At 44.2% G+C, this 52,647-nt stretch carries 30 protein-coding genes and 1 tRNA gene (1 of these 31 cut by a window edge); 8 read left to right on the forward strand and 23 right to left on the reverse strand.

Annotation, left to right across the window (positions count from 1 at the left end):
- From thiD to ACJV2T_RS03955, 3 genes are all read right to left on the reverse strand, one after another.
- A protein-coding gene (gene thiD, locus ACJV2T_RS03945) for a bifunctional hydroxymethylpyrimidine kinase/phosphomethylpyrimidine kinase (RefSeq protein WP_419399204.1) crosses the window boundary here: on the reverse strand, nt 1-788 show its 5' portion. The gene continues 133 nt to the left of window position 1, outside the view; 788 of the gene's 921 nt are visible here — the first part of the coding sequence; its start codon is at nt 786-788; its stop codon lies beyond the left edge, outside the window.
- A 682-nt stretch (nt 789-1,470) separates the two neighbouring features.
- On the reverse strand, nt 1,471-11,184 hold the full coding sequence (locus ACJV2T_RS03950; protein WP_419399205.1) for a hypothetical protein: 9,714 nt from the start codon (nt 11,182-11,184) through the stop codon (nt 1,471-1,473).
- 142 nt (nt 11,185-11,326) lie between these two features.
- The gene (locus ACJV2T_RS03955; protein ID WP_419399206.1) at nt 11,327-12,550 is read right to left on the reverse strand and encodes a class C sortase; all 1,224 of its coding nucleotides are present in this window, start codon (nt 12,548-12,550) and stop codon (nt 11,327-11,329) included.
- Here ACJV2T_RS03955 and ACJV2T_RS03960 point away from each other — a divergent pair.
- Nucleotides 12,483-12,716: a hypothetical protein gene (locus ACJV2T_RS03960; protein WP_419399260.1), complete on the forward strand. Its 234-nt coding sequence runs from the start codon at nt 12,483-12,485 to the stop codon at nt 12,714-12,716. The genes ACJV2T_RS03955 and ACJV2T_RS03960 overlap by 68 nt on opposite strands.
- Nucleotides 12,717-13,136: 420 nt before the next feature.
- Here the strand turns inward: ACJV2T_RS03960 and ACJV2T_RS03965 are convergent, their stop codons facing one another.
- Both ACJV2T_RS03965 and ACJV2T_RS03970 read right to left on the reverse strand, forming a co-directional pair.
- The gene (locus tag ACJV2T_RS03965; RefSeq protein ID WP_419399207.1) at nt 13,137-13,310 is read right to left on the reverse strand and encodes a hypothetical protein; all 174 of its coding nucleotides are present in this window, start codon (nt 13,308-13,310) and stop codon (nt 13,137-13,139) included.
- A gap of 120 nt (nt 13,311-13,430) precedes the next feature.
- Nucleotides 13,431-15,191, reverse strand: coding sequence for a SpaH/EbpB family LPXTG-anchored major pilin (locus ACJV2T_RS03970; RefSeq protein ID WP_419399208.1), 1,761 nt, complete (start codon nt 15,189-15,191; stop codon nt 13,431-13,433).
- A gap of 885 nt (nt 15,192-16,076) precedes the next feature.
- Between ACJV2T_RS03970 and ACJV2T_RS03975 the strand changes: the two genes are divergently transcribed.
- Entirely contained in the window at nt 16,077-17,327 is a 1,251-nt protein-coding gene (locus ACJV2T_RS03975) for a hypothetical protein (RefSeq protein ID WP_419399209.1), read from the forward strand.
- A 368-nt stretch (nt 17,328-17,695) separates the two neighbouring features.
- Here the strand turns inward: ACJV2T_RS03975 and ACJV2T_RS03980 are convergent, their stop codons facing one another.
- Nucleotides 17,696-21,715, reverse strand: coding sequence for a DNA-directed RNA polymerase subunit beta' (locus ACJV2T_RS03980; RefSeq protein ID WP_415683688.1), 4,020 nt, complete (start codon nt 21,713-21,715; stop codon nt 17,696-17,698).
- A gap of 106 nt (nt 21,716-21,821) precedes the next feature.
- Nucleotides 21,822-25,370: a DNA-directed RNA polymerase subunit beta gene (rpoB, locus tag ACJV2T_RS03985; protein WP_415687606.1), complete on the reverse strand. Its 3,549-nt coding sequence runs from the start codon at nt 25,368-25,370 to the stop codon at nt 21,822-21,824.
- Nucleotides 25,371-25,681: 311 nt separating this feature from the next.
- Between rpoB and ACJV2T_RS03990 the strand changes: the two genes are divergently transcribed.
- The 3 genes from ACJV2T_RS03990 (at nt 25,682) to ACJV2T_RS04000 (ending at nt 28,261) form a co-directional block, all read left to right on the forward strand.
- Nucleotides 25,682-26,329, forward strand: a complete 648-nt coding sequence (locus ACJV2T_RS03990) for a tRNA (cytidine(34)-2'-O)-methyltransferase (RefSeq protein WP_415687514.1) — start codon at nt 25,682-25,684, stop codon at nt 26,327-26,329.
- A gap of 33 nt (nt 26,330-26,362) precedes the next feature.
- Nucleotides 26,363-27,358 (forward strand): HhH-GPD family protein, encoded by a 996-nt coding sequence (locus ACJV2T_RS03995; RefSeq protein WP_415687846.1) that lies wholly within the window; start codon nt 26,363-26,365, stop codon nt 27,356-27,358.
- A gap of 114 nt (nt 27,359-27,472) precedes the next feature.
- A complete protein-coding gene (locus tag ACJV2T_RS04000) occupies nt 27,473-28,261 on the forward strand; it encodes a peptide ABC transporter permease (protein ID WP_419399210.1) in 789 nt (262 codons plus the stop codon).
- A gap of 338 nt (nt 28,262-28,599) precedes the next feature.
- Here the strand turns inward: ACJV2T_RS04000 and ACJV2T_RS04005 are convergent, their stop codons facing one another.
- From ACJV2T_RS04005 to ACJV2T_RS04020, 4 genes are all read right to left on the reverse strand, one after another.
- Nucleotides 28,600-29,964, reverse strand: coding sequence for a PFL family protein (locus ACJV2T_RS04005; RefSeq protein WP_415687518.1), 1,365 nt, complete (start codon nt 29,962-29,964; stop codon nt 28,600-28,602).
- Nucleotides 29,965-30,012: 48 nt separating this feature from the next.
- Nucleotides 30,013-30,351 (reverse strand): ACT domain-containing protein, encoded by a 339-nt coding sequence (locus ACJV2T_RS04010; protein ID WP_119526124.1) that lies wholly within the window; start codon nt 30,349-30,351, stop codon nt 30,013-30,015.
- 119 nt (nt 30,352-30,470) lie between these two features.
- Entirely contained in the window at nt 30,471-31,484 is a 1,014-nt protein-coding gene (locus ACJV2T_RS04015) for a ribose-phosphate diphosphokinase (RefSeq protein ID WP_119526122.1), read from the reverse strand.
- Between the two features lie 117 nt (nt 31,485-31,601).
- On the reverse strand, nt 31,602-32,687 hold the full coding sequence (locus ACJV2T_RS04020; RefSeq protein WP_419399211.1) for a DMT family transporter: 1,086 nt from the start codon (nt 32,685-32,687) through the stop codon (nt 31,602-31,604).
- Between the two features lie 247 nt (nt 32,688-32,934).
- Here ACJV2T_RS04020 and rfbB point away from each other — a divergent pair, with 247 nt between their 5' ends.
- Entirely contained in the window at nt 32,935-34,026 is a 1,092-nt protein-coding gene (gene rfbB / locus ACJV2T_RS04025) for a dTDP-glucose 4,6-dehydratase (RefSeq protein ID WP_419399212.1), read from the forward strand.
- A gap of 142 nt (nt 34,027-34,168) precedes the next feature.
- On the opposite strand, the gene ACJV2T_RS04030 is transcribed toward rfbB, so the two are convergent.
- From ACJV2T_RS04030 to ACJV2T_RS04080, 11 genes are all read right to left on the reverse strand, one after another.
- A tRNA-Ser gene (locus ACJV2T_RS04030) sits at nt 34,169-34,253 on the reverse strand.
- 343 nt (nt 34,254-34,596) lie between these two features.
- Nucleotides 34,597-35,826 carry a UDP-galactopyranose mutase gene (gene glf, locus ACJV2T_RS04035; protein WP_419399213.1) on the reverse strand — a complete coding sequence of 410 codons (1,230 nt, stop codon included), beginning with the start codon at nt 35,824-35,826 and terminating at the stop codon, nt 34,597-34,599.
- A 115-nt stretch (nt 35,827-35,941) separates the two neighbouring features.
- Nucleotides 35,942-36,910: a glycosyltransferase family 2 protein gene (locus tag ACJV2T_RS04040; RefSeq protein ID WP_415689480.1), complete on the reverse strand. Its 969-nt coding sequence runs from the start codon at nt 36,908-36,910 to the stop codon at nt 35,942-35,944.
- Complete coding sequence (locus ACJV2T_RS04045) at nt 36,910-38,649, reverse strand: glycosyltransferase (protein ID WP_419399214.1); 1,740 nt, start codon at nt 38,647-38,649, stop codon at nt 36,910-36,912. The genes ACJV2T_RS04040 and ACJV2T_RS04045 overlap by 1 nt, the downstream gene beginning before the upstream one ends.
- Nucleotides 38,650-38,726: 77 nt before the next feature.
- A complete protein-coding gene (locus ACJV2T_RS04050) occupies nt 38,727-40,001 on the reverse strand; it encodes an ABC transporter ATP-binding protein (RefSeq protein ID WP_419399215.1) in 1,275 nt (424 codons plus the stop codon).
- Nucleotides 40,001-40,846 carry an ABC transporter permease gene (locus ACJV2T_RS04055; RefSeq protein ID WP_415687533.1) on the reverse strand — a complete coding sequence of 282 codons (846 nt, stop codon included), beginning with the start codon at nt 40,844-40,846 and terminating at the stop codon, nt 40,001-40,003. The genes ACJV2T_RS04050 and ACJV2T_RS04055 overlap by 1 nt, the downstream gene beginning before the upstream one ends.
- Nucleotides 40,847-40,869: 23 nt before the next feature.
- Complete coding sequence (locus tag ACJV2T_RS04060; protein ID WP_419399216.1) at nt 40,870-42,096, reverse strand: acyltransferase family protein; 1,227 nt, start codon at nt 42,094-42,096, stop codon at nt 40,870-40,872.
- Between the two features lie 43 nt (nt 42,097-42,139).
- On the reverse strand, nt 42,140-44,515 hold the full coding sequence (locus tag ACJV2T_RS04065) for a hypothetical protein (RefSeq protein ID WP_419399217.1): 2,376 nt from the start codon (nt 44,513-44,515) through the stop codon (nt 42,140-42,142).
- 8 nt (nt 44,516-44,523) lie between these two features.
- A complete protein-coding gene (locus ACJV2T_RS04070; protein WP_419399218.1) occupies nt 44,524-45,678 on the reverse strand; it encodes a LicD family protein in 1,155 nt (384 codons plus the stop codon).
- A gap of 100 nt (nt 45,679-45,778) precedes the next feature.
- On the reverse strand, nt 45,779-46,717 hold the full coding sequence (locus ACJV2T_RS04075; RefSeq protein ID WP_419399219.1) for a DMT family transporter: 939 nt from the start codon (nt 46,715-46,717) through the stop codon (nt 45,779-45,781).
- A gap of 3 nt (nt 46,718-46,720) precedes the next feature.
- The gene (locus ACJV2T_RS04080) at nt 46,721-48,580 is read right to left on the reverse strand and encodes a phosphotransferase (protein WP_419399220.1); all 1,860 of its coding nucleotides are present in this window, start codon (nt 48,578-48,580) and stop codon (nt 46,721-46,723) included.
- A gap of 267 nt (nt 48,581-48,847) precedes the next feature.
- On the opposite strand from ACJV2T_RS04080, the gene ACJV2T_RS04085 reads away from it, so the two are divergent.
- Complete coding sequence (locus ACJV2T_RS04085; protein ID WP_419399221.1) at nt 48,848-49,780, forward strand: glycosyltransferase family 2 protein; 933 nt, start codon at nt 48,848-48,850, stop codon at nt 49,778-49,780.
- A 93-nt stretch (nt 49,781-49,873) separates the two neighbouring features.
- Complete coding sequence (locus ACJV2T_RS04090) at nt 49,874-51,970, forward strand: hypothetical protein (protein WP_419399222.1); 2,097 nt, start codon at nt 49,874-49,876, stop codon at nt 51,968-51,970.
- Here the strand turns inward: ACJV2T_RS04090 and ACJV2T_RS04095 are convergent.
- Nucleotides 51,956-52,647, reverse strand: a 692-nt coding sequence (locus ACJV2T_RS04095; protein WP_419399223.1) for an LGFP repeat-containing protein, incomplete at its 5' end; no start/stop codon positions are given. The genes ACJV2T_RS04090 and ACJV2T_RS04095 overlap by 15 nt on opposite strands.

Below are 52,647 nucleotides of genomic sequence, written 5' to 3' on the forward strand. Positions count from 1 at the left end.
CGAAGTACGGTATCGTGCTCGCTTAAACTCTTACCCTCTCGCAAAGCAAGCCCAATTTTCGTGGCCAACGCAGAAGAAAGCGAGCATCCAGTTCCGTGAGTTGTGCTTGTTTCAACGCGCTCGCTTGGCACGTGGCTTGCGTAGCCATCCGGGAAAACCGCAGTATTTCCAACGTCTTCGCCAGTTAAGTGCCCACCTTTTACGATTACGACAACGCTATTTTTTGCAGCCAACTCGCGCGCCTGATTGCAAGCTTCCTCAAAGTTTTCCGCAACGCGCGATTCGCTCAAAGCCGCCAATTCCGGCACGTTTGGCGTCACAACATCAACGCAGCTTATAAATTTTCGCATAGCATTTTCAGCACTCGCCTCAAGCAAGCGCTTCCCGGAAGTCGATATCATCACAGGGTCTAGCACGCTTACAGGAACCGGATTATCGCGCATCCAGTCTCGCATAGCTTCAATGTATTCAGCGCATCCGAGCATACCAATTTTTAGCGCGTCAACTGTAACGTCGTCGTACACGCACGAAAGTTGAGTGCGGAAAAAGCTGACCGGCGGCGTGAATACTTCGCGAACTTCGCACGTGTTTTGCGCAACCAAATTAGTTGGTATGCACATGCCATAGCCGCCCGCCGCCATAATTGACTTGAGATCTGCCTGAATCCCGGCTCCACCTGTTGGGTCTGTGCCAGCTACACTTAGCACGCGCGGAATGATTGGATTTGATTGCTGCATAGGCGATTTAGCATGCTGCTCGTCATGCTGTTTGCTTGATACTAGCGTCATAACTTTTATTATATTGCGTCGCAGGCAAATATAGTTTCATGAGAAAGTATAGTTTATATTACATTTTGTTTAATGTGGCGCGAGTTTTTGCTGGTGTTTGGCTGGCGGGTTTCTTGTGTGGCTGTGAGTGGTGGGTGTTGCTTGTCTCGCAGCGCTCCGCTCTTATACCTTATTTGGACTTAGCGGTTGCGTAGTTAAGTTTAGTTTTTTACTTACTTTTTCTGCAGAAATAGTATTCGTCAACGAGATTATTACTATCGTTCCGCTTTTATATTGCTCGACCAAGCAACACCCACCCCTCACTCGTAAATTCACCCACCGTTGTTTTGTGGTGCGGTAGAAGTGCTTGGTGTGGCTTGTGCAACAGCACGGACGCTAGCGTCCACTATGCAATAAATACTCAGCGTCTGCAGAGCACAACTGCAAAACTTCATAAGCATGCAGACATTCAATCAGTGCGAAAAATCTCAAATCTCTACCACACGAATATCCACACGACCGAATAACGCGCAATTAAGATATATATATATAACCTATTGCGTCGCAGGCGCGACGACTGCCTGAGCGCTGCGATTTAGCGCGCGAAGGCAACTCGGAGCGGAAACTCGCTAAAGTTGGAAGTCCAGTGGACTTCCAACGCGAGTTTCGCAGCAAGCGCGCTTTGCGCATCAGCGTCTACGCATCACAGCCGAAGCCACTTGAACTTAAACTTTGACTTGAGTTTGAAGAGCAGATTGCCACTTCGAAGCGCTTCAGCCGAAGCGTCGCAGTGCTTGCTGTCCGTTAATCCGCCAAATCCGTTGCCACTAAGCACCGAGCCAAGCCATCCGCGCCTACCGAATGCGCCGGATGCCAAGAACAGCGCCAACAGCACGCCGAACATGAAGCTGAACCATATTGCAGCCTGACCACCGCTGTAAGGCAGTGCAACCGGACGCACCAAGTATCCGAAGCTGAAGTATCCGACTAAGCGACCCATATTGTTCTTATCAAAGTCTTCACTCTTGTTACCGGAGCTATCTTTTGCACGTCCGTACAAAGCGTACTCAACTCCACTGCCGTCAATCTTGAGCTTCTTGAACGCCGCAGTATTTACGGAGCCATTATTGCCCATTATTGACTTGCAGCTATTAAAATCAGTTGAACCTCCAGCCTCATTGACTTTGCACGCAACCAAGCTAAGGTCGCTGATTCCAGAGAAGCTATCGTAGTCGTCGTGAACATCAGCAAACAGAGTCTTCTTATCCTTGCTTTCCGACTTAGAAGCCTCACTTCTATTAACCGTGAGCTTAGCGTAGTCCTTCTCCTCCATCGTTACAACGTAAGGATTATTAGCATCCGCGTGCCCACTTAGAAGCGATCCTGCAGTTGCTGCAACAGTTGGCTTAACGTTATCAACAGGCACCAGATACACAGGCATTACGAATTCGTAGTTGGCATCGTTATCCCAGCCGCCAGCTTTGCCTCGCGTTTTATGAGTATCTCCAACCCAGCTATCGCCGTATGTCATAATAACTGACAAACCATTATCTGGATTCTTGAGAACCTTATGACCGATTAAGCTCTTATCAATCGCGCCAGACCTACCCCATGCACCAACACCAGCGAAGTCAGCAAGCGAAAGACCAGTATCCTTACTATCAGACGTTACGCCAGCGCTATTAGGAATATGATATCCGCCGCCTAAATAAGAATTCGCCTTTGGAATCATATCTATGACGTTTACGTACCAAGTTTCTGCAGCAGCAGATCCACCATTGTCGTTACCAGCGCCGTTAGCACCAGACCTATGATCTGCAGATGGATCATACGTATATAAGTGCGTATTCCAATCAATAGTGAAGCCGTTTCGTCCAACAGTAACGCCGTTTTCTTTATGCTCACCATCGACCTTATCGCTACCTCTTACTTCCGGCAGCAAGGATGGCTGGCAATCAGCAAAGTCCCACTTACTTCCATCAACATATGTTCCACACTCATTTGCTGGATGCAAAGCACTGTTACGCTTAAGCTTCAACGCAGCTTGCAAATCATTAAGACTAAACTCACTCTTAGTTGAAGCATTGTACAGATACAGAAGAGACTTCTTATCTTTCGAAAGAATGAATCCTGGATCATCCGGACGATCCTTTACGCGCAGAACTTTACTATTATCCTTAGTTTCATCGAAGCTAGTAGGCGCATCAGCTAAGTAGTCTGCAGCACCCTTACTATCGCCACCATACTCGCTATCGACGTTTTCAGGCGCGCGCAATCGCACAAATCGCGTAATCTTATTTTCTTGCGGATTTGGAACGAGCACGCGGCTTCTCCAGCCTCGAGTCAGAACAGCAACGTCTTGTTTATTTCCTACTTGGCGGTCACCATAGTTAGGCAGCTTCAAAGGCTTCTGTTCTTTGGTCATAGTGTTGTAGTCATACTGCCTGAACGTCACCATAGTTCTACCAGGTCCAAGCCTTGGATCCTCATTCGTAACGATTTCGCTATCGCTTGGAAGCCAAATTCCCTTCCTTGGATCATTTGCAAAGTTGTTTTCGCTACGCAAATCCATTCGTATTGCGCGCTCCTCGTGACCGCTTAGCAACATTGGGTGTATTTGCACTATTTGACGCTTCATCGTAACGTCGAAGTACACGCAGTCAGACGGCTTAAGTTGACCTTCCCAATCGCTTGCCCTCCAGTAATCCGGACGGCATACTTCGCTAGGCTTTTCTTTTGCGTAAGCCATTGGCAGCACGTCAAGAGTATCTTCTGAACTAGCGTCGTCTCTGTAAGAGCGTTTATCTTTTGCAGCACGTCCTTTTGCAGCACGCGTACTTCCGCGGTTTCCGCCGTTTCCGCCGTTTCTTGCAGTCTTGTTCCCGTCTCTATTACCTGAGTCATCGACAAGATCTTCAGGGCTTCTAACACCAGGCATATACGTCCATGGACCAACCTCAAGACGGTTGCGCGCTCGAACTACGCTTCCTGGAGCTAAGAAACCGCTAGGGAATGTTAGAACAGCATTACCAACTTTATCGTGATCAAGCGTTACTTCCTTCGGCTTGGAAGTACCAGAGCATACACTCCATGATTTATCCCAACAGATGGAAATTGTTTTACCAATGCTGTTTTCTATGTCAGGCTCATTCTGGTTTCCACTAGATGCACTAGATCCATAAACAGCATTAGAAGCAGCTTGCTTAGCTTTTTCAAGCTCCGAAGCAGGATGATAGTAAACTACCATTCTTTTAGCTCCAAAGCCTGATTTAACTACAACCTTATAGTTGCGGCTTTGTGAGTTATTAAGCCATCTATCTTCTTTTGCAACCTCATCTGTTTCACCATCATATGCAACAACAGATGGCTTCACCACATCTGTCCACTTCGCTTTGAAGCATCCAACAACAGTTCTTTCACTTTGCTTTCCAGCACTATCCGTAGTTTCAGCATACATTGTAAATACAGTTTGCTTATCTTTGCTTGGATTTTGCAAATCCGTACTTCTGTATTTTTCAACAAACCTTCTAAGCAAATGTTTATTTGTAACGCCGTTACTAACAAACTTCAGCATTGGACTAGAAATTTTACCGTCAGGATACTGAATGTCGTTCGCTTTAATATATATATTCAGATTACCAAGCAGGACTTTACTGTTTATACTAATCTTGCATAAATTAACGTATTTCTTATTAAATACAGTACCATCCACCCATTCATCTTTGCATTGATCAGATTCGTACGCATTGAAATCATCGTCTAACTTTAACGCTGCAGGTAAATTAATCGTGGCATTATCAGCTTCATACCAAGCTTTACCACCATAATGCTTACTATCTAGAGTATCAAGAGTAATAACATCAGCATCAACAGTAGTGCAGTTATTCACATCGCCGTTAAGCATGCATCTTCCGTGAATATCCCACGGCTTACCGTCCCACTTCTGATAACTCTTCGCACTAATCGTCGGCTTCTCACTATCAACCGGCATAAACCACACGTTTATCACGTTCGTTGTGTTATCTGGCGTCTTACCAGGATCGCGAAGCAGAAGATCGTTCGTAACCTGACCATTATTCACATAAAGTTGCGCATGCACGAACGGCCTGTTATTTGCGTACCCCTCAGGCTTCGAAGTACCCTCACCGTACGCGTCGTAGTCGTTCATAGTGTCGACATCAATATTCTTAGTTATAACGTCGCCAATATTTTCGCCATCTGCTTGACCATTCAGATCTTCACCGCCAGGCATAAGGAAGTCCTTGTGAATAGCATACTCACTAACCTTATCTTTACTTAAATGTTGACTACCCTTATCTTCAACAAGCCTATCTGTGATATGTACTTCACTTCCGCCCTTCATGTTTACAGAAGCATCGTAAGAGAATGAAGAAGGATCCTTAATAAATTCATTAGGCGTATACTTAACTAAATTAAGCTTATTTCGCCACTGGCACTTACCTTCTTGCGCAAAACCTTTATGAGCAGCAATAGACGTAGCACATGTCTTGTCGTGCACAGCGTAACCTAATCCATCTTCAACTACCATAGGGTTATCGCCATTCCACGCATCAAATTGCCTATTATCCGCCGCACTCATAGGAGTTAGTGAAGGCTGCGGCTTACTTTCATCTTGCGTATTGATACTCGGCGTACCTTTTACAAGCTTTAGCACATCCTGAAGGTTTAACGGCTTACCATTGCCGCCCTTGCGGTATGAGTTTATGTTCCACTTGTACACAAAGTATTGCGTGCCATACTTCTGATTTCCATACAAGCCATTTTGCGGCCCGTCAAATCCAGGATCGTTTCGCCCGTCAACACTCTTCTTGTTGTTATTTACTAATCCCCACGTATAGTCCTTACGCATGTCAACGAAGCGCGTTACCTTATGCTCAATCGGGTTAAGAATAGTCTCGTCATCAGCTTCCAACTTTTTGAAAGAAAGAGTCTTTTTGGCGTACTGCTTTTGTTTAATATCTCCTATCGCGTTAATACCAGTAACGCCACCTAAGCACAGCTTCCACTGCTGATCCGTCTCCGAGTCGCATGAGTATTGAGGCTTATCTTCACCATAAGCATACTTTGCTTGAGTTTTTGCAGGATTAAAGCCATTGTCGTACTGATCGTAAGTATCGTACTTCTTTTGGTCTTTAACGCCAATTTCTTCCTTGCGGTATCCGAAGATTCGCTCGTTACGCTTATCGTGCCTCATCCAAGAAAGCATTGCCACGATTTCGTTATTATTAAGCTCAAACGGGTTCACTTGCACTAAGCCGTTTGGCCACGCAATATCGAGCGGAAGCGGGTCGGATTCTTCGCGATCCTGCATATTGCTTGGATCCATAAGCTTCCAAAGTTTATTTTGACGCTCATCTGGATTTTTATCTGACACAGAGTAAGTGTCTACGTAAATTCTGGAACCAATTTCCGCAAAGTATTCCGGAATCGTAATATTTCCAGTTACAGGATCAAAAGTGATTTCGCACTTATCGTCGCCGTTAGTAGTGCAACCCTTGATATGATCTCCAAGATTTGCTGTAATAATGCGCTTACTAAATTCCTTACGCCAATCATCGTTACTTTTCCCAGTAGAACGATCTTCACCTTCAGCATCTCGATCCTGACCCTTAGATTCTTCCGACTTATTTTCAGAATCTTTAGCATCTTCAGAATTCTTGGCGTCCTTGTTATCGGAGTTCTTGCTACCGTTATTGCCTTTATTATCTTTGCTTGCGCTACCGTTTTCTGCAGTATTAGCAGCATCACTCTGCTTGTTACCATCACTTACTTCAGGTTTTTGTACTTCAGATTTCTGAGTATTCGCATTCTTAGAAGAATCACCTTCGTTTAGTACAGCAAGCTTTACACTACCGCGCCTTCCAGGAACATTGCTCTTCTTAGCGTTCTTCTTAGAACGCTTCTTAGCTGTCTTATTCTTAGCATTCTTCTTAGTTGCTTTAGAAATCTTCAAAGAAGCAGGCTTGTTGCTAGTTTGCGGCTTATTAGCTTGCTCATCCTGCTTACCCTGCTGATTTTGGGTAGAGTTCTCCCCTGGTTTGGCGTTATCGTTCTTTTCGCTATCAGCTTTAGCTTTATTGTCAACTTTCGCCTTACCGTCAGCAGATTTACCGTCAGCAGATTTACCGTCAGCTTTAGATTTATCTTTATCCTTGCCATCAGCCGACTTGCCATCAGCTGCCTTATCGTCAGACGCATCTCTGTCCTCTAAAGCAGCTCTATCCTCAGCAGACCTATCCTCTGCAGCTCTAGACCCATCCGGGCTTGCAGCATCATTATTGTGATTATAAGTATTAACCTGATACCAAAGATCAGTCTTCTTATTACCATCTCGCTGAATAACAATGCCGTAGCAGCTGCCATCCTTTGGGCAAAGTGTATCGTAGTTGTGCTCATTCCCCGGCTTTTCCTTACCGCGCGCCCAAATTCTAACCATAATCGAGCGCACGCGCTTATCTTCATCCCAAGGATTCACGCGCCCAACATAATGTCCATTCGGCTTCTTATCCCACCAAACGTTTGGCAAACCATAGCCAGGAGATACAATAATCAGCCTAATTTTCTTTATTACGGAATTACCTGCAGCATCCCAACCGTGGAATATCAGATCATGCACACCATGATTTCTAGTCTGATCGCCCACTAGTACTGTAGGAGAACCATCATCTTTAGAATTACCGCTGTTAATCACCCATCCAACTTGATCCGTTTCATTATCAAGCTCGCCATTTTTATGAATGAACTGATTGTAGCTTATTGTAGTAAAATCGCCGCAACCGCGGGTATCGCAATTATTCTTATTGCTACGCGAAGTAGTAATCATATCGAAATCATTGCGCACAACGACTTTTTTATTATCAAAGAATCTCTTATTTTTATCGTTAGTAAAGTAGTCAGTAGCTTCCTTCGGCTTTACGCCAAGCAAAATCCTCTTATCGTCATGGCCCTTAACCCAGAACTTAATTTTGCTATCAACAGGAATCTTCAAACCATCAGCTGGAACGTCAACAGGATTTCCGTTATTTACGCTCACTTTTACATCCAACGTTGGCTTCTCGTAATCAACATACGGGAATACAACAGGTATAACAGTAGTCGAGTTATCCCAGAACGTAATCTTTACGTACTTTACAAACACGTAATTTGGCAAAACTTTAGGATCCTTGCCATCTTGCAACTGAGCACTATACTTGTTGCGCATCCAAGTTCTGTAAACACGCTTGATTTTAGCCAAAACTTTGTCATGCAAGTCTTGCTTTACAGGATCTCCAGGCTTCAACTCCTTACCGTCATCACCTGTCTTAGGAGCATCGCTTACAAACCAAACATTACGCTTAGTAGCATCTTGCGCTTTAGGCCAGCATGCAGGCATGCTGTCTTCACGATCCTCGCCAATAGCTGCACGATCGTCATTCACAGCGGAATCATCGTCGCCATCCACGGATCTAAATGAAATAGAAGACCTAGATTGACCGGTAATTTTATCCTTGTACTCATCAAGAATCTTAGAGTGACCGCAAGGATTTACAACGCTGACAATAGGCACTTTGGCAGCAACGCTTAAATCAGCATCTTGAAGAGTATTCGAGCGAGGCTCATCACCCCACTTATCCGTCCACTCAGCTTTGTAAACAGCAAGATTCTTAAGAGGAGTATTAGAATCTCCTTCCGGATCATTAGTCAAATAGTTAGCATCAAGCGGATAATCGTTTGTCTTAGCGCCCTTCCTCTGCCTTATGGAACCATACCTATTTCTTGAACCATAATCAGTCTTATTAACAGGCGGGAACAAGTTAGGATCGAAAGCCATTACCTGCTTATACAAGTCGGAACGTTTGCCAACAAAATTCACAAACCCAGCATTATTATCACGATCATCAATAATAAGAGGATTAGGAAGCGGCTGATCGTAAGAATAATACTTAGGAGTCTTGTTATTCTCGTCATATTCCTCAGTTTGCAAAGGCTTAAACACATCCGCTTGCGTAATAATCCTATACCACAAATCCTGAGTTTCGCTCATGTGATACGTTCTATCGTTATATCTAAGCTCAAGCTTGTGTCTACCAGGCTCTGAATCCTTCGTATTATGGTCGTTCATACCAGGATTACGGAACCACTGATTGCCTCGAGCGTAGCCGTTATTCGGAGAATAATAATCAGGCAATAAGCGTATATCTTGATTCTCATTCATAAGATGCGAAGCTCCCAAAGGCTGATTTACTATTCCAAGCAATACGCTAGAGAATGAAATATGCCTGTGCTCAAGATAATTACCGCTGTCACTGTTGTACGGACCCAAACCAGTACCCTTAAGGAAGTGGTATCTAGGAGCCTGAATATCCATAATTCGCGGCGCACCATACCACTGCTGATGCATTACAGTGTACATGTAGAAGTTAGCGTCACGTCCAAAATTAGTCATGGAGTATTTACTGGCTTTAGTAACACCAAACGGGTCAGTATCACCATAAAAACCTTTGCTGTATTTTTTACCGTAGTAAGATCCTGCAGCGTAGAAGAATGAAAAGTTTTCGCAACCTGTTCCATCGCCCTTGTTAGCAGTGCAATATGAGTCGTTTTTATTCGTAGAAGTTGTAGTAGTGAAGTGAATCTTATAAGTATAAGCAATCTCGCCAGACTTAATTTTGTTCACAAAACTAAATACACGCTGCGTGTCACCTTTTATAGATTGATAAAGATTTTGCACAAGAGCAACATAAGCAGGGCTATAGCCTCTGTTATAGCTTCCTTCAACTTTAGGAACAACTTTAAGATCGCCTTCATCCAAAGCACCATAGCTACTGGACTTAATGCAGTCCAAACCTTGACCATCACGGCACCAACCAATAACGTCAGCACTACCTAAATCTTCAGTTGTTACAGCATCTGGAAGGAGCCTAGAATAATTGCCATTCTTACTGTCGTCATTGCCCCTCATCTTATTCCAAGCTGCGACTAAGTCGTCTCCAGTATCAAAATCGTTACCGTCGGTTTTAATACTGCACAAACCGTTAGGATTATCCCACGAGAATGAGCAAGTTTCGCGAGGAGGATTCTTGTTGCCTTGGTTTTTCTTATACAAAGCAGTAGCTTCCCTACCGCTGTAAAGAACTCGCTGAATGTACTGCCTTCCACCTTCGCTACCTTTGTCTAGAATCTGACCTTTTGGAATAGTAAAGTAATCGAGAGCAGCACCAGCGCCCTGAGTACGGCCGCCAGCGTTAAAAATAACATCCCACACAAAGCCGCCACCGGAAAGCTTAGGCGTACGCTTTACAAACACGAAGTCTGCAGTGTCGTCAATAGGCAAGTTAATTCTATCGACGCCGGAACCCTTATGGTTAAATGCCATATTGCGGAAGCGGCCCATAATGAAAGTGCCCTTAGGGTACGGGGTGAAGTAAGTTGCGCCGTAATGATCCGTGCCGGAAGGATCTTCAGGCACAGGACCGTTCTCATAGTGGCCGCGAGGTCTCGTTGCTGCACCAATAAATTGGTCGCCAGATTCCAAGTTGTATCCAAGACTATTAACATCCAAATCGTGGCCGTTCGTGGCTCGCAAACCAGCACCGTCGCCGTCAGTAGTAATGCATGCGCCTAAAGCGTAATCCTTGTTACACCCAGGGCGATACTCTTCGTAAGATTCGCGAGCTGTGTAATTCTTAGCGTCGCGACTTTGCGCTTTTGCTCTTTCTTCTTCTGCAGCGCGCTCAAAAAGTGACTTTGGTTGAGAGCCGAACGGAGAGCCAAATGGAGAATCAAATTGAGAGTCAAACGGAGAAGAGAACGGCGAAGCGAACGGAGAAGCAAACGGCACGCCTGCGCCAGAGCCTGCAGAAGGATTAAAAGATTGAGAGAGTGGATTCCCTGAATCTACAGATCCTTGTGAATTGTCTAAACTCTGTAACGCAGAAGACTGAGATGATGCAGATAAGTCTGGATTAGAGTCTGGATTATTAGAATTAGAGTTTGAATCAGACTTTGGATCAGACTTTGCGGAATTACTAGCGGAATTACTAGCGGAATTACTAGCACTATCCAAAGCAACTGCGGTTTCAGCAGTAATGCAAATAGGTAGCAACATTGCTACCGAAAGAGAGCAAACAAGAACAGTTTTAAGAGCACTGGCGAAAGAGCTGCTGAACGCACGATACGCAAAAACAGACTCGCGTTTAGACGAGCGTTTATTCACGCAATTAGCTAAACGCTTAGCTATACGCTTAGCAACGTTACTAGCTACACGCTCAGAAACGCGACTAGCTACACGCTTAGCCGCACTCTTAGCCACACGGTACATATGCTGAGTCGCACGTTTAGCTACACGAGTTGCGCATTGAGTCAATTGACCTATGCGAACAAGAACGTTTAGCATAATCGTCCAAATACTCTTCATTGTTTCCACCTGTTTTGCATTGTTTTACACTGCTTTGCGTCGCCCCCACGGCACCGCAAGTTTGTTATTAAGTTTTTCTATTAAGTTTTTTGTTGTTATTAAGTTTTTCTATTAAGTTTTGTTATTGCCTATAAGCAATCGCTCATAAACCGAGAATGCTTATAAGCCAGTTGAAAGTCTTTTCGCCGTGACCGCTCCGCTTGCGTTTCTTGCGCGAACTAGACTTTTTGACTTTCGGTCGTTTTTTCGGACGATTTTCAATCGCCTTAGCTTCCTCGAGCACAAGATCCGCACTACTTACCGTGCTGCTTACTATGCTTGTCGATGCGCTACTTACTGTGCTGCTTACTGCACCGCTGCTTGCGCTAGTAACAGAAGGCGCATCTGCAGCAACATTCGAAACAACATTCGAAGCAACATTCGAAACAACATTCGAAGCAACATTCGCCGCAGCATCATCACTCTTTTCAGTTTTCTTTTTCTTCTTTACAGGCAAACCAGCCCACCAAATGTATCCGCCAACAATACACAAGCTTCCAAAGCAAGCAACAATCCACCACGGGAATCGCGGCACATCAGGCTTTTTACCTCGAAGCGCCTTGTCTGCAGCAGGCGTTGGCACCACGCGTTCACCAGTAACCAAAATGCGCTGCGTGTTAATGCCAAGAGGCGTACAAGTAATCAGCGTCATCAAATCCTTACCAGGAACGGCTGCAATCTTCTTCGTCTCATCAGGGTTCACAACGATCTTGTCGACAACCTTATAGGTGAGAATCTCGTCGAAAACCTCAATTGTAAAAGTGTCACCTTTCCCAACTTCGTCCAGCCTTGTAAACATTTCCGCACTTGCCAAACCGCGATGCCCCGTAATCACAGAGCGCGTCCCCTTGCCGCCAACCGGAAGCGAAGTTCCACGCAAATGACCAAGACCTTTCAGAAGAGTGGCATCTTCTGTGCCGTGATACACAGGCAAATCAAGATCAATTTTTTTGATTCGCAAACGAGCCATCAACCCGTCGTCGTTCACTTTCAACTGATCCCAATAATCCTGACTCGCATCGGAAGTAGCTCCGTGAGAAGTCGGTATGTTCGTATTTGCCTCGTAAATAGCACCCGACGAAAGCTGACTGTTATACTCACGAGCGCGACGGAGCTGCTCATGCGGAGCAGGAACAGAATGAGTTATAAGCTTCGCATACTCTGCAGCAACTTCCGACATGTGATACTGGCTCAGCCACATGGCGGCGTGCGGGTAAATAAGCGACGCAAACGACGCAAGCAACAGCAAAGCAGGGACTATGCAGGATTTAGAGAAGTGCCAGTTTTTGGCGTTGTTGCGCGAGTTTGAGTGGTTTTCTTTTCTCACGATTTTGTTTTCGACATTCTTGAGTTTTGCTATGAATTTTGGCTGGCGTTTGGCTGGCGGATTTCTGAAGTGGCTGTGTGAGATAGGAATTTCTTTTAGCCGTGGCGCGAGTTTCGGGGGATTTCTCTCCTCGCACGTCCCGTCCTTCAGTCGCTCTGGCTGCTAAAAGAGTTTAGTGCGTCCGTCTTTCTTTAAGAATGTTGCTCCATCAGTCCTCTTTTAGTGCTCGTAAAGAAATCCCCCAAACTCTGCGTGTTTAATCGTTAATAACCGTGCCCATCGCAGAGATTTTTCGATTTTTCTTCTTCGCTTGGCGAATCAGCAGCCTGCGGCTCTGACGTTCGCCTCGCTCAGTGCGAAAAATCTCAAATCTCTACCACACGAATATTCATGCAACTAAAGTCGCGCAATTAAGCTGCGGGTAGGTGCGTGGTTTGTGTGCATGGCGTAGCGTGTGCAGCAGCGCGAATGCTAGTGTTCTTTAAGCAATAAATACTCAACGTCTGCAGAGCATGAATGCTAAAGTTCACTAAGCAACAAGTAATCGACGTTTGCAAAGCACTGATGCAAAGCTACAAAAGCAACTTCAGCAGAGCAAAACTGCAAAGCTACAAAACCACTTTTCGCAGAAGCATTGGCGCAAAGCTTCAGAATCTTCGTTTGCAAAGCAATGATGCAAAGCTTCAGGAGCAACGTCTGCAGAGCATTGGTGCAAAGCTTCAGGAACTTTGACGGAGAATTTCCAGCGTTTGCGCTCCAACCTGACTGCGCAACTAATCCGCTCAAACCGGTTGCATAGCTTGTTTCGCAACAAACTGTGCAACCGGCAAAGCAAATCAGCTGAACAATCGTTCAAGCCACTCAACCAGCCGAGCGAGTTTTACTCCTGTTCTTGCTCCTTGCGACGCTTCATCACAATGTAGAAGAACGTGCCAGCGATGCCAACAATGCCGCAAACCGTCAAAATCACCAAGCCACGAGCACCAGTCATAGGCAAGTTGCTAAGGATCTTATCGAGTTCGGTTGCTCTAGCGTTATCAATCTTCAAAGTGTTGTTCGCATCAGTTCCAGCAGTAAGATTCACGCAATGAAGCGTATTATCAAGTTTGAATCCATCTGGAGCTTTAGTTTCAACTGCGCAATAAACGTGCGAAACAGTAGAACCATTACCAACGAAGAAGGAGTCAGAAGCTTTACCTTTATCATCAGTTGCAGCCATTGTACGAACTGTGCCTTCACCACTTACTAAATCAGCGCCAGCTTCAGCAACTGTCTTACCTTTAAGGTCGTCTACCTTCTTACCGTCAGCAGCTTTATACACATCGAAGATTGCACCCTTCAAAGGTTTACCATTGTCCTTCTGATCGTTATCACTCAAGCCGATCTTATCAATGGTGAGTGTAGCGAAATTAGTGGTGTCTTCACCTTCGTGAGGATGATCTGGATCTTCACATGGATTATCCTTAGTTGGAACACAGCCAGGAGTTTTATCTCCTTCACCGGTTGCAACTCCATCTACATCAGTGTTTATAAAGTTCTTAATATTTCCAGGATTAATAACTGTTGTTACAACTGTTGCTGTAAGTTTACCGCCAACTTTTTCAGAAGCCTTAGCTAAACCAGCTTTAGTGAGCTTAACGCGAATCCACTTGACGGTCTTGAGATTGTCAGCAGTCAAATTGTCTATCTTCGTAGGGTTGTTACCAATTGAAGAATAAGCTTCAACAGTGTAGTCATCAGCAGTCAAATCTACACTTTCAGTTTTGCCTTCCTTATTAGGTTTACTAACAACCTTCACATCCTTAACACTGTTATAGTTCAAGAAATCTGTGTTAATTGGATCAGTGAAGGAAACATTGGTATAGGCTTTGCCACCATCTTTGATAGCGGTGAGCGGGATGGAAATATCCCAACCCATAGTCGTCGTAGTACCGTCAATGAATGGCTTGCTTGGAGCAGCTTGAGCTTTCTTCTCCACCTTGTTGGTGCTGACGTCATTCTTTGGATAAATCTTTAAATTGTAAATCCAAGTGTGAGTCTGCGTATCTGGAAGAGGAACCGTTACAAGGAATGGGTTAACTTGCTTGGTAACCTTAATAGGCTTGCCTTCTTTCATAGGCTTGCTATTAGCCAAGTCTTCCTCAACCAAGTACAAGCCGTATGTTTTGCCAAGGTCGAATTTTGTAGAACCATCATCACCAGTTGCTTGTTCTTTAATGTCAGCAGTGGTCTCAGAAACCTTCAACTTAGCATCAGTCAAAGCCTGAGCAGCAGTTTTATTTTCAGTCTCTAATTTCTCGATGGCTTTCCAACCAGACGTCTGAGACAAATCAATCTTGTTGCCTTGAGCATCAACGATTGGAGTAAGCTTGAATTTCACGCCAGAAATTGGTTTTTGTTTATCTGGAATAGTCTGCTTTTTACCATTATTCCTAACAGAACCCTCAGGACCTTCATACTTGTAAATGGTAATAGAAGTAGCCTGGTCAGATTTAATATTTGCGGTGTCTTCACCTTGAGCAGGTGTATCCTGTGGATTACCAGCCCACGCGATGGATCCGGCGATGCAGCAGGTGCCAAGTGTGCACGCAGCGGCTAGTACGGCAACAGCGCGCTTTAACTTTGAAGTCTGTAGACGCATATTCCCTCTCTTCAATAAGTAAACGAATCGTCTTACATCTTTATTTAGCCTCAACAGCAAGTTACAAGCTAAACAAAAGGTTATGACATAATGACAATTATGTCATTATGTCATACTTACAATTGCATCGACGACAGCAAATGTGCAAACGCACAGATACGAACGCAGATACAACTGCAACCTTCATTATTTAGCTATTTTTCGCAATGTGCGATAACGCTCAACCATGAGTAAATACAATATTAATCGATATTTAGACGGAAAATCGCGTGCAGTATAACACAGTCAAATGTTTATATCTCTAAGCACCCACCCCCCCCCCGGTACAAGAATCGTTGAAAAATAACGGTTTTTTGGGGTGACAAATTACTAACTCAGCCGCTTTTTGTGCGTTTTAATTTTTTTTCTCAAAAACCAAATCGGCGTGTCGCATTGATTCGCTTTTCGCTTAAGCGAAGCGCGAAAAGCGACCCAATGCGGTAGCGCTTGCATATTGCGTAAAGCCCAGTGGGCTTTACGCGCGCATCCTTCCCTGCGTTTGTGGACTTACCTACCCATTAAGTCCACAAATCCGAGGCGACATGCGCACAATTGTGGACTTACACACACTCAAAGTAAACAAACGCAGGGTGAAGTACGCGCATTTGTGGACATACACACCACCCAAGTCCACAAACGCGGGGAGACATTCCCACAATCTACGCTCATCGTATTTATTTATCAACATGTCAACTCAAATATAAGAACGTATATAAAAAAATAACTTTTATCCACATTTCTAAAAATATATTGCGACTTGAATTACATGAAAATAACATCATCAGCATGAAATATTGCAAAACATTATCCGGCATTTTGGAATCAGAAAATCAAGGCTCATGCTTTATGGCATCGTGCACTCAATCACGCAAAACCCTGCGCAAACAATTAGAATCCGGATATCTCGTTGAACCGTACTACGGATTGTACGCAAGGCGCACACATTGGGAAAACTTATGGTACGTAGATAAAGTACGACACATAGCTATTACTCTCACTCGAAAAATAAAAATAAAGGCATGGAAATATACCGGAGAATCTGGCGCGGCACTACTAGGACTAGACATAGTTGAAGAATACAAAAATCAATCAAAACAAATAGACATATACGTGTCATGCCCATATCCGAACAAAACTGCTGAATCAACAAATGAGAAAGCTGCAAGAAAGATAGAAAGACGTCAACTTAAACGAGTTCACATTCCAGACATTATTGAAGACGAAAATGGAATTAGTCTCGAAGAAGATCATAAGAAGCACAACGATACGCAATTGTCAGATTCTAACGAAGCTAATAAAGACACTAACAACACTATAAAAATCCTGAAAACTTCAACATTCGGGCACATTAAAACGCCAGAAGAAAACGCAATTGATTATGCAGCTAGTATCTACAACATTCTATTTGTTGAAGCATGGACCAAGCCATTTAGAATTGCTCTGCCAACCTTTGACTCAGCATGTCGAAAAGGCTTTGATCTTGAGAAAATTTACAAAACTTGTTACGAATTTTATAAATTTGCGCGCTATCAACAAAATGCTCAACAATTCTATAATCAGAAGTATTTTGAAAAATCTCAAAACCCTTATTTTGCAAACATTGACGACACTGATATTTTTGCACGACTGCGTATTCTTTGCAATTTTGCGTCACCAAAAAGTGAAAACGCTGGGGAATCTTTGGCAAGAGCTGTGATGCTTGAATTGGGCTTTATTAAACCTTATTTACAATATGAATTTCCAAATAACAATAATCCAGACTGGCCACTGCGCGCCGATTTTGCATGGAAGGTTAATGAGAGTCTTGTAGTTGGAGAATTAGATGGAACAGATAAGTATTTAATCGGATGCGGAAAAAATTTAAATTGCGATATTAATCACAAATCTTCTGATAATTTTATTGATGGTGAATTTAACAGCACAAACAGAGCACTTAAATACGATCGCGATGCTGTGAAACGAGAACGCAACAGAGAGCGAATTATTTACGAATGTGGAGCAAGCAAGATTGTACGCTTCGATTTTACAGATGTTGTAGATCCTAGAAAGCTTGAGAAAAAACTGTTATCTGCAGGTGTTCCAAAAGTGCATGTGTGAAAAGATGATATAACGCGAGCGTTTGTGAACTTACCTACCCATTAAGTCCACAAACGCAGGACTACACGCGCGCAAATGTGGACATACACACCACCCAAGTCCACAAACGCGGGACGACACGCGCGCAATTGTGGACTTACACACACTCAAAGTAAACAAACGCAGGGTGAAGTACGCGCAAATGTGGACATACACACCACCCAAGTCCACAAACGCGAGGAAATAGAAACAAGCGCTACAAAAACACGCAACAAAAAAGGAGCTTCAAGCCCGAAAGCTTGAAGCCCCATTTTTATATCAGATTAGCGCCATTCAGCACTCACCAAACGCAACGCGCTCAGCACGCACCAAGCAGCACACCAGCGAAATCACTCAGCTTCGTCGCCATAATCGCTCTGACCACCCTGATCGTCAAGGAAGTCATCTGGATTAAAGTCGTCGCCGAGCTTCATATCGCCAAAATCAATGTTGGAGAAGTCAACATCGCCCATATCGCTCTCACCGAAGTTCGAAGGCGTGCTATCCGCACCGCCCAAACCGAAGTTTGGATAAATAGAGTCGCGAACCTGAGGATCCGGCTCCACGTTAGCATTGCGGTAACGCGCCAAACCGGTACCAGCTGGGATGAGCTTACCGATAATCACGTTCTCCTTCAAGCCCTTAAGGTCATCTTCCTTCTGGCTCAAGGCGGCCTCAGTAAGCACGCGCGTAGTCTCCTGGAACGATGCTGCAGAAAGCCAAGAATCCGTAGCCAACGAAGCCTTGGTAATACCCATAAGCTCTGGTCGACCAGCAGCAGGCTTTCCGCCGTTCTTTACAGCAGCCAAGTTTGCCTCGCGGAACTTTGCTTGATCCACAAGCTCACCTGGAAGAAGATCCGTATCGCCAGAATCAATCACCGTAATACGGCGAAGCATCTGGTGCACGATAACTTCAATGTGCTTATCGTGAATATCAACGCCCTGAGAACGGTACACGTTGTGCACTTCCTCCACGATGTTCACCTGAGCTGCACGCGGGCCAAGAATACGCAGAATCTTCTTAGGATCCACAGAACCTTCAATCAGCTGCGTACCAACCTCAACATGGTCGCCATCTTTTACAAGCATTGGCGCACGACGAGTCACTGGGTAAACAATTGGCTCAATCGTGGTGTCGTCTGGAGTCAAAGTCACCTGACGACCGTGGTCAGTATCCTCAACCTTCACAACGCCTGGGAACTCAGCAATTGGAGCCTCACCCTTAGGAGTACGAGCCTCGAAAAGCTCCGTAACACGAGGAAGACCCTGAGTAATATCAGAAGCCGAAGCGACGCCACCAGAGTGGAAGGAACGAAGCGTAAGCTGCGTACCAGGCTCACCAATGGACTGTGCTGCCACAATACCAACAGCCTCACCAACATCCACAAGTCGGCTCGTAGCCAAGGACCAGCCGTAGCACTTTGCGCAAACGCCACGCTTGGATTCGCAAGTAAGCACAGAACGCGCCTTAACTTCCTCAACGCCGTGCGCAACCAAATCACGCAAAACGTCCATAGAAAGCGCATCTCCGCACTTTGCCAAAACTGTAGTGCCGTCAGCAGGATCAATTACATCGGCAGCAAGCAAGCGCGAGTATGGACCACCGTCAGCAGCCTTAACAAGCGTCAAATTGCCGTTTTCGTCGCGATCAGCAATCTTCATCATAAGACCGCGCTTAGTGCCGCAATCTTCTTCGCGCACGATTACTTCCTGCGAAACGTCCACAAGACGACGAGTCAAGTAGCCAGATTCTGCAGTACGAAGTGCGGTATCTGCCAGGCCCTTACGAGCGCCGTGCTGCGAGATGAAGTACTCCAACACAGACAAGCCGTCGCGGTAGTTTGACTTAACAGGTCGAGGAATAATCTCGCCCTTAGGGTTTGCCACGAGGCCTCGCATACCAGCAATCTGGCGAATCTGCATCCAGTTACCACGTGCACCTGACTGAACCATGATGTTCACGTTGTTGTCGTCGTGGAAGTTTTCGCGCATTGCGTCTGCAACCTTGTCGGTGCATTCAGTCCACAAGTTAATCAACTCTTGACGACGCTCTTCGTCTGTAAGAAGACCCATATCGTATTGAGAGTTGATTTTTGCAGCCTGATCCTCGTAATCTTGAGCAATTTGCTCGCGATTTGGAGGAAGCACAATGTCGGAGAATGCCATTGTTACGCCAGACCAAGGAGCGCGAGTAAAGCCGAGATCCTTCAAAGCGTCGAGCGTTGCTGCAACTTGAGCTGTAGAATAGCGGGTTGCGATTTCGTCGACAATCTTAGAAAGTACGCCCTTCGGCACCTGCTCGTTTACGAACGGATAGTCGACTGGCAAGGTTCCGTTGAACAAAATGCGTCCACAAGAAGTTGCAAACAGTACAGTTCCGTCCTTAAAACGCTCTTCGCGCACAACGTCTGGGCTGCCTGGCTCAGGGTCAACAACCTTAAGCTCAGCAGGCTCCCAATTCTTTGGCAATACGAAGTCTGCAGGAACTCGAATCAGCACCTTAGCTTGCATATCAATCTCATGCTTGTCGAGAGCCATTTCAGCTTCAGCAAGCGAGGAGAAAACGCGACCCTGACCCTTTGCTCCGTCAATTACGGTAGACAAGTAGTAAAGACCCAAAATCATATCCTGAGAAGGCATTGTAACGGTGTGACCGTCTGCTGGCTTCAAGATATTGTCGGAAGCCATCATCAAAGTGCGCGCTTCTGCTTGAGCTTCTGCAGAAAGCGGAAGGTGCACTGCCATCTGATCACCATCGAAGTCTGCGTTGAATGCTGCGCAGGCAAGTGGTGGCAGGTGGATTGCTTTACCTTCAACCAAAATCGGCTCGAATGCCTGAATACCCAAGCGGTGAAGTGTAGGTGCGCGGTTAAGAAGCACAGGATGCTCGGAAATAACTTCCTCGAGCACGCCCCAAACTTCGGAGTCACCACGGTCAACCAAACGCTTTGCGCTCTTCATATTCTGAGCGAAGCCCTGATCCACCAAACGCTTAATAACGAACGGCTTGAAAAGCTCCAATGCCATTGGCTTTGGCAAACCGCACTGATGCATGCGAAGGCTTGGACCAACGACGATTACGGAACGACCAGAGTAATCAACACGCTTACCGAGCAAGTTCTGGCGGAATCGGCCTTGCTTACCTTTAAGCATGTCGGAAAGCGACTTTAATGGTCGGTTGGACGCGCCGGTTACTGGGCGGCCGCGGCGACCGTTGTCGAAGAGTGAGTCAACTGCTTCCTGAAGCATGCGCTTTTCGTTATTAAGCATGATTTCAGGAGCACCAAGCTCAATAAGTCGCTTCAAACGGTTGTTACGGTTGATTACGCGACGGTACAAATCGTTCAAATCGGAAGTTGCAAAGCGACCACCATCGAGCTGAACCATTGGTCGCAAATCTGGTGGGATTACTGGAATTACGTCCAAAACCATAGCTTCTGGCTTGTTTCCAGTAGTCAAGAATGCGTTTACAACCTTCAGTCGCTTCAAAGCGCGAGCCTTGCGCTGACCGGTTCCGTTGTCGATTTCTGCGCGAAGCTCTTCGGCAGCAGACTTCAAATCGAAATCTTGCAAACGCTTCTTAATGGCTTCAGCACCCATGCAGCCTTCGAAGTAGTCGCCATAGCGATCTTCCATCTCGCGCCACAAGTCGACGTCGCCTTCCATATCGCCGGCACGCAAGCCCTTGAAACGATCAAATACGGCGTTCAAACGCTGAATTTGCTCGTCATAGCGAGTACGAATAGCAGACATTTCGCGTTCTGCACTAGCGCGCAACTTAGATCTTGCAGCACCTTTGCCTTCGCCAGATTCTTCCAGCTCGTGCAAGTCTTCTTCAACTTTCTTAGCGCGCGCTTCAATTTCGTTATCACGACGCTTGCGAAGGTTGCCGATTTCGGTATCGAATTCGTCTTGCAAATCTGGAAGATCTTGGTGACGCTGCTCTTCGTCGACTTTCGTAACCATGTAGGCTGCGAAGTAGATTACTTTTTCAAGATCCTTAGGTGCAATGTCGAGCAAGTAGCCCAAACGGCTTGGCACACCCTTGAAGAACCAAATGTGCGTTACCGGAGCTGCAAGCTCAATATGACCCATGCGTTCGCGGCGAACGCGGCTGCGTGTAACTTCTACACCACATCGCTCGCACACGATTCCCTTAAAGCGCACGCGCTTATACTTGCCGCACGCGCACTCCCAGTCGCGAGTTGGACCGAAGATCTGCTCACCGAACAGACCGTCCTTCTCTGGCTTTAGGGTACGGTAATTAATGGTTTCTGGCTTCTTTACTTCGCCGTGGCTCCAGCTACGGATATCTTCGGCGGTTGCCAGTCCAATCCTCAGTTTGTCAAATGCGTTGACGTCCAGCACTCTTATCGTCCTGTCTCATGAAATTGTTTTTAACGTTTCTTAATTTCTTAAAGTAGTGTTCGTTACTGAATCAGTTACTAAATTAATTAGCAAATCAGTTACCGAATCACTGGTATTCAGGTTCAACAGCAATCTGATCTTCCTTGGCGGACGAATCTGGTCGAGCGCCAATATTGAAGCCAAGATCGTCGGAAGATGAAACTGGGTCGTCCTCTTCATCCTTCATGTCGATTGCGACGCCTTCAGCGTTCAACACCTCAACATTAAGCGAAAGCGACTGCATTTCCTTAAGCAACACCTTGAATGATTCAGGAATGCCAGCTGGTGGCAGGTTATCGCCCTTGACGATAGCACCGTACACGCGCACACGACCGTCGACGTCATCAGACTTCGTAGTCATCATTTCGTGCAATGTGTAAGCAGCACCATAAGCCTCGAGCGCCCACACTTCCATTTCGCCGAAGCGCTGACCACCGAACTGAGCCTTACCACCCAACGGCTGCTGGGTAATCATGGAGTAAGGACCAGTGGAACGTGCGTGAATCTTATCATCAACCAAGTGATGCAGCTTCAAAATGTACATGTATCCCACAGAAATTGGCTTCGGGAATGGCTCGCCAGTACGACCGTCGAATAAGGTTGCCTTACCATCAGAGCCAACAAGCTTGTCGCCATCGCGATTTGCGAGTGTTGTGGAAAGCAAGCCCTTCAAGGTTTCTGGACGCACGCCGTCGAATACTGGTGTTGCAACTGGAGTGCATGGATCGCCATGCTCAGCACCTTGCGGCACGTACTTCTTCCAAGCTGCTTCCAAATCTGGATCCAAGTTAATATCCCAGCCAGCGTGAGCAATCCAACCCAAGTGAAGCTCGAGCACCTGACCCAAGTTCATTCGAGAAGGCACGCCCAACGGGTTAAGCATGATGTCAACTGGAGTACCATCAGCCAAGAATGGCATATCTTCTTCTGGCAAAATGCGGGAAATAACACCCTTGTTGCCGTGACGACCGGAAAGCTTATCGCCTTGCGTAATCTTACGATGCTGAGCAATGTAAACGCGAATCATTTGGTTCACGCCGTTTGGAAGCTCGTCACCGTCGTCTTCAGCGTCTTCACGAGTGATTTCCTTAACTGCAATCACAGTACCGGTCTCACCGTGTGGCACGCGCAAAGAAGTATCGCGCACTTCGCGGCTCTTTTCGCCGAAGATTGCGCGGAGCAAACGCTCTTCTGGAGTAAGCTCGGTTTCGCCCTTAGGAGTTACCTTACCAACCAAAATATCGCCGGCTTCGACTTCAGCACCAATACGAATAATGCCGCGCTCGTCGAGATTTGCAATCGCGTCTTCGCCAACGTTTGGCAGGTCACGAGTAATCTCTTCGGAACCAAGCTTGGTTTCGCGAGCGTCGATTTCGTATTCTTCAATGTGAATAGAAGAAAGTGTATCGTCTTGCACAAGACGCTGGGAAATAATCACAGCATCCTCATAGTTGTAACCGTTCCAAGGCATGAACGCAACGAGCAAATTCTTACCCAATGCAAGTTCGCCCTTTTCGGTTGCAGGACCGTCTGCCAAAACTGTACCAGCTTCAACGCGCTCGCCGTCTTTAATAAGCGGCACTTGGTTGTAGCAAGTAGTCTGGTTAGAACGCTGGAACTTGGAAAGCTTGTAGCTGGACTGAGTTCCATCGTCGTTCATAACGCGAATAATATCTGCAGAAACGTAAGTTACTACGCCCGGCTTTTCAGCCAAGATTACGTCGCCAGAATCAACTGCTGCACGCCATTCAGAACCGGTACCAACAAGTGGTCGCTCGGACTTAATAAGCGGCACAGCCTGACGCTGCATGTTCGTACCCATCAATGCGCGGTGGCCTTCATCGTGCTCCAAGAATGGAATCAAGGAAGCGCCGAGGGAAACCATCTGGCGTGGGGAAACGTCCATGTAATCTACAGTGCTTACAGGCACATCGACTGCTTCTTCTTCGTCCACGCGAGCAAGTGCTTGAGTGCCAACGAAGTTGCCGTTTTCGTCGAGTTCCTGGTTTGCCTGAGCAATAACGTGCTCGGCTTCGCGGTCTGCAGTCATGTATTCGACTTCGTTAGTTACGTGACCGTTAATAACCTTGCGGTATGGGGTTTCAATGAAGCCGAATGGGTTGATTCGTCCGAAGGTTGCCAAAGAACCGATAAGACCGATGTTTGGACCTTCTGGGGATTCGATTGGGCACATACGTCCGAAGTGGGATGGGTGCACGTCTCGAACTTCCATGGAAGCGCGATCGCGAGAAAGACCACCAGGACCAAGTGCGGAAAGACGACGCTTGTTCGTAACGCCTGCCAAAGGATTGTTTTGATCCATAAACTGGCTGAGCTGGGAAGTTCCGAAGAATTCCTTAATAGTTGCGTTTACTGGACGAATGTTGATCAAGGACTGAGGAGTAATTGCCTCTGCATCCTGAGTTGTCATACGTTCGCGCACAACGCGCTCCATGCGGCTTAAGCCGGTACGAAGCTGATTCTGCACAAGCTCGCCAACCTGACGAATACGACGGTTGCCGAAATGATCGATATCGTCAACATCAACACGCAACTGCACGTCTTGACCGTCGCGCTTACCTGGGAAGGTTTTTTCGCCGGAATGCAACGTTACCAAGTACTTAATAGTTGCGATAATATCTTCGCGGTTCAAGCTGCGATCGCTGTAATCTGCTTCAATACCGAGCTTGCGGTTGATCTTATAGCGACCAACGCGAGCCAAATCGTAACGCTTTGTGTTGAAGTAGAAGGAATCGAGAAGGTTGCGACCAGCTTCTGGAGTTGCAGTATCTGCAGGGCGAATCTTACGATACAAATCGGTAAGTGCATCGTCTTGCGTTTCGATAGGCTCTTTTGCGAGCGCATCCAAAACAAGTGGATAGCCTTGGAAAGCATCTGCAATTTCGTCTTTCGTCATGCCAATAGCCATAAGGAATACGATTGCAGACTGTTTACGCTTGCGGTCAACGCGAACACCTAAAACGTCACGCTTGTCGATCTCAAATTCCAACCATGCACCGCGGCTTGGGATAATCTTCGCACCGAAAACATCCTTGTCGGAAGTGCGATCTTGTGTACGATCAAAGTACACGCCTGGAGAGCGCACAAGCTGCGAAACGATTACTCGTTCGGTGCCACCAATAATGAAGGTGCCGTGAGGAGTTTGCAATGGGAAATCACCCATGAAAACAGTCTGGCTCTTAATTTCGCCAGTTTCGCCGTTTTCAAACTCAGCGTTCACATAAAGTGGAGCAGAATAGGTGTAATCCTTTTCCTTGCACTCGAGCACAGTGTGACGTGGCTCTTCAAAGTATGGATCAGAGAATGTGAGGCTCATTGTCTCAGCAAAGTTCTCAATTGGGGAAATCTCCTGGAAGACTTCGTCGAGACCAGAAACATGAGGCACGGTGTGAGTTCCGTTTGCTTCATCTTCTGCAACGCGCTTCTTCCAGCGTTCAGAGCCGATCAACCAATCAAAGCTGTCGGTTTGCACGCCGAGGAGGTATGGCACATCAATAGGCTCACAAATGGAGCCAAAATTCACACGATCTGACGCTTTATGCAACTTAATATCATGTTCGTCAGCACGTGCGATGACTTTCGTGGTGCTCGTCATAGCTTGTTCAGCAGCCAATGGACGTTCCTTTATCACTCGCTAGTTAACTATTTAATCTTTGAAAAACTAAAGAAAATCGCGGCAAACGAAACTGCCAAATAAGCAAGTTGCGATGCGCGGGCGCCTTCTTCGGTTCCATGAGCATGCCCGCTATATGACACACCTTACACAGTCTGTCTACTCTACCAAAAACTCCGGACTTTTCCCCACCAATAACGAACGCTCGCAATAGTAATGTGCAAGTTGCGAGTAAACTAAATACGTTACGATTACGAAGTTACGTAAAGATACTTAAAAAGCTAAGGAATAGCATGAATAACAGCGAAAATACGCAAGAAGCAGCAAGCCGCGTAGAGCAAATGTACGAGTACGGATACCGCAAATCAAATTATGGCCCAGATGAGCTTGTAACCGACGCTCATGGAAATCCAATTAGCGTTATGGACGCAATGCTCAGCGCCGACGACGCAGCGCGCGCAGAAACGCACACCCCTCACCTTTGCTTCTACTCCCCTCGTATTCCAGGAAATACAGGTTCCGCAATTCGACTTTGCGCTGTAACTGGCACTATTTTGCATTTGGTTGAGCCGCTTGGTTTTAATTTGCACGATACTAAATTACGTCGCGCAGGCCTGGATTATCACGATATGGCTCACGTTGTTTTGCACCCGAATTTTGAGAATTTAGTTGAGTCAATGCCAAATTCGCGAATTATTGCATTTACTGCGAATGCTACGAAACTTTACACTGAAATTGAATATAAGCCGAACGATATTCTGCTTTTTGGACCAGAGCCAGGAGATATTCCTGATCCAATGGATGTTATGGCTGGTCCACACGTGGCAGAGCAAGTGCGTCTTCCTATGCGCCCGTCGCTGCGTAGTTTGAATCTTACAAATTGCGCTTCTATTGCAGTGTATGAAGCGTGGAGGCAGCTCGGTTTCGCCGGCGGAAAGTAATCACGAAAGTATACGACGTTTACATAATTAAGCATGCAACAAGATTCACAATCTCTCCCCGAAGAACATCTCCCCGAAGAAACTTCTCAGCCATTGCGCGAATTGGCAACACTTACGCGCGATAATGTTGCACTTTTTTGGCATAGTTGCGCACGCGATTTGCCTTGGAGGTTTGGGCGCACTACCCCTTGGGGTGTGCTTGTATGTGAAGTAATGAGCCAGCAAACGCAAATGAGCCGCGTTGTACCCTATTGGCTCACTTGGATGCAAACTTGGCCAGATGCACAATCACTAGCTCACGCTACGAGTGCTGAAATTATTACAGCTTGGGGTCGCCTCGGCTACCCTCGACGCGCGTTACGTTTACAATCTTGTGCTCAAGTTGTAGCAACAAGATATCGCAATAAGCTGCCATGCACCTATGAAGAACTTATTGCCTTGCCAGGTGTAGGCGATTACACAGCAAGTGCAATACTCAGCTTTGCTTATGGCAAGCACATTGCGGTGATTGATACAAATATTCGCCGCGTACTTATGCGCGCTTTTACTGGAACTGAATCGCATGGTGGCAGCACAACGCAATCTGACCGCGAGCTTGCTGCCGCAGTATTGCCAGAAGATAATCATGTTACTGCTGCCACTGCTAACGCTACTAACACCACCAACACTACCTGCACTTCATCCGTTTGGAATCAGGCAATTATGGAAATTGGTGCTACCATTTGCACAGCACGATCTCCGCAATGCACTGCATGCCCTTTGCAAACATGGTGCCGTTTCAAAGCTGCTGGATTTCCAGGTCTTGGCCGCCATACCCGCCCCCAGCAGCATTTTGCCGCCACTAATCGGCAAGTGCGCGGCATTATTTTGCAGGCATTGCGTGAAGCACATAAAAAACAGCAGGTATTGCAACGTTGCGAGATCAACAATTTATGGTCGAATCAAACACAACTTGACGAATGCATTGCTTCGCTCGATCATGACAGTCTTATCACTATATTGCCAGATGGCACTTTAGCATTACCTTAAGTAACTAACTCATTACGCTGCTTTTGTAACTCTTTAATTAACAGCTTAATTACTTTGTATGAGAGTCTACCTTGTGTAGTGAGTACAGTTCATCTCATCGACTTATGTATTACAATGGTAAGTATGTCAATGCCAACTACGTCACCACGTAAGCCGCATCGCAATGCGGGCGAAACATCGGTTAGCAACCCGATGCGCAAACCCGTACATAACATGAACGCAGCAAAACGAAGAATGTATCGTCGCCGCAGGATTGTTGTCGGTATTGCTTTTTTGCTTTTGCTTATGTTGGCAATATTTTGTGTTATTAGCTTGAGCAAGGGTATTGCCGCTATTGGTAAAGCGATTGCCGGTCATGAAGTTACTATTGTTCGTCAACCAGTGCCAGACCCTCGTCCTGTTGGATTAACACCTCATTGCACTGATAAAGATATTCGTCTTGAGCTTTCTACTAAGTCACAAACTGTTCCTATGGGCGGTAGCGTTGAGTTGACAGAACGATTTGTGTACGAAGGAAACTCTTCTTGCCTTATTGACGCATCGGATATGAATGCTGTTCTAACTATTAATAGTAGTGAAGAAGTTACGCAAGGTAAGCAAGCAACTAAAGATAATAAAAAGAAAGACAGCAAAGACTTTAAAGACGCCAGTAAGAGCGTTGACTACTTATCACACGCAGTATGGCGTTCAGACGTATGCGATATGACTTTGAGACCTCTTCTTATGGCAAAAGGCGACCATTTTGAGAAGAAAATTACTTGGAACACTAATTCCACTTCCGGCAAAGGCTGCACCGCTGATGAGGATTTGCCGAAAGTGAATCGCGGAACTTACGTTTTGCGCATTGAGCATAAACGAGTACAAGGGCTTCACAGCGAGCCAGTGATCATTAATGTGCAGTAGGATTTATGCGTGCGACGACCTGCCGAAACGCTGCGCTCGTTTTTGTGGACTTATGTGGGGTGTAAGTCCCCAATTGCGCGCATGTTCTCCGGCATTTGCGCTGACGACTGCACCAGTAACGAAAAAACGGTGACGCTCGCGCAGCGCTTTGACCGAGCTTGAAATCACAGGATTTCAAGCTCACTCAAAGCGTGATTTGGCTCAAATGTGAAGCACGGTGTGCTTCACATGCCAAATCAGCCGAACGGCTACCAATAGCCGTGAGGAATAAGCTCGCTACGAAACTCGCTTTGAAGGAGCTTGAAATCCTGTGATTTCAAGCTCGGTCAAAGCGCACGCTAATTCTTGAAGCTGTGCACTGGAGCAGGAATGCGTCCACCGCGAGTTACGAAAGCTTCGCAACTTGTTTGGTTTACTGGCACAATCGGCGCATATCCCATTAATCCGCCGAAGTTCGCCATTTCGCCTACACCTTTTCCAATTACTGGAATAATTCGCACAGCGGTAGTTTTTTGATTAATCATGCCGATTGCAGATTCATCCGCAATCATGCCAGAAATCGTTGCAGCGGAAGTATTTCCAGGAATTGCAATCATGTCAAGACCAACTGAGCAAACGCATGTCATTGCTTCAAGCTTTTCAATAGTCAAGCAGCCAGACTTCGCAGCAGCAATCATATTTGCATCTTCCGAAACAGGTATAAATGCTCCAGAAAGGCCGCCAACATAGCTACTTGCCATAATGCCACCCTTCTTAACTTGATCGTTTAGCATAGCTAGCGCTGCAGTTGTGCCAGGAGCACCAACTTGATCCAAACCGATTTTCTCAAGCACTTCGCCAACAGAATCGCCAACTGCAGGAGTTGGAGCAAGCGACAAGTCTATAATTCCAAACGGCACACCAAGCCTACGAGAAGCCTCTTGCGCAACCAACTGACCTACGCGAGTAATTTTAAACGCAGTGCGCTTAATAGTGTCGCACAGAAAAGCAAAGTCTTTTCCTTTAGCGGCATCGAGTGCACTCGAAACAACGCCAGGACCAGACACGCCAACATTAATCACAGCATCGCCTTCAGTTACACCATGGAAACCGCCTGCCATGAACGGATTGTCGTCCGGAGCATTGCAAAAAGCCACGAATTTAACGCAACCGTAAGAATCGTTTCCAGCTGTAGCTTCAGCGATCTTTTTAATCGTGCGTCCGAGCAGCTCTACGCAATCCATGTCAATACCGGTTCGCGTTGAGCCAACATTCACAGACGAGCACACAATTTCCGTCTCACTTAAGGCTTGCGGAAGCGACTCAATAAGCATGCGGTCTGCTGCAGTCATCGACTTTGCTGGAAGCGCAGAATAGCCACCAATTAAATCAACTCCAACAGTGTGTGCTGCTCTGTCTAATGCGTGCGCAATTTGCACAAAATCTTCAGGCTTTTTACAAGATGACGCTCCAACAAGCGAAATTGGAGTTACGGTAATTCGTTTGTTTACAATTGGAATTCCGTAGTCGCGCGAAATATCGTTACCGGTTTTTACTAAATCTTTCGCAAGACGTGTGATTTTTTCCTCAATTTTGTTACAAACGTCCTGCAAGTTTTCGCAAGCGCAATCTAGTAGGTTAATTCCCATGGTGATTGTGCGAACGTCGAGCTGTTCTTGCTCAATCATCGAATTAGTTTCGCTTACTTCCATCAGGTTGAGCATTGTGTACTTCCTTACGTTTACTTAGATTGCTTTAGATTGCTACGAGTTTTAGATTCTGTGCATTGCAGTGAAAATATTGCTGCGCTGGCAGCGAATACGCACACCAATTTCGTTTCCTAGCGTTTCTAATCCTGCAGCAAAGTCACCAAATTCGCAATCAACAGTAGACACGTCAACAATCATCATCATGTTGAAGAATCCGTCGACAATTGTTTGAGAAATATTCAAAATATTTACATTATGCTCGGCAGCATGCGAAGTAACTTTCGCGATAATACCAACGGTATCGCAGCCAACGACTGTAATAATCGCTCTGGAAGCATCAGATTGCAACACTTCTTGCGATTCATTATTTTCTGCAACTGCTGTTGTGTTATTGGCGACCATATTTGCCTCCTGCCGTTTTGAACCCGTTGTTAATGCATAAAGTTTATGCATTAACGCGAATTATGCGGTTATTTGTTTTAATTTTATATATTATGCACTTTATGCGCTTTTATACGTTTTTATGCGTAAATATTATGCTGCTTCATATCTTCCGGAAGCGCGTTGCGAAGCGACACAAGCGATCCAGAGCGGAACACGGAACGAATGCCAGCAGCAAGAAGCGGCGCAATCGAAAGAACCGTCATATTATCAAGACGCTTCTCTTCAGGCACAGGAACTGTATCCGTCACAATGATTTCGCGAGCGCCAGCAGCTTTCAAACGCTCAACAGCAGGACCGGAAAGCAAAGCATGCGTTGCAACCAAAGTAACAGATTTTGCTCCAGCCTCACGCAAAGTGCGTACAGCTTCACAAATAGTGCCAGCAGTATCGATCATATCGTCTACAACAATGCAATCGCGTCCTTTAATCTCACCGATAATGCCGTGAGCTTCAGCATGGTTAGGACGCGTAATATCGCGCGTTTTATGAATAAAAGCAAGAGGTAAATCTCCGAGTTTTGCAGCCCATTGCTCAGAAACTTTGATACGTCCAGCATCAGGAGACACGATAGTTGCGTTGTCGAGTTTCATAGAGTTTCGCACATAATCAATAAGCACAGGCATAGCAGTCAAGTGGTCAACAGGTCCGTCAAAGAAGCCTTGTTCTTGAGTTGCGTGCATGTCAACAGTCAAAATGCGCGTGGCGCCAGCAGCGCGGAATAAGTCAAACATTAAGCGAGCAGTAATAGGCTCACGTCCCTGATGCTTCTTATCTTGGCGAGAATATCCAAAGAACGGCGCAACCACGTTAATACTGCGAGCAGATGCACGTCGCAAAGAATCGACCATAAGCAGCTGTTCCATAATCCAATTGTTAATAGGACTCGTGTGCGCTTGAAGCACAAACACATCTGAACCACGAACAGGCTGAGTAAAGCGCACATACATTTCGCCATTCGCAAAATCGTAGGCAGTAGTCTCAAGCACATCAATACCAAGATACTGTGCAGTTTCATTAGCAAGTTCTGGGTATGCGCGACCCGTAACTAACATCATCTGCTTTTTTGGATTGCCTTCAAGAATTATTGACATAATTGCCTTCCCGTTTGCAAACTGGTGTTGCGCGACATAGTCGTTTTCTATTTTAGCAGCTTGTGCGCCTCGTACGACACAACAGGCGTTTTATTTTAGCTCGTTACTTTAAAATCATTAAGCACTACGCTTGCAAAGCAAAATCATCATTACGAAAATAAGTCCGAATCCCACAAAATCTGCCCACGAAAAAACGGCTCCAGTAAACATAACAGCAGTAATTGCAGCAGTAACAGGTTCGCTAGCTCCAAGCAAAGTTCCACGAACTGAACCGACTCGCATAATGCCCTCTAAGAACAGCCAATATGCTCCAAAAGTTCCAGCAATAACAGTAAAAGTAAAAAGCAATATAGCGCGCAAATCTAATGCAGGCATCGTTTCCCACGGTCGCACAAACGGGAGCATAATCAGACCCGAAATAATAAACGTAATGCCATTAACAGTCAGATTTCCCCATTTTGCAATCAATTTCACAGGCATAATAGCAAGCGCCGCTGTAGACGCAGCATCTGCAAGACCCCAAAGCAAACCCATAACAGGCAAAGATAGTGAAGAAAGATTACCACCTGTAGCCATTAAAGCAGTTCCTGCAAAAGCTAGCACAACTCCAATAGTTTCGCGCATAGTTGGCACGCGGCGAGTGTGTAAACACACATAAACCAAAACAAACAGTAAGTTAAGGCTTTGAAGCACAGTAGCAGTGCCAGAATTAGTCCAATCAATAGTACATAAATACGAAACTTGCGTAAGAAGAACGCACACAATTCCCGTAATAGCCATTGAAATCCAAGTACGACCAGTTTTCACAGCACCACTTAACTGCTTAGGAGTGCAAGCTGCAGCAGTAATGACAAATAATATGCCAGCAGCAATTTGACGAACGCAAGCTATTTGCAAAGGAGTTATTTTGTACGTTGACATCAATATTTTTGAAACCGTTGCGTTTGCACCCCAAAATGCACCACCCAAAAGAGTTAAAAATATTCCTACAAGAATAGCGTTTGTAGAATGATTTAACGCTGGATTAGGTTTATTTGGAGTACCTTCGATTGCTTTTGCTGCAGCTTTTGATGTGTCAAAAGTCTTTGAACCTGTTGATTGCAATTTTGAAGATTGTTGCTTTTTTGTTGAAGATGCATCAATAGCACCAATATTTGATGAATCCAAATCACGCGCACTGCTACGCCAAGAAAACTTAACCATTATTAGATTCACCTCGCATCCCCAAAACAAGCAAACATGCAGTAATTATTGCACATCTACTCAACTAATTTGCTTGTAAACAACACTTTAGAGAAACATACTCTACTTGCGCACACGAAAGAAATGTATAGTATTAAAAAATTACAATTCAAAATGCGCGCATTAAACAATAAAATCAACGAAATAAACCAAAATAACAACGTGACTAAGCCATAAATCAACGCACTAGCCATATGAAGGCGGTAACATGCACAACTACGCATCAAACAGTAATACTTTTCAACCACACCACATTTTAGTCACTGGCGGCGCAGGCTTTATTGGATCTAATTTTGTGCATTACATAGCTAAATATCATGCAACGGTTGCTGTTACGGTACTTGATTTGCTTACTTACGCTGGGAATATGGCAAATCTTTACGACTTACCTCAAGATTTTGCAAACAACCGATACGCTTTTATTCGCGGAGATATTCGAGACGAAAATATAGTTGATCAACTATTAGATCCGCATAATCCAATTAAAACGGCAAAAGGAACAACACTTCCTGCTATCGACGCAATCGTAAATTTTGCTGCAGAATCACATAACGATAATGCAATCGAGTTTTCTGACCCGTTTATAAGCACAAATATTTTAGGAACGCATACACTAATTAAATTCGCACACAAATATAATATTCGCTTCCATCAAGTAAGTACCGATGAAGTTTACGGAGATTTTCCTATTGACAGCGTGCTTAAATTTGACGAGTCAAGCCCGTATCGTCCGTCTAGTCCATATTCTGCAAGCAAAGCTGCAGGCGATCTGTTGATAAAAGCATGGTGTAGAACTTACGGTTTGCGCGCAACTATTTCGAATAGCAGCAATAATTACGGTCCACGACAGCATATTGAAAAGTTTATTCCTCGCCAAATTACAAACATTATGTGCAATATGCCAGCAAAATTGTACGGCGTAGGAGATTCGATACGCGATTGGATCCACGTTGAAGATAATTGCGACGCAATATGGCACGTTCTAACGCGTGGAACAATCGGTGAAACATATAATATTGGCGCTAACTGTGAAGTTAACAACATGAATATTTTGCGTATTTTGATGCAAATAATGGGCGTGCCGGAAACAAATATAACGTATGTAAATCCAAGAATAGGCGAAGATAGGCGTTACGCACTAGATACTACGAAAATTCGAACGCAATTAAAATGGGAGCCTAAGCACAACAATTTGAAGCAAGACTTGCAAGAAACAATATCGTGGTACGACTCTCACGCTGATTTATGGAAGCCTATTAAAGCGCAAGTTGAGCAGCATTATGCTGAATTAGGGCACTGAATTTGCGTGACGAAACTGGGGTAAGAGGTAATCAGGTAAGCGGCAATCGTATAAGCGGAAGTAAGCGGAGGTAAGGTAAGCGGAAATCGGGGTTTTCGGCATGAAAAAAGGGCTTCTAGCGATTGGCTAGAAACCCTAGGCGCGGAGAATACGAGATTCGAACTCGTGAGGCTGTTACACCAACACGCTTTCCAAGCGTGCGCCATAGACCACTAGGCGAATTCTCCAAATGTTAACTTAACAACCAAATCGCTTGATAAGCAAACAACTTAAATAGAATACCACGAATTTGAGATATTGCAAATTAATACGCGCGTTGACACGCCGAAACGGCAGAAACTTTACGCGACTGTAAAGAAAAAGTCGGCTACACGCGAAATAGCGGCAGAAACTTTACAGTCGCGTAAAATAAAGGTCGCTTGCGCGCGAAAAAACGGCAGAAACTTTACGCAACTGTAAAGAAAAGGTCGGCTACACGCGAAATAGCGGCAGAAACTTTACACGCGAGTAAAGGAAAAGTCGTTTTTGCACGAAAAAACGGCAGAAACTTTACAGCGACGAAAGTTGAGACTACTTAAGCAGCGGCGCTACTTGCGATTCGTAAGCGCGCAAAGCCATGTCGATTACATTGTGCATGTCGTAATAGCTGTAAGTTCCCAAGCGACCGCCGAAAACCGTGCGAGGCTCAGCTGCAGCAAGCTCCGCATAGCGCGCGTACAATGCTTTATCTGCATCAGTATTCACAGGATAGTAAGGTTCATCGTCGCGAGTTGCAGCGCGAGAATACTCCTGCCACACTACAGTTTCCCCAGCTTTCACACTCTTTCCTGGCTCAAAATCAGCATCACCACTAGCCTCTCCGCCAACTTCCTCGCGCTCCGGATTAAAGTTCTTAAACTCAATCGCGCGCGTAAATGGCACATCAGCATCCGAATAGTTCATAACTGGGCAGCCGAAGTGGTCGTTCTCCTCGTAACGCACTTCCTTAAAGTCCACAGTGCGCCACTTCAATTCGCCGAGCGCATAGTCAAAATACCTATCAACCGGACCGGTATAAACAACCGGCACTCCAGCCTCTGCCAACGCGCGCTTGTTAAACGGCTGCGACTCGTCGAAAAAGTCTACGCCAAGCGAAACGTGAATACGCGGATCGTCAATCATGCGCTGCATCCAAGCAGTGTAGCCGTCCGTTGGCAATCCTTCCCAAGTGTCTTTAAAGTAGCGATTATTGTAGTTAAATCGCACAGGCAAGCGCTTAATAATTCCGGCAGGGAGCTCGGAAGGATCCGTTTGCCACTGCTTTGCTGTGTAGTTTTTAATAAACGCTTCATACAAAGGTCGCCCAATTAAACTAATGCCCTTATCGTTCAAATTTTGCGGATCTTTGCCAGCCAACTCCCCTGCTTGGCTTGCAATCAAAGCCTTCGCTTCTTCCGGCGTGTAGTGTGCATGGAAGAACTGGTTAATTGTACCCAAGTTGATTGGTAACGGGTAAACTTCGCCGTCGTGCGTTGCGTACACGCGATGCACGTAGTTAGTAAACGATGTAAAACGATTAACATAATCCCATACGCGCTTGTTGCTTGTGTGGAAAAGATGCGCGCCATACTTGTGAATTTCGATTCCCGTGCGCTCGTCAAAATACGAGTAGGCATTGCCGCCAATGTGATTTCGAACGTCAATAATTTCAACGCGAGCGCCCGTATGCTCCACTGCTTGCTGAGCTACAGTTAAGCCGAACAATCCTGCTCCAACAACTACTAAATCTGGGTAAGTTGCTGATTTTGCTTTTTCGTACATTTTATTCCTTTATAAGATACGTCTATTTTGAAATTATGCTTTATATATTCCCGTTATTAAGCTATTCCAGTTATTAACTTATCCCAGTTATTAACCTAGCATTTCGCTTGTTGCGCTACTTATTTTTAGGAAAATCAACTTTTGGATTAAATCTAATTGCTTTTAGCATTTGACCAATCATTTTGCGGCGCAACTTTCTCTCAACATGCCCTCTTCGCATTTGACGAACTACATTTGCGCAGAAAAGCAAGTATTTTGCCTTACCTTCGTGATGCAAACGGTAAGATGCTTGATTACGCACGCCGTATGCGAATTTCCAAGCATTCTTTTTGTCAATCATTGTAAAGTTCACGCCCTTGTTTGCTCCCATATCGTGCACGATTACGCTGTCAAGCACCTGCACTCCAGGGCACACGCGCGTAATTCGCAACGTATATTCAGCATCATCGAACCAAATAAAGTATTCTTTAAATGGCAATCCGTACTTTTCTATAACCCAACGAGGAATAAGCACCGACACAAACGAACAGCTTGTAACCATAACGAGATTGTTAAATCCTTTAGCAATAAGCCTTCCCCAATCCCACGTTGGTACTGGATTGTTCATTTCGCATATTGATCCATCAACAAACTTAACCATTGAGCAAGCATACGGAACATCCGCACCAAGCTCACCTACGGCAGCATTAAATCCATCTAGAAGCTTTTCCAAAGCTTGTGGCTGAGGGTAGCCATCGTCGTCAAAAATCCACACGAAATCTGCGCCAAGCTCGTAGCCTTTACGCATACCAGCACTAAAGCCGCCTGCACCGCCAACGTTTTCTGGCAAATTTACAACAGTAAGATTTACTCGATTCCCCAAATGACCATTCGCAAAATCGCGAGTATATTCTTCCAAATATTTATCTGTGCCATCAGTCGAAGCATTGTTAACAATGATTAGTTGATTTGGAAGTCGCGTTTGAGATTCTAATGATGCCAATACGGTTTTTAGTTTCTCTAACCTGTTAAAAGTTACTACAACAGCCGCAACATTAACGCTATCTTTTGATTTATTAGCATCCACTACTTGAGCATTTGACATTACTTGCTCCATTCTTCAAATAACTTAGTAAATAACGTTTCTGCAGATTCGAGTTTTGCAAAATTGCGCAATTTTTCAACTTCTTCTTTTAACAATAATGAACGATATGAATCATTCTCCATAATCTTAAACAATTCCTTTACAGACGCTTTAACAAAACTAGAAGTCATTCTTGGCAATAACGCACTTTTTGCTATAACAGTTTTTTGCGATCCAACATCCGATGAAATTACTGGAACTCCATTAGAAAGCGCTTCAATAGTTGTAAGCGTAATACCCTCGTTTACAGAGCTAATAAGTAGCACGTCCGCATCATCATACGTTTTTTGAGCTGAAATTTTCATAGATCTGCGCTCAATAACGTTTTCAAGACCATACCTAGATATAAGGCCTGAAACAAATGTGTCTAATTCGCCATCGCCATGCAAAATAAAGTGGAATTTTCCTGGATATTTTTTATTTAAAGCTTTTGCAACAAGAACAAACGCTTCTGGACGTTTTTGTCTTGCAATTCTTCCAACAAAAGCAACATTCAGAACATTTTTATTTTTTCTCGGCGATACGCAATCGTTTCCAATTCCAGCAGTAAGACCAATAAGTGGAGCGTCAACAATCTTGGAAGATTCAATACCATGCACATCATGTAACCAATTTTCAAGTTGTGGAGAAATAACATGGTGCAAATCAATCCACTTATCGTGTGTTACAGCTTCGTGCGGATATCCTCCACAATTTATGTATTCAACAATATGCAGCGAATCAATAATATGTGTTTCTGGGAAGAATTGTTTAACCCACCAAATATGATCGTAAAGCCATTGGCAATGGTGTATTGCTATTGCTTTAATGTCAAATTGCTCAAACAAAGATCTTAAGAGCGGAACATCCGCCCAATATTCTCTAATTGGTGGAGTAAGTGGTAACACAAGAACATCATCACAGAAATCTTTTGTAATCCACGGCTGGTGGCCGTCTCTATCTGTGATAACAATTGGAACAAAACCAGCTTTTTTAGCAAGTTTTATTGTTTCTACAGCCCATCTTTCTGCACCACCAGCTTGCAACCAATGCAAACCTATAATAATAGCTTTTTTAGCTCCTTCAACTCTTTTAGCAGGAGAAATACAGTCCAATTTAGCATCTTTTATACTTGATAAATCCCAATTTTCTTGTTTTGCAATTTCTCTTTGGCGAGCATTTGCAACATAATCAAACTTCTTTTTATTCCAAGGACAATACTCTTCAACAGCTTTCTTCGAATCACACTCGCGTTTTTTGCGCATTACTTCCCTAACAACATCAAACATAGAAGGTGCGTGTAATTCACACTCTTTGTAAATGTGCTGCTTTAACGTATCAGAAGCCCAGTGAGACATAACATCATCGTCAGTTGCGTCATCTGGTGTCAGCAACAAATACCTAACGTCATTATCTTTAAACAGTTTGCCTTCATTCCAGAATTCTTTTGCGTATTCGCTATTAGTTTTAACAGTTGATTGAGCGCTAAAAGTTGCGATTGGTTTCAATCCTTCGTTTTTTGTACATGCACCGTCAAAAACTGAAAAATCAGTCAATCGCGGATACTGCCATTTTTGACCCATGTAAACTTGATATTGCAAAGTTCTAGACGGCGCAGTTAGGGAATGATAGTTTATAGCGCCCACAATAAGCCTGCGTTGACGCTCGCTTAAAGAGTCTATATAATCTTTTGCATTAACATCTAGATTAAAGAAATTCATTACCAAAACACCCTTAATTTTAGCTTGTTTTTGTTATAAGTCTTTGTTAAACACGTGTAAGCTAACTACAAATAAAGCTAGCATTTACAATGCTTTAAGCAAGTGAAAGTCATTGCATTGTCATTAAGCAGTGCATACTCACGGTTTCGACTATCTCTTACAGCAAACATGCACGAATTGCTGTCGTTAGTAAACGCAACCATATCTGTTAATTCAGGATCAGTTTTGCTTCTAGTTCGAAGAGAGGCAACCAGCTTAAATTCGCCATTATTTAAAATTTTAAGAGGCACTTCAAATTCAACTTTTTGTCTTCCTGTTCCTTCGAGCTCAATTTTATCTGCTCCAGAATCATACGTGATTCCTCCACGTTTTATGTCGTGCATTGCTACAGCTATAAAATATTTTCCAGGTTCGTTGAACTCGTATTCAACAGCAAAACGGAATTTTTCTTTACAATTAAGCAACTGCTTACTCAAAGGAACAATGCGCATAAATGGCACTCGCTCATTCAAACCAACAGCATAACTATCTTCACTTTCTCCGCCATTTTGGCTAGAAAGATTTTCTAGAGTGTAACGATTTGCAACATCGTCTTTATCTCCGTTAACAATAACTTCGCCATCTTTAATAAGAACCGCTTTATTACAGTATCTCTTTACTGCATTCATATCGTGAGTAACAAGGATAACTGTTTTGTTAGCATCTTTTTTGACTTTTGCAAAATATTCATCGCATTTTCTTTGAAAAGCTTCATCTCCCACTGCAAGAACTTCGTCAAGTACTAGAATATCTCCCTGAGCTTGAATTGCAACTGAAAATGCAAGACGCACTTGCATGCCAGAAGAGTAGTTTTTAAGCTTTTGATCCATAAACTCTTCAAGTTCTGCAAAATGCACTATATCGTCATACATGTTTTCTATTTGCGAGCGCGTAAAACCTAATAGTGCTCCATTTAAAAACACGTTTTCGCGACCAGTAAGCTCTGGATTAAACCCAACGCCCAACTCAATAAATGGCACTAATTTACCATTTACACGAATTTTACCGGAGTCTGGAACGTAAATTCCAGAAATAATCTTAAGCAAAGTGGACTTTCCACTTCCATTGCGGCCAACTATGCCAAAGAAGTCGCCTTTGCGCACTGTAAAATTAATATCGCGCAGAACATGCTGTTCTTTGTATCCTTTAATTCCGCGCGTCCAATTAATAAACGCCTGTTTTAAGCCACTTGCCTGCTCGGTTGGTAGTTTAAAATATTTTCCAACATGATCAACAGAAAGCACAACTGGGCGAGAATCGTCTTCTTTAATATCTTGCACTGCTTTAGTATTTTCTAAATTGACTTCGCTCATTACATCACCTCAGCAAACTTACGATTGTACTTGCGGAACGTGTATACGCCAAGTACGCACAAAAGTACAGTTAGCACTACTGGAACCATCATTAATAGCGGAGACCCAACAAGATTCCAAACAGTAGGCTGAGTTAAAGGAGCTACAAGATTGTGGCGCAAATCTTGAATACATTGTGCAATAGGGTTAAGTAACTGCACTTTTGCAATAACCGTTCCCCATCTTCCTAAAGAGTTATTGCCAATCACCATGCTTAGAGGGTAAATAATTGGCATTGAGTAAAACAGCACTTGTTGAACAACATCCCACAAATGTGCAATATCTCTAAAATACACATACATTGTAGAAAGAAGCAGTGTTATTCCTAGCGCAAGCACGTAAAGTTGAATACAATTAAGCGGCACTAGCAGCAGCCACCATGTAAATTGCACACCCGAGCATATTGCAAAAATAATAACAACAACAAGATTTATTGCAAAACTGATTAACGCTCCAACAGTTGCCGAAACCACCACAATGTAGTTTGGAAAATGGATTTTACGCAGCAAATCTCCACGGTCTACCACCGCGCGCAAACCAATCGAAGTGGCCTCGCCAAAGAACTGCCATGCGCTAATGCCAAGCAAAAGCACAACTGGATAGGTTGGCGTGCCATCCGACATTCGCAAAAACTTTGCAAACACTGCATACATTACGCAAAACAGCATGAGTGGGCGCAAAACCGACCACGCAACGCCCAAGAAGGAACCTTGGTAGCGCAACTTAAAGTCTGTTTTTACTAATTCTTTAAGAACCACCCACGAATAGTGGTATCTTTCGCGCAACTTATCTACAATGTTTTTCACAAGATATATATTTTATCAGTTGATTATTCCATTTGGATACTATGTTCATTTTTATGCACAAAAAATACGCAATTCGCAACTTTTTCCAGCTTTAACGCAATCTTGTTAGAAAGCGGTTTAACTAAAAGATCTAAAATTATTGCGACTGCAGAAATCACCGCATAAACACACAATAAAGTAATTACATAAATAATAGCAACTGCAACGCTTGAGGATGCTGCAGGAAGAATCCATGCAACAAAAGTCCACATCGCTATGAAAATAAACATATGTTCGTGAATAAGATACACGCCAAAAGTTGCTTTAGAAACCTTCAAAATTATTTTTCTTGAAAAACCTTGTATTTTAGTCATATCAATTCTGTGAATAACAATGAAAATACACGTTGCAATAGCAATTGGAAGTATTCCTATGCCACCATGAACTTGTTGATCCCACGTAAGTATTCTAGCAAACTTGCTTCCAGATGACGCAAAACAGTTAAAAATCAACATAATAAGAGTTAATAACACTACACTTGCCAATAATAAATTCGTTTTATATTCTTTTAATTCGTTACGATATACAGAAATAAACGCTCCTACTAAATACCCAAAAATTGCATAAATAATATCGTTCCAAGTGTAATTTCTACCAAAATATAGTGGGATAAGCGAAATACATGCAAGAAGTACAAGTAACATTGCGTGGTTACGTTTATTCATGTTATTTATAAGAATATTTATGAACGGCATGAACATAAGCATTATTAAATACGAGCTCATAAACCAGTAACTTCTATAAGTAAAAGGCGTTACGTTCCACAAAACAGTGTAAAAAAGATCTTTTCCGCGAAGTAAATTACTCAAGTTTTCTGGAAGAATGCCAAAACAATTTGCAATAAATATTGACGCTAAAATAATTATGCAATACAAGAACATTTGTGCCCATGCTGCAAAAATACGTCGATAATTAAATACTTTTTTACACAAAAAATACCCAGAAATAATAAAGAATAAAGAAACTCCAACTTGTCCATATTGAACAATTAGGAATCGAATAGCCGACTTAAAACCTGGTTTAGGTAAAAGCTCCATATTGAATCTGCGCTCGCTAACATTCAAGTGAATCACCATATGGCAAGCGACAATCATGAGCATCGCCACAATTCTCAACACTTCAACTTGCAGGTCTTTGCCTGGCTTTAAATCTATTTTAGGCTGCACAGAACCTTCTGATTTTTGCACTAATTTTTTTTGTTCTAATAACATATTTTCTTCTTCAAATTGCACGAATATCAACTCAATTATTCACTTACATCAGTGGCGAGAACCAGGATTCGATACTTCTGTATATGCTCGGCCTAGTTCCTTGAAGGTCTGAGTATCGTCCGTTGGCAAGGAGGTTTAATGAGCACAAGCCAACGCTGGAAATCACCAGAATAATCAGAACTTTGTGCATTAACTTAAGGTTGGTTTTAGAAGGCGACTCCTCGTCTGTTTCGTTGACACAACCAGAAGGAACGTCAACCATGTGCGCGCAAGACGAGACTTTGTCTACAAGACTTGCAATCACCATAATTGCACACAACGCTAGCAGCCAGCCGAAATCACTAAAGTACCTGCTGGAAATTCCTACTACTTCCGCGTCTAATACCATAAGCAGTATCGACAACGTTAAGCCGAGCTTAAAGAATCCAGCAAGCTGCTTTTTGCGTAATTGTTGCTTTACTGCCGGGTACAGTACTACGGCTGCGCATACAGGAGAGTAAGCGAGTAGGCCGCCAAAGAATGGCTCCATAATGATTTGCCCGTGGAACATTGACGGTAGCACGGATTGTTCCATAAACGGAAAAACTGGCGTAATAGTAATCGGCTGGAACAGGTACATCCATACTCCCCATGGGATTCGCGCCCAAGAGTAGGAGCGGTGAACCATGTCGAAACCGGTAAGATTGTAGGTTGCACCAAAATCGAGTGGAGAACCAAAACGCGCGTAGTTGTACCAGCAGGCGGCTAAGCCTATAAGAATCATTGGTGCGATTACGCATATCGTATTGATTACGCTGCTTCGTTTGAAGGCAAAAAATAGACGGTACTTTACGATTTCTTCCTTAAAAATTACGAAAGCAAACAGTGACGCCAGAATAAATTGCGGTCTACACCATAGGTTTAGTGCAATACATACTGCTCCCAGAATGAGTAGTGACTTCCGTAAGTACGGGGTTTCAGAAAGAGTATCTTGAGTAGTTCGCGCTTGTATCCACAATCCCAGTCCTAAGCAGGTGAAACACAATGATGACAGCATAGGAAGCGAGTAGATTTGCGGCAGATACGCCTGAATTAGCACTCCGCTGGACATGAGCATAACGAGATGCGACAACACGAGGAAGCCGAAGGATCGCTTTGGGAAGAAGCGTCGAAGTAATTGCACAATAAGATAGAGGGAAGCAATTGCGAAAGCGACTGCAAAGAATGCGACAGCGTAATCTGTGCGCAAATCGTGTCCGGTAAGTACTTTGAACGGCACAAAAAGTAACAGTGCAGGAAGTGCGCCGAAGTAAGTAAAGTAGTGGCTTCCGTGGAACGCATAATCCCAGTAAGTTGGTTGACCAGTTTTTATCGACATGGCGTAGCGCGCGCCTGCATCGTAAGGGTTGCTCATATTCGGCAGCCAGTCAGGAACCGGCAGATCCAAGTACAGGTGACCTTTGAGCAGGCTGTTGGCGAGGTGATTGTACTGGTTGGCATCACATATAAAGCCGCCGTTATTACACACCCCCGCTGTAAACATGTGTTGAGTACCAGTAACTTTCGTTACTCCAATAAGTATTGCGCACTGCACTAGCACTAATGCAACAAGCCACAACTGCTGCTTGCGCACGCGCAAATCAAGCGTTTCTTTGTAAATGCGCGAACGCGGAGCCAACGCGTATATCGCGTAAGCAATCAACAACAACATCACGACGCGAACAAGTGAAATATGTAACGGCCTACGCTGGTTCAACGCAAGATTAGCAATTGTAAAAGAATCGCCTTTCTGAAGCTTCGTACTCAAACGCAAGCCCGCAACTTTATCAACCGCGTGCACGCGCACATACTTCGTATCGTTCACATTCGACGTAACCGGCTGAGACGCAACTTGAATATAAGAAGTACTGTTGCCGCCATCCAACACATACACAGCAATATCGAGTGTGCGAGTGTGAGGCGAGCGCATATCGACGTAAATGTTATTTATTTGAGAAGGCTGAGCGTAATGCAATTGTATGTATTGATCATTTTCGCCGGTAACTGTGTACACGTCGCCGTGACACGTCAAACCTGCACCGGTTGAAACTCTCTGAACAGGAGTTGGATTGAATCCTGAAGATTCGATTGCCGGAAAGTTGAACCATACAAGTTCCAGCAGAAGCACAATAATAAGCGGCATAATTAGCGATATGCATCGTAAAACGGAACGCATAGCGCGAGCACAATCGCAACCGCACTGTATCGCACTGCTTATTGCGCTGCTTATTGTGCTACTTACTGCACTACTTACTGCACTACCAGCCATCGTTACGTTTCTTTCTGCAGTTACACTATTTGCAGAAGTTGCATTACCGTTACTATTGCTTGTATCGCCCATATGCACACCTGTTAATTCCTTCGTACTATTGCCATTCTTAACGTTACTGTTTTGTAGCATTACATAACTCACTCAAGTCTGCCACAATCGACAACATACGGATTTGAACGAATATCCTGCTCGATTACATCGTCAGTATGACTGCTATGCAAGGATTCACAGTCAACATGACGGAAGTGCGTAATAATATCCGACGGCAGCTGATAAATATCACCATACACGCGTTCCAGAATATTTTCCGACAACTGCGGTATAGCAACAGAAAAATCTTCAAAAGTTGCCATTTTTACTGGAAACATTTCGGCACATCGTGCAATATACAAATTCTCAGCATCAACATTATCCAAACCGTATACCACGTTGCGCGCGCAAGACTTACTCACCACAAGCCCCTGGTTTACAGCCTTCTTTTGGAAACTCTGAAAAATCTGTTCAATCTCAGCAGTGTATTCGCCGCCCTGCTCAACATAACCGCGGTCAAGCCATGTGTTGAAAAAAGTCTGCAAACGCAACTCTTGCTGCAAATCCTTACGCAAAGACACAAAACTCTGCTGCTGTTCAGGCGTCAAATCAGGCGCGTAATCGTAGAAGAAAATATCCAAAAAACAAGGATTACTATTATTCGCGTAACGGAACCGCAACTGACGGCAGCACACGTACGGATCGTACACGAGCACCGCACGGTAGCGCGCACGCAACGCAGCATCCTCGCACAACATCGTTAACAGCTTATCTATATCCTCTCGCATCATACCCAAGTCAACATCGTCATCCCAAGGAATAAACCCACGATGACGCACGCAACCGAGCAGCGTACCAAAATCAGCCCAATACTGAAGATTATGCTGCTGCGCAATCTGCGCAAACTCACTCATCAGCGACGCGCAACCCCGTTGTATAACGCGCATAGAACCTGTAGCTTTCGGCAAACTAAGGAAGAAACGCTTATGCGCATCCACGCTACTTTCGCCATCTTTCCTATAGTTTGACCAAGCCATAATCGAAGACTGCTCACGATTCGTCAAAATCTCCGAACGCAACGACTTCTCAACGTTATACTGTCCAACCTCAAGATGAGCGCAGCGAGCGTCGACACATTCTTGCAATCGAGAAATTTGCGTTTGAATAGCGCTCAGCTGCTCGCGAACTTCCACAATAGAGCGTTTTGACGAAGGGAGTCTGCCTATTATCCAACTCACTATGCGACGCAACGGCGAAACCATAAGTTCACTACTCCCTCATTATTTAAAAACATACTTGCTATAGCGTACTGCTATAAACTGTTGCCACAATGCAATACAGGTTTATCATACTCCGTTGCGATTATTTTTCGGAAGCCACAACTACCGTCCCCGCAATTATCACCACACAACAAACCCACGCAATAAGCGGAGGAATCGTTTGAGAAAGTAACGCTGCTGCAATCATGCTCCACACAGCATAAGTAATATTTCCAGCCATAGCTCGGGTTGCTCCAACTTTTGCAATACCACGGTAGTAGCACAAGTAGGAAGCAGTACCAAGTAACGCTATAAATATAGCTAACGCAATAAAGCAGGCTGATTGCATAATATTTACGCTAAAAACCGGCAGTATCGTACACAATGGCACAATGAGTAAGGCGTACGACAGTGCGGAAACAGTTTCGCGCACGTGCAGCATCACTTCGTCGTCCACGCTTTGCTTTCTGGTAGCCCACGCGCAAGCAACGGCTTCACTCCCCCAACCGATAACGCTAAAAATAGCCGCAATCAAACCTAAGACTATGCTGCCCGCAGAGAATACAGTTGCGGTTGAAGATTCCGCGCAAGAACAGTAGCCAAGCACTCCTACCGCAATAAGCGTTACAGCAAAAGCACAATATTTCAACGCACTTAAGCGTTCGCGCAACACAATAGAAGACAGTACTATGCCAAAAGCCGGGTACAGTGCGGAAATCGCAGCAGCGTAACCGGCACCAATATTGCTTGCCGCAATAGCGTAACCGGTCATACCGATTGGGCCTCCAAGAAGCGAACTCAACACAATAGGCACAATCAATTTCGTACGTTTGCAAAGAGCAACAGTTTCGCGCAACTTTGAACGACAAGCCATATAAATCCACAATATTACAGCACACACAACGTCGTGAACGCAAGCACCCACAACACCCACATACCATACTGCAGAAGGCGTTAATCCGTGTACAGATAACGCAACCAATACCGCAAGCAAAGCAGTGTCGACTCCCCAAAAAAGGCCGCTTATTAAGGAATATTTCATAAATCACACCTTTGCTACAGAACCTGAGGATTCGGCACAACCAGCAGATTCAGCGGATACAGCGGATACGGCACCATATTCGCTCGAAGCGCGGTCGACATAACGTTTCACATAACGGTAATACAAATAACGACAGTCGCCTACCGGCTCTCCCTCAGCCTCTTTTACCAGCGACCACAAATACCAACACCACCCAGCAAAACCAACGTACGCCATGCAATGACGACGCTCATCACAAGTAGGATTGCGCTCAAAATACTCCGCTAGAACCGCGTCAAATTCCTGCTCATTAAGCGCGTCAGACACGCACAACGTACCCAAATCCTGCGCATAATCCGACATCCCTGCATACTCCCAATCAATCAGATGGTAGCGTCCAGCAACATCCACAAGCACATTCGCACCCAATATATCGTTGTGCACCAAGCAAATTTTTTGGCAAGCATCTTTACTCACGCACTCATGCAAACAATCAACCTTATGAAGCAAAGCGTCAGCACCCTCAGGCAACGCAGCACGGCGAGCGCACAAATCGCGCAAATAACGCTGAGATTCCTCATAAAAATCGAAGCATCTACTCACCGTAGCGCCACTGTTGTGAAGCTTACGAATCAGACGCATACCTTCGCGCAAATCGCAAGAATCGTGAAAATCAGCAGTACGACAACCTTTCAAAAAATGTGAAATTTTCCAGCCGCACTTCGGATCATCCGCAACCAACGTACCATCCAAGCCAAGGCGCTGAGCCGCACGCAAAGCCTCATCCTCAGCCTGGCGATTCACCAACACATCCGTGCCAACCCCCGGATGACGGTACACATACTCGTTAGAACCAACCGTAAAATGGCAAGAAAGATTCGTCAAACCATTTTTCAACGGGTACACGTCGTGAATATCCGACTTTTTGCAACCAAGCACCTTAACAATGCGGTCAAAAACTTCACTGTCAACATTTTCCAAAAACAGCGGATCAAACTCGCGAAGCTCATCCAACGAATCAAACTCGTGAATAATCGGCGGATCGTAGCGGCGCATGCGCATATCAAGCTCGTCTAAATGCTCAATCAAAATATCTTCCCACAGCTTGCCAGCAGTCTGCGGCAAATCATATTCAGCACGCAAAATTCGCATAAAATTAGCCGAAAATTCGCTGTCAAAATACACGTGACCAATCATGTACCACGCATCACTGCCGCCAATAGTTACCGAAGTAATGCGATCGTGCGCACCTACACTCATGCACCATTCTTTAGTTCGACCCTGCTGATATTGCGCAGAATAGTAAGCCTTCCACACGTATGGTTCAAAAGGATTTTCGTCGAAATAATTGTCGGAAGAACAAATATACGTGTTACTTAAAATGTGAGAAACAGCCATGATTGAACTGTTGTTGTTGCGCTCGCGATATTCCTTATTTGGCACAATTTTTACGCAAAAATCGCCTTTAGTAAACTTGTCTTCCAAATAGAAGAAACGTTCCTGCTTGTAGCCAACCACCACGCTAATATCGTTAATTCCCGCTTCTTGTAATTGACGAATTTGTCGTTCAATAAGCACTTCGCCGCGCACAGTGAGTAAACCTTTTGGCAATTCGTAAGAAATCGGGGAAAAGCGTGATGAAAGCCCTGCTGCCATAATAACAGCATTGTGTACACGATAAGGTTCAAGTACTGTAAGACCTTTTGCTGTAACTTCACCATTAACAACAAACCCATGCTGAACAGCATCGCGTAACGCACTATTTACTGTGCCTAGTGAAAGATTCGTATGCTCAGCTATAGTACGTTGATTACTTCCTGGCAAACGTTTCAATGCTGATATTACAGCAAATTCGTTATGAGTTAATGCTGAATATGCTTCCATAACAGTGTCTCCATGCACTAGTCGAGGTGCATAATGATGGCTCTATACATTTTGTTGCATTAGTATAGTATGCACAAAGGTGTTCAAAAATAATTATTATTAGTTTATTTTGAACATTTGACACTGTTTGCAGCATACACTTTTATATGTATTGCGTGCCACCATACAATCCACAACAATGAGTAAAATGACATTGATGTGCCAGTAATTAAAAAGGTTGTTTAAAACCCAAAGCACACGCCATTTACCGTTATGAAGGGATACATTATGACTTCTGTCGCAGTGCTGCTGCCGTGCTATAACGAGGCAATCACCATTGAAAAAGTTGTTAAAGACTTTAAGGCGGCACTTCCAGAAGCAACAATATACGTGTACGACAACAACTCAACAGACAATACTGCAAAAATAGCCAAAGAAGCAGGTGCTGTGGTTCGTAAAGAGCCAAGACAAGGCAAAGGCAATGTAATTCGCGCAATGTTCCAAGATATAGACGCAGACGTATACGTAATGGCAGACGGCGACGACACATATCCTGCTGAAGCGGCACCAGATATGGTTGCAAAAATCGTTGAAGGCTACGATATGGTTATTGGAGACCGCTTAAGCTCAACATATTTTCAAGAAAACAAGCGACCATTCCACAATTTTGGCAATCGTTTAGTTAGAGGCGCAATTAACACACTTTTCCACGCAAAAGTAACTGATATTATGACTGGTTACCGCGCTTTTTCTTTTTCATTCGTAAAGACTTATCCTGTACTTTCGCGCGGATTTGAAGTTGAAACAGAAATGACAATTCATTCGCTTAACAACAATATAAAACTATACGAAATGCCAATTCAGTATCGAGACCGCCCAGAAGGATCAGTTAGCAAGCTAGACACAGTTGGAGACGGTATTCGAGTGCTTTCAACTATTTTTCACATGATTCGCGAATACAAACCAATGCCTTTCTTTGGAACACTTGGCGTAATAATAACACTGTGCGGAGTAGGAGCATGCATGCTTCCATTCATAGAATTTTGGCGCACACACCTAGTAACACGCTTCCCTACTCTAATTGGTGCTGTAATGCTAATTATTGCAGGATTACTATTCTTTATTTCCGGAATTATTCTTGAGATTTTAGCCAAAAATGAGCGCAAACGTTTTATAGAACAAGTAAACCTTTTTGATTACATAAAAAGAAATAGAAAGTAGTAACCTGTGCGAGCCGTCATAAAAAACAATCCTAAACTAAAAACTTATTTGCCATATATAGTGTGCTTTGTTATAAGCGGACTAATAACACTAATGTTTTTTAGTAACTTATTTCAAGCATCCGAATTAGGATTCAAAACACAAAGCATAAATTTAAACACAGTAAAAGAAGTAAAAGCTGAACAAGCAGAAGACTCTACAAACGCAAGCCGTGATGAAATATATGCAAAATACAAAAATGACGGCGTACATATATCTAAAAATGGCGCAGATGTAGAATTCACAAACTTAAACACGTACAGCAAAACATTAGAGATTTCGCTACAACAAACAAAACCAGTTTATTACGTAACTGGAAGCGTAGAATTAGAAGACTTTGGTGTAGCTCCTGGATACGCTTTAGCTAGCCAATTTAAAATAACAACAGGAAAATTCAATACAACTAAAGTACGTTTAGAAAGTCACGGAAAACTAAACAAAATAAAATTACACTTTAATGAAACGCCAAACGGAATCGTTGTTAAAAATATAACAATTAATCCAAAATACAAGTTGCACATAAACTATGGAAAATGGGCTATATTATTCGTTTTTGGATCCGCGATTATAACTATACGTAAGAAAAAATGGCACAAAATAGCCTATACTCAAGGAGATCGAGCTCAAACCATAATTTTTTGGGCTTTGTGCGCAATAGTAACCGGATTCTCACTGTATATTTGGCTACGATTAAACACTTATAATCGAATACGCGTCCCACTCTCTTACGATAAATACGATTTTATAGACGGAAACCCATATACAGAGCAGTTAAAAGCCTGGAAACAAGGATCGCTATCTTTGCTACAAGACCCACCAAATGGCTTATTGCATTCAACAAACCCATTTAGCATTGGCAAAAGAATGCAATTAGTGCGCGAGGGAACTCCTGCAATATGGGATGTTGTGCTGCATAATGGCAAATATTATTGCTACTTTGGAATAGTACCGTTTATTTTAACTTATTTGCCGTTTAACGCTTTGTTCCCAGCTTGGATGCCGAGCGCAATAATGGTCACAACATTATTTGCAGCAATTACAATACCAGCATTATTTGCATTGTGGAAAGAAATAATAACATTCTTTGAAATACGAATAAACTACTGCTCAATGCTGCTTATAGGAGCAGCCTTACCATTTGGGTGCCTTGTTTTTTATCTGCAAGCATCTGCATCGATTTACTACATTCCTATGGTAAGCGCTATATTTTTCGGAACATTATTTGTTTACGCATCACTGAAAGCCGTAAGACTTAAGACTAAATTTGCTCAGTACGCATTATTTGCTTTAGCTGGATTAAGCTTAGCTTTGCAATGCGGTTGTAGACCAAATTCTTGCATTTCAACAGTTGCGTTTATAGCACCATTGTTCATTGCTTTACTGCTTAACAACTCCAGAAGTGTAGTAAATAAAGTATCTGCAGCTTTAAGCTTCTTAACTCCTGCAATAGCTGGCTTTGCTGGAATCTTAGTATATAACTACTTGCGTTTTGGTTCATTCTTTAACTTTGGTAACGAAGAACAATTAACAAATTTTGACTTGCGATTTAATCGTATAGCCTTTGACCCTCTAAAAATCAAAGACTTGTTAATAAACTTCTTTATAAAGCCACTAAGCATAGATACGGAATTCCCGTATATTACAATAACCAGCTCAAACATTTCGGATTATGGAAATAGTTTCTTTAATCACATGACATTTGGTCTGCTATCAATACCACTTATTTGGGGCATTTTCTTAATAAGACGCAAGTATATGCAAAAAATCGAATACATAATGTGCTTAAGCGGAATAACATTCTCGATTATGTTAATCTACGTAAACTACTGCTTAGGCGGCAGCCTTTACCGTTATTATTGCGATTCAATAATAATTCTTATGATTATTGCATCTATTGGTTTTGCTAGAAGAAATTGCTCAGCTAATCAAGATGCGCAGTTGCAATTAGATAAAGAAAATGCATGCAACAATATCGAATTGAATAGGAACCAAATGTCTACTCAAACTCTAATCGTTGCATGCACTACATTAACGATAGTATTAGGATTCTTGCTTGTATTTGCAAATCACACAGAAGCTGCGAATGAAATACAATACACGAATCCAGATGCTTTTATTGCATGGAGCCAAATGCTATCAGTGGGCTTCTAGAACATCCTTCTGGCACTTTTGATGCCATAAGCCATTGCCATCATTATGCTCGTCTTCTACAGGTGCGCCGACCTTCTTAAAGTCACCGCGCGCATAATAATCCTTGCGAAGATTGAACATGATAACGAACTTCTTGTCTGTGCCATGCGTCCAAACATCACCATTCTGGCAACGCTGACGCCACCAGCCTTCACCCATGTTCTCCTCTTCAGCAACAGGAGCACCAAGCCAACCGGCGCCACGATGATCATAGTAAGAATCACGAAGCTCAAACTGAATCACAAACTTCTTATCCTTACCATGCGTCCAAACATCACCATTCTGGCAACGCTGACGCCACCAGCCGCCACCTATATTCTCCTCTTCAGCAACAGGAGCACCAAGACGACCAACACCACCATGATCATAGTAAGAATCACGAAGCTCAAACTGAATCACAAACTTCTTATCCTTACCATGCGTCCAAACATCACCATTCTGGCAACGCTGACGCCACCAGCCGCCACCTATATTCTCCTCTTCAGCAACAGGAGCACCAAGACGACCAACACCACCATGATCATAGTAAGAATCACGAAGCTCAAACTGAATCACAAACTTCTTATCCTTACCATGCGTCCAAACATCACCATTCTGGCAACGCTGACGCCACCAGCCGCCACCTATATTCTCCTCTT

It is taken from the genome of Gardnerella phocaeensis, assembly GCF_048545075.1.
GTDB lineage: Bacteria > Actinomycetota > Actinomycetes > Actinomycetales > Bifidobacteriaceae > Bifidobacterium > Bifidobacterium vaginale_J.

Coding starts and splice junctions, on each gene's coding strand:
- ACJV2T_RS04005 (WP_415687518.1), bottom strand. CDS start 29,964: ATGCTCAACCTGATGGAAGTAAGCGAAACTAATTCGATGATTGAGCAA.
- ACJV2T_RS03990 (WP_415687514.1), top strand. CDS start 25,682: ATGAATAACAGCGAAAATACGCAAGAAGCAGCAAGCCGCGTAGAGCAA.
- rfbB (WP_419399212.1), top strand. CDS start 32,935: ATGCACAACTACGCATCAAACAGTAATACTTTTCAACCACACCACATT.
- ACJV2T_RS04020 (WP_419399211.1), bottom strand. CDS start 32,687: ATGGTTAAGTTTTCTTGGCGTAGCAGTGCGCGTGATTTGGATTCATCA.
- glf (WP_419399213.1), bottom strand. CDS start 35,826: ATGTACGAAAAAGCAAAATCAGCAACTTACCCAGATTTAGTAGTTGTT.
- ACJV2T_RS03995 (WP_415687846.1), top strand. CDS start 26,363: ATGCAACAAGATTCACAATCTCTCCCCGAAGAACATCTCCCCGAAGAA.
- ACJV2T_RS04065 (WP_419399217.1), bottom strand. CDS start 44,515: ATGCTACAAAACAGTAACGTTAAGAATGGCAATAGTACGAAGGAATTA.
- ACJV2T_RS03970 (WP_419399208.1), bottom strand. CDS start 15,191: ATGCGTCTACAGACTTCAAAGTTAAAGCGCGCTGTTGCCGTACTAGCC.
- ACJV2T_RS04000 (WP_419399210.1), top strand. CDS start 27,473: ATGGTAAGTATGTCAATGCCAACTACGTCACCACGTAAGCCGCATCGC.
- ACJV2T_RS04060 (WP_419399216.1), bottom strand. CDS start 42,096: ATGTTATTAGAACAAAAAAAATTAGTGCAAAAATCAGAAGGTTCTGTG.
- ACJV2T_RS04090 (WP_419399222.1), top strand. CDS start 49,874: ATGTTTTTTAGTAACTTATTTCAAGCATCCGAATTAGGATTCAAAACA.
- ACJV2T_RS04080 (WP_419399220.1), bottom strand. CDS start 48,580: ATGGAAGCATATTCAGCATTAACTCATAACGAATTTGCTGTAATATCA.
- ACJV2T_RS03960 (WP_419399260.1), top strand. CDS start 12,483: ATGCAGGATTTAGAGAAGTGCCAGTTTTTGGCGTTGTTGCGCGAGTTT.
- ACJV2T_RS04010 (WP_119526124.1), bottom strand. CDS start 30,351: ATGGTCGCCAATAACACAACAGCAGTTGCAGAAAATAATGAATCGCAA.
- ACJV2T_RS04075 (WP_419399219.1), bottom strand. CDS start 46,717: ATGAAATATTCCTTAATAAGCGGCCTTTTTTGGGGAGTCGACACTGCT.
- ACJV2T_RS03950 (WP_419399205.1), bottom strand. CDS start 11,184: ATGAAGAGTATTTGGACGATTATGCTAAACGTTCTTGTTCGCATAGGT.
- ACJV2T_RS04015 (WP_119526122.1), bottom strand. CDS start 31,484: ATGTCAATAATTCTTGAAGGCAATCCAAAAAAGCAGATGATGTTAGTT.
- ACJV2T_RS04045 (WP_419399214.1), bottom strand. CDS start 38,649: ATGAATTTCTTTAATCTAGATGTTAATGCAAAAGATTATATAGACTCT.
- ACJV2T_RS04070 (WP_419399218.1), bottom strand. CDS start 45,678: ATGGTTTCGCCGTTGCGTCGCATAGTGAGTTGGATAATAGGCAGACTC.
- ACJV2T_RS04050 (WP_419399215.1), bottom strand. CDS start 40,001: ATGAGCGAAGTCAATTTAGAAAATACTAAAGCAGTGCAAGATATTAAA.
- ACJV2T_RS04040 (WP_415689480.1), bottom strand. CDS start 36,910: ATGTCAAATGCTCAAGTAGTGGATGCTAATAAATCAAAAGATAGCGTT.
- ACJV2T_RS04085 (WP_419399221.1), top strand. CDS start 48,848: ATGACTTCTGTCGCAGTGCTGCTGCCGTGCTATAACGAGGCAATCACC.
- ACJV2T_RS03975 (WP_419399209.1), top strand. CDS start 16,077: ATGGCATCGTGCACTCAATCACGCAAAACCCTGCGCAAACAATTAGAA.
- rpoB (WP_415687606.1), bottom strand. CDS start 25,370: ATGACGAGCACCACGAAAGTCATCGCACGTGCTGACGAACATGATATT.